Raw genomic sequence first — 55773 nt, 5'->3', positions numbered from 1 at the left:
CGCATCACCCTATTCGTAGATTTTCCGCCGAGTCTTTTCCGCGATTGTTCACGACGTCGAAGCTAACCTTGGCTCCCTCTGCGAGTGAGGTGAAACCAGCCTTCTCGACTGCCGAGATATGGACAAACACATCTTTGCCGCCGTTGTCAGGTTGAATGAACCCGTAGCCCTTCGTCGGGTTGAACCACTTTACCGTCCCCATTGCCACTTAACTTCTCCATTTTCCAAAAAGCAAAACTAGTGCCCGAATTTCGACGAAAGAAAGGCTGGTCGCAACCGCGCTCATGCGCCGGAGGTACGCGAGCCGAGGATGTCGTTTTACGTCGTGTGAACCTCTTCACATGGGTATGACATCAGGACGGTTAATCTCCAGTCGCTGGCGAGAGATTTCAGGTACAGCGGGAGGCGGCCGTGGCAGCAGACACAAAGGCGGACGACTGGTTTATTGCTGCGCACGTGCTGAGGGTACGCACGTCGTCGGGCACCGCATCGATATCGTTTAAGATTGGCAGCAGAGTAGCTAATATCGCGGCACTTTTAGGTTGCTCCGGACCAATCTCTGGAAGCGGTGTTTCGGACACGGACTTCCAACTAGATTCGCAACTTATGCGCAACATCAGCGGTCCATGGTCATTGAAGGACGTCAAGGGCCACCGAGGTGACGTCACGCAAAACGTGTCATTTTTTCCTGATGCGTTGTCGGGCGCGGCGTTTAATAAGAGCGGAAGCGTCTTTTTTAATTTCGAGATACCAAACCCGAGCTCCATGACCTTTACGATCAAGGGCCAGTGGATGGTAAAGATGGTCCTCAATCTTGGCACGACGTTTGTAATTTAGTCCGATCCTCGCGTCTTGACATGAAAGTTAGTCGAACAGGTCATCGGCTTCTTCCTCTGGGCACACGCCTTCGCTTGTCGGGCAGTTCCTCCCTCATTTAGTCAACACTAAGGTTTCTTGCCTCGGTTTTCCTTTTCCGGTGTCCTGACGGCGCGGCCCGTCAGTTATGGGAAGCAACCAGCTGCGCACACCGAGGACACACGCCGTCGGCCGCATCCGTGAGTTGGCGCACAATCTCCTCCATGAGATCTTCACGCTCCCAACACGTGCCGTCACTCCGGGTGATGCTTCTGGCGCGGTAATAAGCATGGGTTTCGGCGTCGCTGTCTCCGACGCGGATCATGACTTCTGGATGGAAAGGACAGAGGGCTATTGCACGCGTTGTCAGCAATGCATAGCGCATGGTCGATTCGAGATTGTCGGTGTGAAGCGGCATCGTAGCCTCCTGCTTCGGGCCACAAGCGTATGTGGGCGCGGAAGCAAAGGCGCAGCCCAATTCTGACTCTCCCTTGCGCGCTTGACCTCAGCGTCCTCAGCGTCGCGCGGCACAATGCATTGCGCGACGCCATAGCGATTACTTACGCTCCGCGTCAGCCTCCTGCTCAAGCCGCAAAATATGTGCGCGCAGCGTGTCAAACCGCTCCTCGGCAACGTCGCTGAATAGCGGGTCATTGTGACTCGTTGCGGTTGAAGCGATCTCAGTCCAATCTTGAGGCTTGAGAACCTTAAGTGCCGCGGGAAAAAAATCGCGATCTTCCATCCTCATGTGACGGCGCTCGTGCGCGATAAAATCCCGAACGATAAGATCCACATCTTCGCGCAGAATCTCACGTTCCGCGAGAACGCTGTCGACCGCCTGGGCGACGCGGCGTAACAGTTGGGCCCCTTTCTGGTGCTCGCGAGCTAGATCGCCGACCTTCGCAGCAGCAGTCGGATCTCGTGCCCTCAGCTTGGCAAATACCAAGTCTTCCTGAGGATGATGATAAATTTCTGGGTAGACTTCGAAGTAACTGATAACCGCGTGAATGACCTCGTAGTCGGCACGGTCGCCGCGGTCGAACACCTCGAGTTCCCGCTCGAGGATGGCCAGCAGCTTCTCAATGTTGAGATGCTCTTGGGATAAGCGCTCTATGATCATGGCAGAGCTCCATAAACCGGTCTCAATATAGTCTTTGGTCCGATGTCAGCTTTTGCGACAGATCAATCCGAGACAACTTAATCGGCCGTCGGCTCTCCCGACAGCAGGTTCAGCCGCGCCCGCAACTCCAACACAACCTCGACAGGTTCGCGGGTGCATCCAATCAGCGATCTCGGTTCAGGGTCCAACGGGCACGCGGCGAACTTTGACCGGCCCAGCGCGGTGGCCAATGCGATTTTCAGGTCGTGCAACTCATGCCGATCGTGCTGGCCTCGCAAAAGGTTGCCCCCCCGCCGCGAACTAAAGACTAGCCGCGGCGCTTCGGCCTGCAGCCGACAGCCCGGCTTTCTCAAGAAACCCGGACGAGAATGAGGGATGCCTAAACGCCCCGACGCCTCGTTCTAATCAAAGCAGCCCCAACTTTTTTCTCACGATAATCTCTTCCGCTTGCTCCAGTAGCAGCCTCATTGTCTTCGAGGGGGGCATTCCGTCGAGGTCCGCTGCGTACCTCTGCCATTCAAGCAACGAGTCCCATGGCGTAGGCGAATCGATGAGACCAGCGAGCATACCCTCGACGTTGTATTTGCTCCAATCTCGCCGCTTCATGTCAGCGTCGGTGGCCATGTAAGCCTTCACTGCGAGTCTGCGGAAGATCCGCGCCAATGCCTCGAGTTGGGCAACACGGCCTATGTCCGTCTGGCCAAGTGCCTTTTCAAGCAACGTGTCTGCCATTCGGAAATGCTGTTCAGCCGTGAATTTCATATCCGAAGCTCATGTTGCGCGGATCATTCGTCTTCAGGGGCGTCCCCGAAATCGTAGGACGTGCAATCTGAAAGTGCGATATCAACGGAGTTTACCGCGTTTACCGTCTTTTCGTCTTTTTCGATATTGAGATTCGAATGAGCTGCGTGAGCCATCCATCTTAGGGTCTGGCAACGATTCGCTCCTTCCCAAACGTCTCGACTCCGAACGCTGTGAAACAAGATCAGCACCAGAGACGGAACAATTCCGATGGCTACAATCCAAAAAGAGCGATGGTCCCGAACCTGCGTTCGAGCGTCTCATTCCGCTGAGCTAGTCGAGCGTTCGCGTTGCTACAGCAGGGATTGGGATCATTAATTGTTGTTGGCAGGCTCATAAGCTTTGTGCCGAGCATTATAATGCGTCGCATTTTATTACACGCTCTGTCGCATTGTGTCTATGGCAGGGGATGTGCGAAAGCTGGTGGGAGGCAATGTTAGGCGGCTCCGCATTTCGGCGGGATTGTCGCAGGCCGAATTGGCCGAGCGTCTAGGTGTTGATCGCGCGTACGTGAGTGGCCTCGAACTTGGAGCCCGCAACGCCACCATCTTGACGCTCTGGCACGTCTCGCAAGCTTTGGAAGTAAAATTTCAACAGATATTTGCGGACAGACCTGAAAAGCGGTCAAAACGCTGAGAGGCGTTGGGGCCCTTAGCCAAAACTCCAGATCATTTTACTTCCACGGCCGGTATAGGTCCTGGCGGCTCCACCAGCTCGGTCGCAAGCCACTATCCCAGCCTGCATGACTGCACTTGAAGTCTCATCAGCCGTCCAGCGGGGGTGTCTCAGGCTAAGTCTTTGTGACAATTTGGTTTCCACCCGGGCGATACTTGAGACATCTGTATCATCTGTGCGTGCGCAGTGACTCACGGTGTCTCGTCAGCCGAATCGGTGCAAAACACCTCTCGGTGCGTGGCTAGGTCCATCATTGCGTTGTCGGGGCGGCAAGCGCGAATGTTTTTCCATGCTTCCACGAGCCCCGGGGTGAGACACCAGGTAATTCGCAAGTGTCTCACCGACTGTCTCACCGGGCTGACGCGGCCTGACCATGACGACCTCGGCTGCTGAGCGTCTGGATGCTCCCTACGCGAAGCCGCTCGTTGAAGTGCTCAGCGCCATCATGTGAAGTTGCCAGTGGGAACCCGATACGATCGCCGGTCCCTTCAGGCAGGCGAGGCACCGCGTCCGGGACCAGCGTTTGATGGCACCGATGTCAGCCCCCCGGTGCAGATTGAAACTGAACTGGTAATCGTGGCCTCATCGGGCGGGGCGTGGGCCATCTCGGAAATGGCCGGGGCCCAGCCGCTATTCAGCCTCGGCGTGCCGAACAGATGCGGCGCTCTCGGCATGGACTTGGCCACCCGCTCCAGGCGCCTGAGCAGGTCGCGATTGAGCGCGCCGTCGTCCTCCCGGAAGCTGGTTTTGCCAGCCAGCTGGTCGAGCTCGTCCTCGGGAATGTAGCCGTAGCCGGCCAATGGGTAAGCCAGTGGCTTCCCGCTGGCTTCATGTTGGGTTCAGATGACGCCACACCTCGGCGCGGGTACGGACGTAGCTGCAGGCGCTTCACTAGCGGTCGTTGTGGCTCGTGACAGCGCTGAGCTGCTTTGAAGTCCGGACATAGCTCCTCTTCCGTCGTCCTCCTCTCCCCGCCCCCAAGAAAGAGCACGGTCGGACCACGATTTCCACTCGCTTTATCCGGGCATCGCGTGACGTGCGATCAGTCGGTCCTCCGAAAGGAGCGGACCCATTCGGCAGGGGGATATGAGTTGCCTCGGTATATCGCGCGTAGATCGTGATACTGCGCGCAGGCCGGAGAACTGCCCGCCCGTTCGTGATGTTTTCGGCGTCAGCAGTCTGAGGGGCCGACATGCCACCGGCGCGAGACCGGTGGTTCGGCATGGTCCTGGGCGGCGCTTGTCCGCTTGCCCAGATGGATGCCCGTGAGCGAAGCGACGGCGAAACACTTGAGCGCAGCGTCAGCGGAGCGGTGTTTCGACGGGAGCGCGGCACTGAGGAGAATGCCCCAAGGGGGCGAAACCAAATCGCCCTCTCCCTTAGGGAGTGGTTTCGGGCGGTTTCAGTCGGGTTTTCAAAGGGCGAGCCGCGAAACCAAATTGATTAGGTTTCGGCAGGTTTCGCTCGCTTTCGGCGCCGTCATGTCAGCCAAACCCATTCCTTGTCGAAGCCGATCAGGCCGGCGGCGCGGAGCGTGCTGAGCGTTTTGTTCAGCATCGCGCGGAAGGAATCGGGTTTGCCCTTGGCGTCCTGCCAACCCATGACGGTGCAATACCTTTTTAGGTTATCGCGGCTGAGGGCGCCGACGTTGTTCGGCACCGCAAGGCTGTCGACGTTGCGCTCGCCGGCCTCTTCGATTGCGTGGCGGATGACCTTCAGCAGGTCGCCGGTCACGCCCTCAGGCGGCTTTTTCGATTTGGTTTCGCTCGGTTTCGAAATGGTCGGTTCGGAGACGATTTCGACCACGCAAGTCGAAAACTCCGGCATTGTTTCGGCTGGGTCAGGCAAGTTTCGCTCCAGGAGGTGAGAGAGCAGTCGAAACTGCCACGTCTGCCCCTCGCGACCGTCCTTCATTTCCTCGATGGCGACGGTGCTGTGGGTCTGGCCCTTCTTGACCAGCATTGTCACGTCGGCGGCGCCGTTGAGCGCATTGGAGCCGCGGCCGCCCCGGGACGGATCCTTGCCGACGTGGTGCACGACTACGACCACACAGCCGAAATTCCTCTCGATGACGCCGCAACGGTTCACGAAGCGCCCCATGTCGCGAGCGCTGTTTTCGTCCCCGTCACCCATGCACCGCGCCAGGGTATCCAGGACGATCGCCCGCGGGCCTTCCGGACATCGCTGGGCGATGAAAGCGTCGAGCTCCGCGAGCAGCTGCGGCAGGTCGGTGGTCTGGCTGCCGAGGTCCGGCACATCCTCGATCATGTAGAACGGCACGCCCTGCCCCTCGATGCCGCGGTGCTGGCGCATCGCGACCAGGCGCCGCTTGAAGCCGCTGACGCCCTCGCCCGTGAGATAGATCACCGGCCCCTGAAGCGTTGCCCGGCCGGCATACGGCACGCCCTGCGCCACCGTGCAGAGCATGTCCGAGGTCATGAAGCTTTTGCCGCACTTCGGTTCGCCAATGACACAGGCCAGCCCGCGGGCCGGCAGGAGTCCTTCGATCAGCCACGGCGGCTCCGCCGTGAGCGCGACATCGTCCAACGCTATCGGCGTGAAGCGCGGCGTGACCCGCGAGCTTGGTTGCCTTCCGGGCGCGTCGTCGGGAATGCCACCCGCGCTCTCCGGATAGCTCTCATGCGGCGGGCCGAAGTGGCTTTCCCGCGTCAAGTCGTCCGACCAGCTCCCCTCCCTGGCCTCCGCGGAGTTGCCGGCGTGCACTAGATCGTGCGGCATCCGGAAGGCTCGCGCCATGGCTTCTTGGACGCGCCCTTGCGCTATATCGTCGTCAGCTATCCCCAAATGCTCAGCAAGACCCTGGAGGTGATCCACGGCCAGCTGCTTCTCTTTCCAGCCCGCCCGGACGAACCCAGCTTCGATCATACAAATGCCGGCGAAATCATCGAGGTCGCCCCCGGAGGCGCGCTCTGCAAACTGAGCTGGTGCGTTCACGACAGAGCGCCAGCATTGGGGGCGTTTTGAGAAGACACCCCTTTGAGAGCGGAAGGCAAAGCCGAGTCGGTCGCCTCGCCAGCGGTCCCCAGCTGCTTAGGAGATTGCACCACTCTCCCTCCGGGTACGTCGCTCTACTTCCTCGTCAAGCCTACGTTTCACGTACGCATCGATGCTGCGCCAAGTCACCTTGCGCGAAGACCCTTCTAGATACGACTCGAGCTCCCCCGCTTTGAGGAGCTCGTACGTCTTCGCGCGGGCGATTTTGAGAGCAAGCATCGTTTCCTTGACACTTGCGACCAGAGCAAGCGGGTCTCGACTGCGAAATTCAAGCTCCTTGTCCTGCCCTTTCATTCTTCCCGCGCCTCCCGTTGCTCTTGACTTGCTTCTTTTGAACGCGCGGGCTGCCCTTCGTTCAGCAGCCGATCCCACCTTGCAGCGGGTACTCGCATCTTCGACCCGAGGCGAATGATGGGAATCTCGCCGCGACGCGCGGCGGCGTACGCAGCGTTTCTACCCAGCCCCGCGCGCTTACCTGCTTCGGGAATGCTGTACGTCAAAGGCTGGATCGTCAGATTGTCATCGCACATGTCGGGCCATACCGATTTAGCCCGACTTAGCCCTTTCGCAGCCGTTTAGTAACGGGTAAACTTCGTATCCATTACATAGCCGATGCAGCCATGGCCGCTCTCAAAATTGAACTTGAATGGTGCCGAGATTCAGCGGGCTACGAGCTCGTTGACGTTCCCAAGCGAGGTAAATGGATCATTGGTAGGGGTGGGCCTCCGATTCGCTATAATCCATTCGAAATCGAACACGTGGCCCTGCTCGACTTCGCCAATGCTCATTCAGGAGAGAGGCTCCGTGACTTTGCTGGGCGGTATGGGTATCTGTCCCACCGCGGCTATTCCCGTCAGGGGCAAGTGAAGCGCCCAATAAGGAGTATCCGTCGCATCCTCTTGGATCGTGACCCCACAAAAACTCGGCTTGATCCGGAATATACCGTCCAGTACCTGGAGGGTGAGAGCGTCGATGAATTGGTCGCGTTGGCCAAACTGTTCAAAAAAGTCCTGGCCTCGACCTCCGAAAAACTGTCGCGCTCCCTATCTGACGACGTCGAAGATCTTCTCTCCCAGTACGGTAGCGATGTGTCATTCAACTTTAGCTTAGACTCCAAGCGCCGTATCCACCCGATAATTTCACCCGCAAGTCTGATTTCAGGACTGTTGGTCCAGCTGGCTCAATTGGCTGGTGGAAGCTCTTTCAGAACTTGTAGGCTAGCTCGTTGCGGAAGTTTGTTTGCTGCGGGAGGCCGTGGCGGACTGCGAGCAGACGCAAGATTCTGCTCGGCAGAACATCGGATCGAGCACAACAGCAGAAATCGGGCAAAAACCTTCGCGAAGCGACCGAGCTAGATCGTGGCAACCGAGTGCAGACAAACCCGGGCCGCGATCTAAGGCCATGGCGGATACTCCCTCCTCCATATTGCTCTGATAGCGCTTGCCTTTTTGATCCTGACCTTGAAATCTACGGTCAAAAGCTACGAAAGTAGAAACGATCAGTGAGATGCGTGATCAAGTTTGCGGTCTCCGTGGACACGGTTTTGCAGTTCTCTGGCGGGCATATCTCCTAGTCCCACCGCGTCCAGCTAAGTGCTGGAAAAAATGCACAAACCGGCGATGACTATACTCGTCGTCGCCTCTTGTCACGGGCAGTTCCGAGTAGTTGGGTAGCAAAAGCGGTAGCAAACCGTTCCGCTATCGTTCTGGCGTCCGCCAAAATGAAAACCCCGCCGGCGAACCGGACGGGTTTCGTTGCTTCGGGCTTGTTCGGGCTAGGACCCCGGGATTCTTCGGCAATGAACAGAGAGAACGTTCTGCAACTTGCTATCACGCTTGTGTTGGCGCCGGGCAAGATGGCTTCCGCAGGATGAAACGAAATACGTGCCAATGCTTTGGTCTATCGTGTGCATCGATGCCATCGTATTCGGCCTCTGAGAACACGATCGGCAGCAAATGAGTGAAGTAAGAGGCAGCCTCAGACTTGGAGACGAATGTCATGAGCGCTCTATTGCCGGCCCAACCGTCGCGCACTCCAAAGAGCGTGCCGCACAAGATACCGTCATCGGCAAGGCCATTGATGATGGCCGAAATAATCGCGGAACACTCGACGCGGGGCAAGAACGGAAGCACATGAATTGCGACGATGAGAGCGTAGGCAGCGGGCGGTATTGCTATACGCCGCACATCCTCGTGCATGGCGTTGAGGCATGGATGACCAAGTCTTGCAGCGAGTTTCGCCGTCAGCGGATCCGTGTCAACGGCGTCGACAGTCATTCCAGCCTGCAACAGGTGGCGCGTGTCGCTAAGGGCGCCGGCGCCGATATCGAGCGCACGGCCACACCGGAAGGGCATCGACTTAAGAGCGTCGACTACAAGTGGGTTCGGCTTCCGGTTCAAACGGAGCGAAGCATACGATTGCAATTGATCGCGGATCGACACGCTTCACCATGCTACGCGCAGGACGTTGCACCGCATTAATGCCGCTACAAGGGCCACCTTCTCGTCATCATCAAGGTTTCCGGGTAGTTCTCGTACGTAAAACGCGGAGGTCTGAGCCGCGAAGTTTAGAGCGGGTCGAGCAATTTCGTTAACGCTGATAAGCACGTCGCCTGCCTGACTCAGCAAATTTATCATCCCATCGGCGTCGCGTGTGACCAGCTCCCCAGCATCGTCGTTCATCACACGTTGGGTCGGTCTGATGCCGTTTGCGTCGTTCCAAAGATCAGGTGGAGGCGATCCGAAAAGTTGGATATAGCGTTCGCGAAACATGGACCACGACGCGGTTTCGATAGTTTTCTCCTCTGCAGACTTTGGTGCGTTGCTTGGGCAATGGTGGACATAGCTGCCGAAATAGCGTTGGCAAAAGTCTCCGTACTCCGTTGTGAAGAGGATGAATTGATGCCACGCTTCGTCGATGCGAAGCGAGTGCATCGACCATATTTTCGTGCGATCCGACCGAGTCAGAACAATATATCTTTTGACTTCGCGAAACAGCGCGTCTGCCTCTTCGGTCGTTTCTGCAACGTGATCCTTTAGAAGCTTTTCGATCAAGAATGGCGCCTCGTAGGAGAAGACGGGAAGCGAACCTTGATCGATCGGCGCGTTCGACATGTCTCGTTCTACACCTTTACCTTGCATATCGATTTGCAGACGCCGCATGGGGTGTAGCAGGTGGAGGAGCACGGGCTTTTACAGTCCTCCGCAGCCTGTCGCCAGTCAGCCACCCGCATCTGCAAGCGCCCCTTGGTTACGTCCACCATCCCAGCCCTTGCGTCGGCGCCGCTGAACGCACCGGCGCTTCCCTCAACCCTGTGGCTTCTTACCGACTCGGCGGTCTCCTGTAGACGGTGCGAGATTGATGCCTCGCTCCTGATCCACACAGCCTTGGCATCGAATGGAAAAATCGATTCCGGTATGTCGGCGACATAGATGATATCGCCCTCCGCAATCTCAATGGTCACCGAAAGGTCGCGAAGGCTTGGGTGGACTGTAACAAAACCTTCTCGCGACGATGGGCCGATGTAGCCCCAAAGCACTGTCGCCGTAGCGCCGCCGTTGGCGAGGAGCTTGCTTATCAGTGCGTTTTCTTTGATTGGCGCGGCGCTTGGAGTGTCACTAACCATGGGCGAACCCCCTGTTAGCCTAAGCTATTTTTAATTCTACGCCGGCTAGAATGTGGACGCAAGACAATCCCAGATAAGAACGCTTGCAACACCCGTTCGATGATCGATTGCGAAATACCGCAAGGAACTCCGCCCGCTACCTGACGGCTCAGAAAGCTCCTGATTGATCGCCGGTCCACGTCGCCCCTCCCCGCAGCGAAGTGAGCCGCCGTGGTCCGAAGATCCGGTCGTAGCCCCCGAGACGCCTAGGCGAAGCCTCATCATTAGCAATCGGATCAAGCGCGTTGACCGCCTCCTCGTGTCAGTGGGTCGTTTAGCGCCATCGTCCGCTAGCATGTCGGGAGACAATCCGCTCTTCGAATCTGTTTTGCAATGCGGCCGACGCACGAGGAATGCCCGGGGCGTTGCCGCGTCCCTCGTTATCGCCGCCGAAGCACTGACAGCGGATAAGCAAGAAAATCGGATTGGCGACGGTGACTGTATTGGCGCGAACTCCGTGAGTGCTTCCGCTATCCGCAGCGCACTCGAGCCGATCGAGCTATTCGCGAGCCGGTCGCGTCTTCGAGTGGAGCGTCCGCCGCGCCCTGATGGGCGAAAGCAGCCTGCCCCTCGAGCGCGGCGAGCTACGTGGAGCTGGCCGAAAACTACGGTCGAGAGGCCGCTAAACTAGCCGTGGTTAGGACCGTAGATTGCTCGCGACGCAGACAGAATATGCAAGTAATCGCAGCAAGGTTGACCGGACACCCCTTCCGCCAATATGTTATATCGCTGTCCTCTGTTCGCAGTTCTTCGAAGTCCCCCGCAAAATCAATGACTTGCGCCAGAGAACTGGACTTCGCAATTCGCCGGTATTCTTGCCATCTCGAGAGCACCTATTGAATGGCGCGCGGAGCGCTGTGCAATATGGACCGCGCGACCTCGGATGCGCCGGTGAGGATGATCTGCACGCCGATGCAGAGCAGCAGGAATGCTGACAGCTTCGTCACCACGCTGGTGCCCTCCTCGCCGAACAGGCGCGCCATTGCGCTCGATTTCCGGTAGGCGTGGTAGATTGCTGCAGTCACGGCGAACGCCACCAGGAGCGAAACGATCGATGACTGGAACATCGCATCGAGGCTGCTGGTCCGGCTGATCCCGATCGCGATGGCTGTCGCGATCGTTCCCGGCCCGGTCGTCAGCGGAATTGTAAGAGGAAAGAAGGCCATGCGCTTCATGGTCGTATGATCGGGGGCCGAGACCTCGTGAGGTCCGGCCGAGCCCGAGGGCGCGTGGAGCATGGACCAGCCTGTCGCTGCGACCACGAGGCCACCGGCAATCCGGAGCGCCGGGATTGTCACGCCGAAGGATCTGGCTGCCCAGAAACAGCGACACCAAGAGGACCACGAAGGCATATCCGGCAACCCGCAGCGCAAGGCTCGCGCGCTCGTCTTCAGAAAGACCTCTCGTCTTGTCGAGGAAGATGAAGGCCAGTCCGTAGGGATTGATGATCGCGAACAGCGCGCCGAAGCCGAACAGGAAATCGGCAACGAGCCCCGATGTGGCGATATCACGCATGCTGCGCCCGCTCTCTTCGGCTTACGGCCATGTGAAGCCGGGCGCTTTGAAATCGGCCAGATGGTCGAACGCGTTGCGCAGAACCTCGAACAGCTCGGCCACCGACCAGCTGTTGACGACACGAACCGGCATGCCGACGAAGAACCGAGGCATCATCCGATGAAACCGGATCTCACTTGCCCTTGCCGGGTGATCGCTCAAGACGCGATCGCTGCGCGCGCATGCGCTTGATCTCGTCCCTGAGCGCCTCGGCTTTTTCGTCTCGTTGCTCGCTCGCCGTTTCCAAGGGTTCGTCGCGAAGCAACTTCTGGAGTGCCTTTTCGACAGAAAGCTTGTTGGTCTCGGCCATACCAGACCTTTCTGACGCTACCGCGCCCGTCAGTACCGTGGTTGCTGTCTCAGCTCTTCGGACCGAACATGCCGCCAGCCGCCTTCATCGCCGCCTCACCCATGGTCTTGGTCTGGTCGGTCAGGGCCCGCATCTGGTCCTGGAAGAAATCGGCTTGAAGCTTGAGCGCGTCCTGTGCGTCCTTGGCGTGGATCAGCTTGTCGCTGAGGTCCAGGGTCGCTGTGACATTGCGCTGCATGAAACTGCAAAACTCCTTCGCATGGTTCGCGATCGGCAGTGGCGACGAACTGATCCCCTTCTCCAGCATCTCGAAATAGTCGGCGTTGGCCTTGCGCAGGCGGCCAAGTGCCTCGGTCAGCGCCGCACGGACGTTCTCTGCGGATAGATTGATCTCTGGCATGACGTTTCTCCCTTCAGGCGTTAGCGGTTACACGGTAATTCCGCCGAACCAGGCGCCGAAATAGCCGGCGTAGAGCGCCGGTACTTCGAGATTCATCGAGTGTCCGATGCGAGGCACGATCACGAGACGGCAATCCGGCATCGCATCGGCCATGGCGCGAAGATCGGCTGGCTGAATCCAGCCGTCCCATTCGCCCCATAGCACCAGATGCGGATGCTTCAGCTCCGGCATGCGGCGCTCGAGCTCTCTGCTCTCTCTTTCCTTCGTCAGGTTGACCGGCGTTCCGATCCAGATGCCCTCGGAGACGCCAAAGGTCTGCTCGATGATGCGGTCGAACAACGCCTGGATGTCCTTCAATCCCTCTCGAAATCGAGGCACGGCGTTCGGCGCCATGCTCTCGGGCACGAATAGCGAGGACGCCGCGGTCGCCATGATCGTTCGTGTCAGGTCCTTGCTCGCCATCATCGCCCGAAACAGGCCGATCTGGTCGGCATTGAAAGCCATGCCGAGCGGCGTCACCGGATCGAGTGCGAACACGCGCCCGAAACGCTGCGGCTGCATCAAGAGCATGCGGGCGGCGATGATGCCGCCAGTCGAATGCGTCGCGAGATGGCAATAGCCGATGTCGAGCATATCGAGTGCTGCCAGCATGTCCTCGGCATGCTGCTGCATCGAGTAGTTCGAATAATCGGCGGCAGCTTTCGGCCGGTCGCTGTCCCCGCAGCCGCGCCAGTCAATGGCGATGACGCGCAGGCCCGTTGGAAACAAGGGCGCAGCCAGCTCGATCCAGTCCTTGCTGGCGAGATTGCCATGGATGAAGACGACGGTGACGTCGCCCTGCCCCCACTCCCGCCAGCCGAGCTGTATCTCACCGGCCTGCACCCGCGGCATCAGACCATCCTATTTGTTCAATCCTGCCGTGGGGGCTGCGCCGGGCGGCGTCGGAGCCACCGGAATCGCCGATGCCACTGCGCCCTTGATCATGCGATCGGTGCCGAGCGGCGACGAGGTGTCGACCCGTCCCTTGGTCACGAAGTCGACGACGTCTGCTGAATATTCCACCGGATTATCGGTATGGATGAAGTGCCCGGTCTCCGGATAGATTTTCAGCATCGGCCGGTTGCCCGCATTGGTCATGCGCGTCATGAACGGCGTGATGACGTCGCGTCCGAGATCGGTCAGCCCGTTGAAAGCGGGCGTCGGGATGAACGGCTCCTTGTCACCGAAAGCGAGGAAGATCGGCGCCTTGATCTGGGCGACCCGCTCGTAAAGGTTCTTCGGATCATCCTGCTGGAGCTCGGCCCCGATCGTGTAGATGTCGAAGATGAAGACGTTGCACCACTGTTCGAGCTCCTTGGGGTTGCCCTTGGTAAGCCCGACCCGCTGCTCGGTATGGAAGCGCGCATATTCGCTGTCGCTGAAGAAGTAGCCGCTCTTCGCCGCCGACACCACGCCGGTGTCGGGGTCGCGCTTCCTGAAGTAGAAGAAGTCACGAATGCTCTGCTCGTCGCGGGCCTTCTCCGCCGCCAGGATGCCGGTCTGGTCCCAGATCTGCTTCCACTTGTCGAAGTCGCGACCGAGTCCCGGTTGGAACAGAGGTGCCTTCTTGTCTTTCGCGATCGTAATGTCGCGCGGGTATTCCTCGAGTCCGGATGGTGCTTCGAGCGCAAGGCCCTGCACCGCATCCGGCCAGGTCAGGGCATACCCCGTGACGAACTGACCGCCCAGCGAGTGGCCGAGATAATAGGCTTTCTTGACGCCAAGCTGATTTACGACGAGGTCGTAGATGACCTCGCGCATATCCTGCATGGTGCGCGCCGGGCTCCTATCGAGATTACCGGGCCCGGACATGCCGTAGTTCGGCAAGTCCGGCACGATCACACGCAAGCCGCTCCGCAGCGCATATTGCATGATGTTGCCGTAGTGCCCGCCGAATGCGCCCTTGCCGTGGATGATGACGAGGACCTTGGGATCCTTGTCGGTGCCGGCATACTCATCCATGTAACCAATCTGCCAGGTGTTGCCGATCTTGTCCTTGGTGTTGGCGTATTTGACCGGATAGGGATAGGTCACGAAGTCCTTCCAGAAGGACTTTCCCGGATCGATGTTTTCGGCGACGCCCGGTACGCGATAATTCTTGTCGACGAACATCCCCGCGCGATCGAGAGCCGCGACGTCATCCATGAAAGCGACGAACTTCGGATCGTTCTTTCGCTGGTTGATGATCGGGAACACGCCGTAATGGGCGACCGGGCTCTCTTGCGCGATCAGGTCCGCGCCTGGCACGCGATCGACGGCCTTCTGGGCCAGCTTGAAGTTCAGCCAGAGATCGTTGGTGATGTGCATCACCAGTGTGCGCGCCTGGATGCGGCCGAGATAGGGATTGACGTTATGGGTCTCGCCGACCCGGTTGCGCCAGACGAGGTCGACTGCGTCATAGAGCTTGGCACGGTTGGTGACGCTCAGACCGGCCTTCTCGTTCGGCGGATCCCAGTAGAATATCTCGGGCTGGACCGCGGCCCAGTTCTGGGTCGTGCGGAAGCCGAAGTCGTAGCCCGTCATGCCCAGGATCGACCAGCCGAACGCCACACCCGGCATAGGGTGCTTCTCCTTGGGCAGATTGTAGTAGTCACCCTTGGTCGCCTGCCAAACCGGATCGCCCTCGATCGCGGCCGTCATCATCTGGAAGGTCCAGTTGCCGACGGGGTCTTCACCGTCCGACTGCGTGGTGCCGCCGATCGGCATCAGGGCGCCGATATATTCGGGATGCATGACCCCCCACACGTAGGTCTGGGTGCCGCCCATGGAGACGCCCGTGACAAGCGCGACGCGCGCCACCTTCAACTCGTCGCGCAGCAGGCGGTAGTTCGCCTGCACCATGTCGTAGTAGCTGTACTGCGGAAACTTGATGCCGAGGCCGTCGGACGGTTTGCTTGCGCCCCACGTGCCCAGCGGGTCGACCATGATGACGTAGTAGCGGTCGGTGTCGATCGGCCGTCCGGGGCCGATGATCGGGACGCCGCCCGACAGGGCCGCGCCCTTGACCCACTGTTCGTACATATCGGTGGAATCGCCGGAATAATAGGAATTGATCACGACCGCGTTGGTGATCTCACCGACGGCATTGCGCCGCGCGTTGCCGACCGCGATGTATCCGGTACGCAGCTTGCCTGCCCCGAGCGATTCCAGCGTCACGCCGCCCTCGCCGCCATTCTCCCATTTGGAGGGATTGGCCAGGTCGTACTTGCCGCCAAGCCGGAAGTTCGCGATCTCATAGGTCTTTTTGAGCCCGTCATGCTGCATCTGCGACGAGCGTCGCGTGAACGGCTGGGCGACCGCGAGCGCGGTGCCGACCAGCAACAGGATCAGGCTGACGAAGCAACGCTTGAGTGCGCTTCTCCCGTTCATGACGAACTCCCTCCTGGCGGTATTTTGCGCGAACGCTAGGCTGGACCTCCTCCTGAGGTTTGATTTAGCTCAATGGAATCCTCAGGCCTGCGTTGAGGATCGTAGTCATCGTCACGCTGGCCGGTCCCCGCAATGCCTTTCCTCAGTCATGGCTCATATCGTATCCGCTATGAGCTCGACGGACCGGCGAATGCGCCTGCCTATGTGCTCGTCAACGGTCTCACGCAGTATTCCGAGCTTTGGGGCACGTATCGCGACACGCTGATCGCACGTCGGTTCCGGGTCGCTACGTTCGACCTGCTCGGCCAGGGCGTCTCCGATAAGCCCGCGCTGTTCATCGATCAGGACGACCACATCGCGGTGCTGCATCGCCTGATCGGCGAACTTGGAGACGGTCCGGTCTTCCTCAGTGGCATCAGTTTCGGTGGCTTGATCGCGCTGCGCTATGCCATCGAGCATGGCGCGCGGCTGTCGGGCCTTGTGCCGATGAGCTGCTTTTCCGAGCTTTCGCCACAACTGCTATTGATCGGCAACGCCTTGCGCACCGGCCTCATTCTGGGTGGCACCGGCTATCTCCAGGATCTGTTGCTGCCGATGAACTTGTCCGACCAGTGGCTGAAGCCGCTGCTGGACAAACTCGACAGCGTCAAGCGGCAGGGTTGGCTGGTCAACGACGTCTACGCCCTTCAGAACCTGATGGAGTCCTTCCTCGACTTCAAGCCGCTGACGCCGCAGCTCTCCTCGATATCCGTCCCGACCATGATCCTGAACGGCGAGTTCGACTTCCTCACGCCGCGGGCGCTGCACGAGACGTTGCGTGTGGAAATTCCCGACAGTGCGCTCGTCATCATCCCGAGGGCCTATCACGCCTTCACGCTCGAAAAGGCTGCATTAACAGCCGACCTGCTGGCGCGCTTCGCCGAGGACGTGTTGGCTGGCCGCTGGCAGGGCAACAAGCAGGTCCTGATCGCGCCGGAAGATGCTGGCGGAGACTTTTCGCCGTTTCCCGCCGGCTATGACCATCTGCGCGCGATCCCGGTGCAGAGGCCAGCAACATGAGCGCGTTCTTCGGACCGCTGCAAGCCGACGGGCGCGTGCCGCCGCGCCAGCAGACGCGGGTCGCCGCGTTCCTGGTTTCTGCGCATGGTGCGCTGGCACGGCAATTCGCGGTCGCCCTGCCCGCGAGATTCGATGCCGCCTGGCAGACCGAATTGAACGCGCAGTTCTATCGCGAGAGCGAGATCGTCTCGCTTCTCGTGCGCGCGACCGCCTGGGTCCCGGACCTCGCGCTGGGCCCCATGGCGGCATCCTGGGAGATGGCCTGGCTCCCCGCCCCGATCGAAGGCATCGCGGATCACGCCCGCGCGCAGACCATTCACCTCGCGACGCTCGCGCATGCAGTTCATGCCGGGATCCGGCCGGCGGCCCTGCTGCCGACGGAAGCGAACGCGAACGATCCCTTCGTGATGGCGCTGCGCCGCATCGAGTTCGAAAGCGGCCGGCTGTTGCAGGCGCAGATCCTGTTCCTGAAGGGCCCGGACCTCTTACCTTTCCGGGATGCCATCAGCGCGACGCTCGAACGGCGGCACGCCGAGGTACGCAGGCTCTGGCACGAGACCCTTGCAGGCGTCGGCGTTGGCCTGCGCGAATGACCCGGCAACCTTGACGCAGATCAAAGCCGAGAGTCTGCCCGCCCCCAACATCGATCCAGTATTCACCTGCGCCTGCCGACCGGAGTTCCGCCCATGAAGGCCGTTTCCGTCGAAGAAGCCGTTGCGATGATCCCGGCCGGTGCGAGCGTCATGGTCGGCGGCTTCATGGGCGTCGGATCCCCGGAGCGCCTGCTTGACGAACTCGTGCGGCAGAACAAGACCGGCCTGTCTCTGATCTGCAATGACGCAGCCACCCCCGGCAAAGGCGTCGGCAAGCTGTTCGACGCAACGCTGGTCTCAAGGCTGACGGCAACGCATATCGGCCTCAATCCGAAAGCGCAGCAGCAGATGCTCGCGAACCAGATCGCCGTCGATCTCGTGCCGCAAGGCACCTTCGTCGAACGCATCCGCGCAGGCGGATGCGGCCTCGGCGGCGTGCTGACGCCGACGGGCGTCGGAACGCTGGTTGCCGAGGGCAAGCGTCAGATCGAGGTGGATGGCAAGCCGTTCCTGCTGGAGACGGCATTGCGGGCGCAGTACGCGCTGGTTCACGCGTTTCTCGCCGACTATTTCGGCAATCTCGCTTACGCACTGACCTCCCGCAACTTCAACCCGGTCATGGCGATGGCCGCCGACACGGTCATCGTCACTGCAGAGAACATCGTGCCCGTTGGTGTCATCGCGCCCGATCACGTCGTGACCCCGGCGCCGCTCGTCGATTACCTCATTACCAACGGGTGAGATCATGGACCCGCAGATCATCATCGCCCGACGCGTCGCCAGGGAGTTGAAGAGCGGAAACCTCGTCAATCTCGGCATCGGCATTCCAACCTTGGTCGCGAATTACGTTCCGGCCGATTTGAAAGTCTTCTTTCAGTCGGAGAACGGACTGATCGGCACCGGGCCGATTCCCGAACAAGGCCTGGCGCATCCGACACTGACAGACGCCGGCGGCCGCCCTATCAGCGCGCTGCCGGGGGCGGCGACCTTCGACAGCGCGATGTCGTTCGGACTGATCCGCGGCGGCCATGTCGACGTCACCGTGCTCGGCGGCCTCCAGGTCGATGCGCATGGGCTTCTCGCCAACTGGATGATCCCGGGCAAGATGGTCCCCGGCATGGGCGGAGCGATGGACCTCGTCAGCGGCGCCAAACGGGTCATCGTCGCCATGCAACATGCCGCGAAGGGCAAGTCGAAGATCGTCAAGACATGCAACTTGCCTCTGACCTCGGCGCGCCCGGTACATCTGGTCGTGACCGACATGGCGGTTATCGGTTTTGCGGACGGCAAGGCGACGCTGCTCGAGACCGCTCCAGGTGTCAGCGTTGGCGAGGTTATGGCGGTGACAGAGGCCGAATTGGACGTTCCTGACAACATCCCTGAAATGGCGATCTGACGAGGTCACGACCATGTGGATATTCAGTGACTTCAACGAGATCAAATCCGCGGTCGGCACCGAGATCGGCGCGAGCGACTGGATCGAAGTGACCCAGGATCGGATCAATAAATTCGCCGAAGCAACCTGTGACGAGCAATGGATCCATGTCGACCAGGACCGCGCCAGGAAGGAAGCGCCCGGCGGCACCACCATCGCTCACGGCCTGCTGTCGCTCTCGCTTGCTCCACTGTTCATTCGATCGGTGATGGGCTTGAAAGGGCTGCGCAACACGCTGAATTATGGCGCGGATCGCATCCGGTATCTGGCGCCGGTGCCGGCGGGCTCAAAGCTCCGCGGTAGGGTCACGGTCGCTGAGACCGAGGACGTGCCGCCAGACGGCTTGCGCGTCAACTATCATCTCGTGATCGAGATCGAGGGCGGCAAGAAGCCCGCTTGCGTCGCCGAGCTGATCGCCCTGCACTATCGCTGAGTGCGCTCAGTCGATGATGTGATACCCGCCATCGATATAGAGAACGCCCCCGGTGATCAGCTTGGCGCCATCGAGCGCCAGGAACGCGGTGGCATTGCCGACGTCGTCGATGCTGACCAGGCTGCGCGCCGGCGCTTTTGACTGCGCCTTGTCCATGAGCTCGTCGAACTCCGGGATACCCGACGCCGCGCGCGTGGCGAGCGGGCCGGGCGAGATCGCGTGCACGCGGATCCCCCTTGGGCCAAGTTCGGCGGCCGCGTAGCGGACGGCCGCTTCAAGCGCCGCTTTCGCCACGCCCATGATATTGTAGTTCTCCACCACCATCTGGCTTCCATAATAGGTCATGGTGAACATCGTGCCGCCGTTCTTCATCAGCGGCTCGGCGAGATGCGCCATGCGCAGGAATGACCAGCAAGAGACGTCCATCGTCTTGAGGAAGCCATCGCGGCCGACGTCTACCACGCGGCCATGGAGCGCCTCCTTCGGCGAGAAGGCGATCGAATGCAGCAGGAAATCGAGCTGTCCCCATTCCTTCGTAATCCGCTCGAACACCGCCTCGGTCTGCCCCTCCGTCATCACGTCCAGCGGCATGAAGATCGGCGCTTCCAGCGCCTGCGCGAGCGGCTCGACGTGTTTCTTGGCGCGATCGTTGAGGTAGGTGACGGCCAGATCGGCCCCAAGCGCACGAAATGCCCTCGCGCACCCCCAGGCGATGGACTGGTCGTTCGCGATGCCGACGACGAGGCCCTTCTTGCCCTTCAGGGCAACCTTTGCATCCGGGAACACGGGGATCATGACACCCTCTCTTGCCTTGGATTAGTCGATTGTCCGTTCATCAACAGCGACAGCGTATGCTGTGCGATCATCAGTTCTTCGTCGGTTGGCACGACGTAGACGGGGATGCGGCTGTCGGAACGCGAGATCAGCCTGGAATTGCGCGCGTTCTCGACGGGATCGAGCGTGCCGCCGAGCCATCCGAGCTGCTCGACCACGCGCGCGCGAATGTTCGCCGAATTCTCGCCGATCCCGGCCGTGAAGACGAAGGCGTCGAGGCCCTGCAAGGCGGCCGCGAGCATGCCGGCGCTGAGACCGATCCGGTAGACGAAATAGTCGACCGCGAGCTTCGCCTTGGGGTCGGCGCTTGCCTCCAACTCGCGCATGTCATTGCTGACGCCGGAGAGCCCCTTCAATCCGCAGTCGCGATAAAGGAAGTTCTGCACATTTGAGGCCGACATCCCTTTCTCGGAGATAAGGTAGATCACGACCCCGGGATCAATCTGCCCTGGACGCGTTCCCATCGGCAGACCATCGAGCGCTGTGAAACCCATGGTGCTCTCGACGCTGCGCCCGTCCTTGAGCGCGCACATCGACGCGCCGCTGCCGAGATGGGCAACGATCACCCGCCGCTTCGCGATATCGGGCGCCAGGCGCGGCAGCGTCCGGGCGATATATTCGTAGGACAGCCCATGAAAGCCATAGCGCCTGACACCCTCGGCATGAAGTTGATGCGGAATAGCATAGTGGTCGGCAACGGCATCATGCGTGCGGTGAAATGCGGTGTCGAAGCAGGCAACCTGTGGCAGCGTCGGGAAGTTCGCCAGCAGCGAACGGATCGGCGCCAGATTGTGGGGCTGGTGCAACGGCGCCAGGGTCACAAATCGTTCGAGACGGGACACGACGCCGTGGTCGATCAGTACCGGCCGCGAATAGTCCGGCCCACCATGCACGACCCGGTGACCGACCGCGATCGGGGTGACGCGAAGTTCGTCCCGCAGCCAGTCGCCGGCAACGGCCATCGCCGCCGGAACATCAGGCACAGCCTCGATCGGATAGGCCCGATCGGCCATCGGATCGCCGCTCGGGCCACTTGCCCGCAGACGCGGTCGGCTGCCGATACCGTCCATCTGTCCCTTGATCTGACGACGAAGCGCACCGTCGCCTTCGATCGCATAGACCTGAAACTTCACACTGGACGAGCCGGCATTGACGACGAGGATCGTATCCATGGCGATCACGCGGCAACCGTCGGCGCCTTCTGGCGCCGGGCATGAGCATAGAGCGCGGCGACCGCACAGGACGCCATCCGCGAACGTGGCGAATCCGCGCGCGAGGTCAGCACGACGGGCACGCGCGCACCGAGCACGATGCCGGCGCCATCGGCCTTGGCGAAATAGGCGAGGTTCTTGGCGAGCATGTTGCCGGACTCGAGGTCCGGAACCATTAGGATCTGGGCGCGGCCGGCGACCTCGGATGTGATGCCCTTGATCCGCGCAGCTTCCAGATCGATGGCATTGTCGAAAGCCAGCGGGCCGTCGAGGATGCCGCCGGTGATCTGGCCGCGATCGGCCATCTTGCATAGGGCCGCGGCTTCGATGGTCGAGGGGATTTTCGAGGTCACGGTCTCGACGGCAGACAGAATCGCCACCCGCGGCTTCTTGCCGAACCCTGCCTGGTTGTAGAGGTCGATCGCGTTCTGAATGATGTCGCGTTTGGCGTCGAGATCGGGGAAGATGTTGATCGCCGCATCCGTCACGAAGATGGTCTCTGCATAGGCAGGCACATCCATCACGAAGACATGGCTGATACGTCGGTCGGTGCGTAAGCCACCGGTCTTGGCCGTGACGGCGCGCATCAATTCGTCGGTGTGCAGACTGCCCTTCATCAACAGCTCGCCTTTGGCGGCATGGATGAGCTCGACGCCCTTGGCCGCAGATTCGTCGCTGTGCGCGGCATCAACGATCTCGAAACCGGACACATCGAGATCGCACCGGGCGGCAGTATCCCTGATCTTCCGCTCGGGCCCGACGAGCACTGGCCGGATAATGCCAGCGCTTGCGCTATCGACGGCGCCGCGCAGCGAGGTCTCGTCGCAAGGATGCACCACGATGGTCGGCGTTGGCGGCGCACCCTTCGCCGCCGCGATTAAGCGGTCGTACTTGCTACCGGGCTGGGTTTGCGTCGTGTCGGCCGACATGATGTCACTCCCGATCCTGCCAATCCGCGTTACGACGCCCGTGCCTTGGGATCGAATGGGGCGACGTTCGATGTCAACTCCCCCTCTCCGTCCAGACCAAAAAGCGCGGCGACGCGCTTCAGGCGATTGGCCCGCTCGCCGGTGATGTCCGCACTCGCCGACAGCACCTCGCACATCGCCGAGAAGGCCGCACGCCGCTGGTTGGTGTCGTCGGGCAACAATTTCGGGATCGCGGCGAGAGCACCTTCGCGATCAAGAAGCAGTATGAAGAACTGCTCACGCACCAGCTTCTTGAATTCCGACAGCGTCATGCGGGCGCCGGTATGGTCACGCCGAACCTGCCGCAACGCCTCGATGCTGCGCTCATCCACCATGCCGCGTGCGGAGCCAACATAGAGCAGCGCGCGGAGGGCCGCTTCGCGGAGCCCGCCCTCACCGATGTGCGATTTAAGCTCGGCGATCCGCGCCGCGAGCATGGCGCGATGCTCCGGCGACATCTCCCGGCGGCGCGAGGGCACCGAATTGGGGTCGACGCCGACCGCGGCCTGGAGCAACGGCGAGCCGTAGAGGTTGAGGAAGACGATCTCGCTCACCGCCTCCTGCGTGTCGCGCCAGCTATCCAGCGCGTGGACGATCTGCTTCGACATCTGTTCCTGAAATGCCAGGAATGGATTGTCCTTTGAAACCGGCTTGCGGTTCGTCTCGACACGATCGGCCGCCGACTTGACCGTGGACATCCAAGGGTTCTGGCTGCTGAACGCCTCGTATTGCAGCCGCAGCGGATGCATGTTGCGGGCCCATTCCGCGAGTTGGGGCGTCACCATGCCCTTCACCCACGGCCGCATGAATTTCCGATAAGCAGCGAGATTGAGCTCCGAGACACGCTTGGCCGCAGCAAAGCGCCGCTCGTCCTCGGGCGAATTTCCGCCCATCGCGCGGATATCATCCAGCGTGCGGGCCTCGCACCGCATCACCCACTGGCCTGCCGCAAGATCCGCATTGAGCGTTTCGTTGCCACGGGCCTCGAACGTGGCCTCGTAGAGTCCTGGCGGCAGCACGTCGATCAGGTCGATGTTGCTGGAGAACTCAGCATGCTCCTTCTTCGCCACACCCCCGGATACGAAGATGCCGAGATGACCGATACTCTCGTGAACGGTATAGACAATGGTCTGGCCATAGGCTCTGATCTCGTCGACGTCGGCGTAGCAGTCGAGGATCCAGTCCAACGCCTGCTGCGGCGGGGTGACATTGTCGCCCTTGGAGCAGAACACCACGATCGGCGAGCGAATGTTGCGCAAGTCGACCTTGCCGCCGTCGGACATCTCGATCTTGCCGGCTGCGAGATTGTTGCCGATGAAGAGCTCGTCGACGATGAACTGGATTTCCTCGGCATTGAGATTGACGTGTCCGCCCCACCAGCGCTCGAAATCGAGATAGCGTTCCGCCTCGCTATCGACCTTGGAGTAGACGTTGTACTGCTTGGTCCAGAGCGTATTCGACGGGTTCTGGTTCTCGAAATTCTGCACCAGCCAGGCGCCGTCGAACTTGCCGGCGCCGAGATCGCTCGTGAGCGCCGTGAGCCAGCTTCCGCCCAGCAGACCGCCGGAATAACGCATTGGGTATTTGCCATGCACGCCTGCCCAGTAGGCCAGCGGCGCACCGGCGATGATCAGCGGCCCGAATAATTCCGGCCGCAGCGACGCCAGGATCATGACGGCCCAACCGGCCTGACAATTGCCGATCACGCAGGGCTTTCCGTCGGCGTCCGGATGACGGCTGATGACTGTCTCGATAAAGATGGCTTCCGCGCGCGCAATGCGTTCGATGGTCTGCCCGGGCATCGGCTCCGGAAGGAAGCCGATGAAGTAGCAGGGATGCCCCGCCTTCATGGCGACGCCGATCTCGCTATCGGCCTTGAAGCCGCCGATGCCGGGTCCATGGCCGGCGCGCGGATCGACCACGACGAACGGACGCCGGCTCATGTCGATCTCAACATCCTTCGGCGGAATGATGCGCACCAGCGCGTAGTTGACGGGCTCGTCCAGCTTCCGGCCGTCCGTGATTAATTCAGCGGCATATTGCAGGACATGCGGAGCGGTCTGGGCGACGTGCTCGCGATACTGGTCGCCGCGCTGGCGCATGATGTCGAGGAACAGGACGCTGCGCTGTCCCGCATCGACCATGTATTCCACGGCCGAGGCGACCAGCCCCGACATCGGGCCATCAGGCAGCTTTAAGTCTTTGATCGCCATGTTCAAGTCTTTGATCGCCATGTTCGACCTCGTCATCGCGCGAGGTCATTCAAAATGGTCGGCGGTGGCTGACGTTGATTTAGGTCAACGGTTAGCAACGGTGTTCGCGTCAATCGGGATCGACCAACTGCCCCGCTGGGGCGCGCCGCAATCGGGCCGCGGGAGAACTTAAGTGCCGGATGCCGCAAATTATAGCCGCCAGGAGAGACTACGCGACGGACGATTGGTCGATATCCGGGCGCTTCGTCCCGAGGACGAGTCCGACATGCTCGCCGCGCTCGAGGAGACAAGCGCTCAATCGCTCCAACGCCGGTTCTTTGTGCCGAAACGCCACTTTTCCGAACGGGAGCGCGCTTTCTTCATGGAACCCGATTTTAGGAACCATGTGGCGCTCGTCGCGTGTACGAAAGACGAAGGCCGCAGCACGATCATCGGCGGTGGCCGCTATATCATGTTCGAGCCTGGACGGGCCGAGACGGCTTTCGTCGTGATCGATGCCTGGCAGGGACGTGGCGTTGGCGGGCTGCTCACGCGCCATCTGATCGCTATCGCCCGTGAGGCCGGATTGACGGAGCTGATCGCCGAAGTACTACCGGAGAACGCAGCGATGCTCCGCGTCTTCAACAAGTTCGGCTTCAAGCCCACAACGATCCGCGAACCCGGTGTAGTTCACATGGCATTGAATCTGACCTAATACGCGGCCGGCACGAGAGCTCCAGCATCGAGAGAAATGGCGGCGGCGCGTCGCGCCACCGTCCGTTGGTACAGGCACCTGCAGGCGCTCGCCCTCAGCCCAGGCCTGAATTTTCCGCCGCACGCGATCTGTCAGGCGAGCGTCAGCCTGTTCCTCTAGCTTCGCAACATGTCGGCTGCCGACACACGCAGCCTTCTCAGCAATCCCGGACACTGGCGACACCTCCCAGGGCGTCGCTGGTTGCGAGGCCCGGTTGGATTCGCCTCCATTTCCGGGCCTCGTTTGCTGCCACAAAAGAAAACGGCGCCCCCAAAGGGAGCGCCGCGCGAGACTCTTTGTAGCTGCGTTGGCTCAGTAGCCGCAGGACGCGCAGCCCATCTGCACTGGCGCGTAATAGGAATACCCGGGCGAAACCATCTCGACGCGCTGGCGCGTGGCGTATTGCGGCGGGATGCGTTCGTACTGGACGCTCGGCGGCGCAACCATCACGGTCTGCGGCACCATCACGGTGCGGTACTGCGCCGGCGTGCGGTGCGCGACGGTCGCGCCGGGAGAAACCATCACGGTCTCGTCGACGGTGCGGTATTGCGGCTGCACGTATTGCTGCTGGTAGCAGGTCTGGCACGGCGGCGGCGCGTAGCAATTGTAGCAGCCGGCGGAGGCCGCGCTCGTCATGGAAATCGCGGCGACGACCGTTGAGAAAACGACAGCGAGAGTACGAGACATTGTGGTGGAGCCCCAGTTGCCCAAAATGGATTTGCGAAGGTCGCGAGCAATATACGCTGCAACATGCCGAGCTGCCGAACTTCGTCGAGCATCCTTAATGCGAACGGCCGGCTTTCGCCGGCCGTTCAGAGCTTGTTGACCATGCGCGCGAGGCGCGGACGGTGCCGCGCTTACTTCGAGCGACGCTTCACCTCACGCACCGCGCCGCGCGCGGCGCTGGTGGTGAGCGCAGCGTAAGCTTGCAACGCGGTCGAGACGTTGCGCTTGCGGCCCGTCGCCTGCCAGGCGGCGTCGCCCTTCGCCTCTTCCGCGGCACGACGCTTGGCGAGCTCCTCGTCGGAGACCTCCAGCGTGATGCTGCGGTTCGGGATGTCGATGGCGATGCGGTCGCCGGTTCGCACGAGCCCGATGTTGCCGCCTTCGGCCGCTTCCGGCGACAAATGGCCGATCGACAGGCCAGACGAGCCGCCGGAGAAGCGGCCGTCAGTGACGAGCGCGCAGGCTTTGCCGAGGCCCATCGATTTCAGATAGCTCGTCGGATACAGCATCTCCTGCATGCCGGGGCCGCCGCGCGGACCTTCGTAGATGATGACCACGATCTCGCCGGCGACGACCTTGCCGCCCAGGATGCCTTCCACTGCGGCGTCCTGGCTCTCGAACACGCGCGCGGGGCCGGAGAACTTCAGGATCGAGGCATCGACGCCGGCGGTCTTCACGATGCAGCCGTCCTGCGCGAGGTTGCCGTAGAGCACGGCGAGACCGCCATCCTTGCTGAAGGCATGCTCGAGGCTGCGGACCACACCCTTCTCGCGATCGCTATCGAGCTCGTCGTAACGGCGCTCCTGGCTGAAGGCGACCTGGGTCGGAATGCCGCCGGGCGAAGCGCGGAAGAACGTGCGGACAGACTCGCTCTTGGAGCGCTTGATGTCCCAGCGCTCCAGCGCGTCGTTCATGGTCGGCGCATGCACGGTCGACACCGAGGTGTCGATCAGGCCGGCGCGATCGAGCTCACCCAGAATGCCCATGATGCCGCCGGCGCGATGCACGTCCTCGACATGGACGTCGGCGACCGACGGCGCGACCTTGCAGAGCACGGGCACGCGGCGCGACAGCCGGTCAATGTCCTGCATGGTGAACTCGACCTGCCCTTCATGGGCCGCCGCCAGCAGATGCAGCACGGTGTTGGTCGAGCCGCCCATGGCGATGTCCAGCGTCATCGCGTTCTCGAACGCCTTGAAGTTGGCGACGTTGCGCGGCAGCACGGAGGCATCGTCCTGCTCGTAATAGCGGCGGACGAGATCGACGATGGTGTGGCCGGCCTCGACGAACAGGCGCTTGCGGTCGGCATGGGTGGCGACCACGGTGCCGTTGCCGGGCAGCGCGAGGCCGAGCGCCTCGGTGAGGCAGTTCATCGAGTTCGCGGTAAACATGCCCGAGCAGGAGCCGCAGGTCGGGCACGCCGAGCGCTCGATCACCTTGACGTCTTCGTCGCTGACCTCGGAGTCGGCCGCGGCCACCATGGCGTCGATGAGGTCGATGGCCTTGGTCTTGCCCTGGAGCTTGACCTTGCCGGCCTCCATCGGTCCGCCCGAGACGAACACGGCGGGGATGTTGAGCCGCAGCGCGGCCATCAGCATCCCGGGCGTGATCTTGTCGCAATTGGAGATGCAGACGAGACCGTCGGCGCAATGGGCGTTGGCCATGTACTCGACGCTGTCGGCGATCAGCTCGCGCGACGGCAGGCTGTAGAGCATGCCGTCATGGCCCATGGCGATGCCGTCATCGACCGCGATGGTGTTGAATTCCTTGGCGACGCCGCCGGCCTGCTCGATCTCGCGGGCGACGAGCTGGCCGAGGTCCTTGAGGTGGACGTGGCCGGGCACGAACTGGGTGAAGGAGTTGACGACCGCGATGATCGGCTTGCCGAAATCGGCATCCTTCATGCCCGTCGCGCGCCAGAGGCCGCGGGCGCCCGCCATGTTGCGGCCGTGGGTGGTGGTGCGGGAGCGATAGGCTGGCATGGCGGTTTCCGTCCTCGGTTGGGTCAGCCGGGCGGAAAAATGGAAGCCGCCTCAGGCCTTTCCGGCCGGATAGCGCACGGGCTGGGCGCGCGCAACGGGAACTTGCCCCGAAACGGCCCGGATCGGCCCCGCGCAGGCCTCCCCTGCTCCCGGCGCGGGTTATTGCAGGGTCGCGCCAGCGCCGGAGGGACGCTGCAGTCGCTAGCGCTTCGGCTTGGGCAGCACAATTCTCCCCTGGGAGGCAATGCCGCCCCACTTGGCGGACCACCCGACTTCCGAGGCCGAGGATGGCTCGATGCCTGCATGACCCCGGGCACCCTGCAGTGCAAACAGGGCGCCTTGGGGATCCACACATCGTGCGATCCAGCAGCCATCAGGCAATTCGATCGGACCCTGGAGGATCCGGCCTCCACCCGCATTCACATGCTTCGTCGCAGCGCCGATGTCGTCGACATTGAAGTAATGCAGCCAACATGGCTGCGCTACGCTCGAGAATTTCGTCAGCATGCCGCCGACCGTTTGCCCCCCCGCCGAAAACAATTGATACCAGTCCGCTGGATCGGTTTGAGCGTCGGCCTTCTGCCAACCAAATAGTTCTCTGTAGAAATCGAAGATCACGGTCCGGTCGGCAGCCAATAGCTCATGCCAGCCTACGCGCCCCGGCTCGTCCAGCCGGCCCGGTTTCCATCGGCCATATGTCGGTTTCTCGATCAGCCCGAACGTCGCTTTCTGCGGATCGGCAGCGACTGCTATTCGGCCAATATTGGTGTCGGTCGGCGGCACAAAGATCGTGCCTTCGAGACGCCTGATCTGCGCGGCAGTCCCGTCCAGGTCGTCGACAGCGACGTAACCCATCCATCTCGGCGTTGCGCCTGATCTCCGCCCCTCTTCCGGGATATCCATAAGGCCGCCCAGCGGGGTGCCGCGGCTACGAAGCACCGTGTAAGGCAGTTCCGGAGTCGATTCATCCTTCACGCCCCAGCCGACGACCTTGCGATAGAATGCGCCCGCCGCCGCGACGTCCGTGGTCAGCAATTCGTACCAAGCGAAACGTCCGAGTTGATCCGCCATGCCGATCTCTCCGTTCAAACCTGGATGCGATTGCGGCACTGCACCAAGTCGCACTCGCTGCGCGCAAGGTCGGTGGATTGCCGATGCCCTGTGTCAACGGGGTGTGCCGATTCCGTTCATGAAGATGACTACATCCTGAACGTGCGCCATCATGTTTTTTGTGCGCGTCATTCTTGCTTGCCCAATTTCCCGGGCGTAGAATTACCGCGGCTGGGATACTTCTTGCAATGCTCGGAGGTTTGACCATGCGGCAGGCGAAGCAATCTTCTAAAAGGAAGAAGCGAGTTACCAAAGTCGCCGTACCGGCATTCGGAGCCGCAGGGTTGACGTTCTCGCTGGCGGGCGGCGCAGCGGCATCGGCCGTTCCGACACCCGACGTACAACACATGCCGAACTTTGTACCGGGTGACGCAATCACGCTCGGTGAAGAGGAAATGGCCGACGTCAGCCTCGCCACGTTCCATCTCTTCGACAAGGAAGATGCGGCTGGCCGTGTGCAGGTGGCCTGGCGCGGATGCGGCGGTTGCCGCGGATGCGGAGGCTGTCGGGGATGCCGAGGCTGCCGGTGTGGCGTCGGTTGCCGATGTGCGGGTTGTGCCGTTGGTGTTGTGGGATGCGCCGTATCATGCGCGGGTTGCTGCGCATCGTGGGGCCGCTGCCGCTGGTGCTAGCGTTCCGAATGGCGTGTCCACGAGCCGATATATCATTGGCCGGCTCTGAGAAGGGGGCCGGCCAAATGCTTGGTTTCGCTACGACGCGTGCATCGATGGCTTGCCGGCGACGGGCGAGTTTGTTCCAACTCTCTGGGAAAATACCAGCGTGCGGGCACGACGATCCGTCTTGCGCCGGCGATCTGACGTGACGGCAACAGGATCAGCGTGCTGACTCAATGAATGCCAATCGCAAGACCCGCGTTGCGCGGCAGACCCGCAAAAACCTCCTCCGATTCGCACCGAACTTCACCGCCTACGTACTGCCTCCCGATGCGGTTTGCCTCTATTCCGAGGATCGCAAGTTCTTCCTGCACGGCGAACTCTACTGCGCCCTCGCCACCGCGATCGGGCAACACGGCAAGGCCAGGCCGGAAATCATTCGCCAGCTTTCGAAGCGCTTCCCGGCCGACAAGATCGAGGAAGCAATCAAGCGGCTGCTTGATCGCCGATATGTCGTTGCGCGGACCCCGCCAGCATTCGACGAGGCCGTCGGCGGCTTTTGGGCAAGCCTCGGCTTGTCTCCAGAGGTCGCGGAACAAAATCTTCGCAATTGCCCCGTTCAGGTCGAGTCGATTGACGTCAAAGGCGCCAAGGAGCTGACCGCGGCCTTGAGTAAGCTCGGCGTTCAAATCGCCAAGCGCTCGCCGAAGCTCACGATCACGCTGGTGAACGATTATCTTGACCGGCGGCTCGCCGAACTGAACCAGGAACGCGTGGCCGGCCAGACGCCCTGGCTGCTGGTGCAGCCCTCCGGCGCCTTTCCGCTGGTCGGGCCCGTGTTCAAGCCGGGCGAGAGCGCCTGCTGGACCTGCCTGTTCGATCGCATGATCCGCAACCGGGAGATCAAGGGATTTCTTGACCGGGGACCGGCGCGCGCGGTCGCCGTATCGCCGCTCGTCAACGATCCCGTCGGAGAGACCGCAATCCATTTCACAGCCGTCGAGATCGCCAAGGCGATCGCCTCGGGCTTTCGCACCGATCTGCGCGATCACATCGCAAGCTTCGACCTGGCCGGCGCCGTCATCGCCAAGCACTACGTCGCGCGACGCCCGCAATGCCCAACCTGCGGCAGCAAGAAGCTGCACAATCCGCGCCGATCTCCGGCCCTGGTCGAGATCGCCGAAGGCAAGAAGCTCGTCATGACCAGCGGTGGATATCGCACTGTGACGTCGCGGTCGACGGTGTCGCGCTTCCGCAAGCATGTGAGCCCGCTGACCGGCGTGGTCTCCCGGCTTGAGCGGATCGACGTTGATCTGCCGATGAACACCAATTACTTCGCCCAGCACAATTTCTCCGCGCCGGCCCACAGCATCGACCAGCTCAGGTCCGGATTGAGTGGGGGCAGCTTTGGCAAGGGCTCGACGGCTGAACAGGGCGAGGCAAGCGCGCTGATGGAGTCGATCGAACGCTATTCGGGCATTTTCCAAGGCGATGAGATCAGGACGACGCGCCGCTTTGTCGATTTCGCGCCTGGCGACGCGCTTCTTCCCAACGACGTCCAGCTCTTCAGCGAAACGCAGTTCAAGAACAGGTTTCTGCAGCAGCCGGACGATCCCCATCCGGTGCCCGAGCCGTTCGATCCCTCGACGAGGACCGAGTGGTCGCCGGTCTCGTCGTTGCGCGACAAACGCTTCAAATATCTGCCGACCGGCCTCCTGTACTTCTTCTATGGCGGGTTTCATACGGATTCCAACGGCTGCGCGGCCGGCAACACACGCGACGAAGCCATCGTTCAGGGCTTCCTCGAACTGATCGAGCGCGATGCCTACGCGATCTGGTGGTATAACCGGCTGCAGCGCGCCGAGGTCGATCTCGGGCAATTCGACGATTTCTATGTCCGGGATCTCCAGGCTCAATTTGCGGAAGCCGGTCGCAAGCTATGGGTGCTCGACATCACCACGGACCTCGGCATTCCGACTTACGTGGCGATCATGCACTGGATGCAGAATGGACACGAGAATATCGAGTTCGGTTCCGGCGCGCATTTCGACCGCCATATAGCGCTGCTGCGATCCCTCACCGAACTGACCCAATTTATGTCCGTCGGCATGATGGGCGGCGCAAGCGGCGAGAAGCCGACCCTCGACGGTGTCACGCCGCTGCGCCTGGAAGACTACCCGTTCCTGGCACCGAGCGACCACCCGATCGTGCCTCCAGCGCCGAGCCTCAAGCTTCACGACAATACGCGTGACCAGGTCATTGCCTGCGTCGAGATCGCCGCCCGTGCAGGCTACGATTTCCTCGTCCTCGACCAGACACGCCCCGACGTCGAGGTTCCGGTCGTCAGAGTGCTCGTTCCCGGCCTGCGTCATTTCTATCGCCGTTTCGCACCGGGTCGCCTTTACGATGTGCCGGTGAAGCTCGGATTGTTGGACCGGCCGCGACCGGAAAGCGATCTGACTTCATTCCTTCCACACACCTGAAGGGCTGCTCTTTCGTGCGCGCTCCCCGGAAAAAGCCGACCAGGAAGATCGCGCCAGACATTGCCGCCCGGCTGGGCCATCATTTCTCCCTCCAGATCCAGCCGGACGGAAACATCGCCGCCATTCTGGGCGACTATTCCGTCAACCTCGGACAATTCAGCGCGGCCGCGATGGACTGCGCGCGACATCTGAGCACCGGCCTTCCGCTCGCGTCGTTTGCAGGCAAGAGCGCCCTCGCGAGAGACGTCGACGCCCTGGTGCATCGCTTGGCCCGGCAGGGGCTTCTGGAATACCGCCTCTCCTCTTCGCGTAATACGCAGGACTTCGTGGTCATCGAGCCGCAAGTCCCAGAATACTGGCCGCGGCGCGCGAAGCTGGGCAGTCGTGACACCATTGTGCTATCGCGCTTTGCCTTTCTGCGCCGACGCGGCAACGAGTTGGTGCTGGAATCGCCACGCGCCGGCGCGTTGTTCCGGATTGGCGATCCCGCCATCGCCGCCACCCTCGCTGCGCTGTCGCAGCCTCGGACGATCGGCAAGCTCGACCAGAAGACAGCTTCCTCCACCCTCCATCTGCTCGAACTGTTGCTGGACAGCCAGATCCTGCTCAAGCTCGATGCGAAAGACGGACAAGGCCTGCGGGTGAACGAGGGCGACGGCAACCTCGTACTCTGGGATTTCCACGATCTGGTGTTTCACACGCGGAGCACGGAGGGCCGGCAAGCCAATCCGGTCGGCGCCGCCTTCACCTATGCCGGCGTCGTTCCGCCGTCGCCGGCGGTGCGTCCGCCCTGGGCCGGCAGCAAGATCGACCTGCGCAAATTCTCCTCCCCGGAGCCGAACTCCGGCTTCCCGAAGCTGTTGCGCGAGCGCCATTCAACACGGGATTTCGACGACAAGAATCCGGTCACGCTCGGCGAACTCGCGCAGTTTCTCGACACCAGCGCGCGCGTGTTGTCCGAATGGAAGAGCGAGCCGTATTTCGAAGGCGGTCCCGACGTCACCTACAGCACAAGGCCTTATCCGTCGGCGGGCAGCGCGTACGAGCTGGAATTGTACCTTACCGTCGCGAACTGCGACGGGCTTGCGCGCGGGCTCTACCACTACGATGCAGGGAGCCACGCGCTCGTCGCGATCAACGCCTCCCCCCAGCAACTCCAGGCGCATTTGGCGGCTGCCCAGTTCGCCATGGACGCGCCGGGGCAGCCGCAAATCCTCATCACGATCGCGGCGCGTTTTGGGCGGGTCTCCTGGAAATACAGCTCAATCGCATATTCGCTGATCCTGAAGGATGTCGGCAGCCTGATTCAGACGCTTTACCTGTCGGCGACCGATATGGGCCTCGGCGGCTGCGCCATTGGCAGCACCAACATCGATCTGTTCGCGAAAATGACGGAGTTGGAATTCCATATCGAGGGCCCGGTCGGTCAATTCGCGCTCGGGCGCGGCAGGACGCCGGAGGTCCAAGGCTAGAAGCGGGCGTCCGACCGCAAATCGGCGCACGCGTCGGGCCGTCGCCCTATTGCAGGGTCGGATCGAGCCGGTCGCGCAGCCAGTCGCCGATCACGGAGACGGCCAGTGTGGTGATCACGATGGTGGTCGCCGGCGCCAGCATGATCCAGGGCGCCCGGGTCAGGTACTCGCGGCCATAGCCGACCATGTTGCCGAGGCTGGTCATCGGCGGCTGTACGCCCAGCCCAAGGAAGGACAGGCCGGATTCCATCAGGATCACCTCAGGGAAGACCAACGTGGTCGAGACGATCAGGGTCGAGGCGATGTTGGGCAGAATATGCCGAAGGTAAATTCGCGACGGCGTCGCACCGAGCTGGCGGACGGCCGCGGCATAGCCTTGCGCATTGGCGGAGATGGCGAGGCCGCGGGCGATACGGGCGTAGCGCTCCCAGCCGAACAGACCCATCAGGCCGATCAGCAGCGGCAGCGAATTGCCGAAGAAGGCGAGCACCGCGAGCGCCATGATCAGGAACGGCATGCTGGCCTGGAAGTCGGTCAGCATCAGCACGAACTGCTCGACGGCTCCGCGAAAGTGCGCGGCGAGAAAGCCGAGCGTTGTGCCGACGATCGCCGAGATCGCGGTCGCGCCGAAGGCGATCAACAGCGAGATACGGATCGAGACGAGGAGCCGCGACAGCACGTCGCGGCCGAGCTCGTCGGTGCCGAGCCAGTGCGCGACATTGCCGGGCGCAGCCAGCCGGTTGCGCAGGTCGAGCTGGGTGAAGCCGTAGGGCGCGATTTTCTCGGCAAACGCCGCGATCACCAGCATGGCGACGATCCAGCTGATCGCGAGCGCGACCGAGACCGGGATCGCGGGAAGGCTGATGCGGCGGCGGACAGCCGTGTCCTTCAACGTCGCATCGGTCATGCGTGCGCTCCCTTGGCGCGGAGGCGCGGATCGAGGAAGCCGTAGAGGAAGTCGACGATCAGATTGGACGTGACCATGGTCAGCGCGACCAGCAAGAGAATGCATTGCACGACAGCGAGGTCGCGATTGGCGACGGCGACGACCAGCAGGCACCCTACTCCGGGCCAGGCAAATACGCTCTCGACCACGACCGCGCCCGCGATCAGCGTGCCCACCATGAAGCCGAGAATGGTGACGGTCGGGATCGCCGCGTTCGGCAGCGCATGCGACGTCACCACCTTGCGCCACGGCACGCCCTTGGCCGAGGCGGTGCGGATATAGGGCTGGCCCAGCACCTCCAGCATGGCGCTGCGGGTGAAGCGCGCCAGCACGGCGGCACCGCCGAGGCTGAGTGTCACGATTGGCAGGATGGCGTGACGCCAGCTGTCCTGCCCGCCCGACGGCAGCCAGCCGAGCTGCACGGCGAACACGAGCACGAGCAGCAGCGCAAGGACGAAACTCGGCACAGTGAAGCCCGCGACCGCCGTCATCATCACGGCGCGATCGATTCCCGAACCGCGGTGCAGCGCCGCGTAGATGCCGGCGGGAATGCCGAGGGCCACCTTGAAGAAGAAGGCCGGCAGCGTCAGTGCCAGCGTTGCCGGAATCCGCTCCAGCACGAGCTCGATTGCCGGTCGCCCGTCGCGCATGGAGCGGCCGAGCTCGCCCTTGGCGATGGCGCCGAAATAGTCGAGGTACTGGAACCAGATGGGATCATCGAGCCCCCAGGCCTTGCGGAACGCAGCTAGCACTTCCGGCGGCGCCTCCGGTCCCAGGATCATCAGCGCGGGATCGCCGGAGAGCCGCAGCACCACGAAGGCGAAGGTGACCACGAGCACGATCGTCAGCGCCGCGCGTCCGATCCGAATGGCAAGATAGCGTCCCATCAGGCCGCGTCCCGCGTCTCGGCCTGCGGCCCCGTCACGAGATGGCAGGCGACTTGCCTGTTGCCGCCGACGGCCGACAGCGCCGGCACCTCGCTCGCGCAGCGCGCGATAGCGCGCGGGCAGCGCGGATGGAAGGCACAGCCTTGCGGCCGCGCCGCCGGGTTCGGCGGATCTCCCGCCAGCACGATGCGGCCAGCGCTGCCGCGGCCCGGTGCCGGCGAGGCCGAGACCAGCGCCTGCGTATAGGGGTGTTCGGGACGCGCGAAGAGATCGTCGGCGCTGCCGATCTCGACGATGCGGCCGAGATACATCACGGCGACGACATTGCTGATCTGCCTGACGACGCGCAGATCGTGGCTGATGAACAGCAGCGTCAGCCCAAGCTGGGCCTGAAGATCGCAGAGCAGATTCACCACCTGCGCCTGGATCGAGACGTCGAGCGCGCTGACCGGCTCGTCGCAGACGAGGAAATCGGGCTTTGTCACCAGTGCCCGCGCCAGCACGATACGTTGACGCTGGCCGCCGGAGAGCGCGCCCGGATAGCGCGCGCCATGTGCCGGTGTCAGCTCGACGGCGCGCAGCAATTCGCGGACGCGTTCATCGCGTTCAGTCGGCGTGCCGAGACCGTGAATGTCCAGCGGCTCGCGGATTTGGGTCGCGACCGGCAACCGCCGGTCCAGCGCCCCCAGCGGATCCTGGAAGATCATCTGCATGCGCGCCCGCTGCGCGCGCCACGCCTTCGTCCCCGGCACGGCCATCGGCTTGCCGTCGAACCGCACCTCGCCACGATCCGGCGGCTCGAGACCGAGCACGATGCGACCGGTGGTCGACTTGCCCGAGCCGGACTCGCCGACGAGGCCGAGCGTCTCGCCCTTGCGGATCGCAAGTGACAAGCCGTCGACCGCGTGAACCGCCGTGCTGCGACCGAACATCCCGGATCGCATCGCGTAGCTGCGCGAGATCGAGGACACCTCGACGAGCGGCGCGCTCATTCGGCGGCGATCCCGAGCAACGCGCGGCGCGAAGCTTCAGCGCGGATGCAGGCAACCATGCGATCGTTTGCGATCGGCGCCAGGCTCGGCACGGCAAGTCCGCATGGCTCGGCCGCCACCGCGCAGCGCGGCGCGAAGGCACAGCCGCTTGGCATGTGCGCGGGATCGGGAACGGTCCCCGGAATGGCCGTGAGACGCCGACGCGGTCCGTCGAGCGGCGGCAGTGCGCCGATCAGGCCTTGCGCGTAGGGATGCACCGGATCGGCAAAGAGCTGGTTGGCGAGCGCCTGCTCGACGATGCGGCCGGCATACATCACGGCAACGCGGTCGCAGTTTTCCGCGACGACGCCAAGATCATGGCTGATCAGCACCATCGCCATGTTCATCTCGCGGCGGATGGTCGAGAGCAGCTCCAAAATCTGCGCCTGGATGGTGGCGTCGAGCGCCGTGGTCGGCTCGTCCGCGACGAGGAGATCGGGATTTCCGGCCAGCGCCATCGCGATCATGATGCGCTGGACCTGGCCGCCCGAGAATTCGTGCGGATAGGCTTCGAGCCGCCGCGCCGCATCGGGAATGCCGACGAGATCGAGCAGCCGCCGCGCTTCGGCCTTCACCGCCTCGCCTGAGAGATCGCGATGCAGTGCCAAAGTCTCGCAGAGCTGCTTGCGAATGGTCAGCACCGGATTGAGCGCGCTTGCGGGGTCCTGAAAAATCATGGCGACCCGTCCGCCCCGCACCCGGTCGAGCTCACCCGCGGGCGCGCCGAGGATTTCGCGTCCGTCGAGCCGCACGGAGCCGGAGACTCTTGCATGCCGCGGCAAGAGGCCGAGCGCCGCAAGCCACGTCACCGACTTGCCGGAGCCGGACTCGCCGACGAGGCCGAGGGCCTCGCCCTTCTGCAAAGCGAGATCGACGCCGCGCAGGACCGCTACACCGTTGAAGGCGACGCTGAGGCTCTGGATGCTGACCAGCGGCGTCGCCATTTACGCCTCGAAATTGCCGGCGCGGAAATCCATCGCGAATGCCGGCGACGCCTTCCACTTGATCGACTTCGGCTTCGCGGTGAAGGTCGCGTTCTGGTGCAGCACCGTATAGGCGGGATCCTCGCGCTCGGCGATTTCGAGCATGCGGTGGAACGCCTTCTTGCGGGCGGCCCGGTCGGTCGAGGTCTCCAGGAACTCCGAAAGCTTGTTCAGTTCGGCGTTGGTCCATTCGCCGATCTGCTGCTGCTGACCGTTCGGCCCGTGCTGGGCGACCAGCGACGAGACGGGATCGTTGAAGGCCGCCGAGTTCGACCAGTCGCGTACCGCGCGCGTCGGCGCGCGTTCCATGATCTGCGACCAGTTCTCCTTGGTCTCGATCTGGACGTTGAGGCCGACCGATTTCCACATCTCGACTAGCACCTGCGCGGTCGCGACCTGGTTGGTGTAGTAGTTGTTGAGCAGGCGATAGGGAATCGGGTCGCCCTTGTAGTTGGCCTGCTTCAACAGATCCTGCGCGAGCTTGGGATCATAGGCCGGCACGCTCCAGTCGGCGTTGAACATATCGCCATAGAATTCCCACTGCAGGCCCTTCGGCACGCGGGTACGGCCCGCCCACAGGCTGTCGACGATCGCCTGGCGGTCGATCGCGTGGGTGAAGGCGCGCCGCACCAGCGGATTGGCGAGCACGGCGTTGTTCTTGTCGAACACGGTCAGGCGATGATTGAGGATGGTGCCGCCCTGCACTTCGAACGCTGAGTTCTTCTCGATGCCGGCAATCTGGTCCGGCGGGATGTCGCAGGCGAACTGGTATTCGCCCGACAGCAGCCCGTTGATACGGCTCGCGACCTCGGGCACTTCGAGGAAACGGATACGCTTGAGCGGCGGCCGGCCGCCCCAATATTCGTCGTGGGCTTCCAGCGTCAGCGACACGTCGGGCTTGAGCTCGACGACCTTGTACGGGCCGGTCGTAACAGGCTTGCGCGCCCAGTCGAGATAGCTCGCGGACTGCTCCCAGGCGCGGCGGTTCATGATGTCGGAGCCGTAGCGCGACAGCCGGCCCTCGATCGTGACGTCGGGCGTCGCGTTGTAGAAGCGCACCGTGTACTTGTCGACGGCATCGACGCGCACGAGGTCCGGCCAGATGCGACGGGCGACGGCGGGCACATCCGGCGGCAGCTCCTTGCCCGGCCGCGGAGTCGGGATCTTCTCGAAGGCCTGGATGGTGGAGCGGCTCTTGGCCTCGGTCTCGCCGAACATGCGCTCGCGGCTGAAGGTGAAGACGACGTCTTCAGCCGTCAGCTCGTCGCCATTGTGGAACTTCACGCCCTGGCGCAGCTTCACCTCGACGGTCTGGTCGTCGATGCGGCGCCACTCGGTGGCAAGACCCGGCACGGCCTCCAGGCTGCCGCGCCAATTCTTGGAGATCAGGCCCTCCCAGATCGAGGAGAAGAACACGCGCTCGCCGACGTTCGATTGCTCGCGCAGCACGTCGAGCACGTTCGAATTCGTCACCTTCTGCACGGCGATCGTCACCGACGGGCGGTTGTCGGCCTGCCCGATCGCGAAGCGCGGCAGGAGAAGCGTGCCCGCGGCAGCGCCGCCGGACTTCAGGATGGTGCGACGGGTGAGTTTGCTCATGACGAAAAGCCCTGCCCTTTGTGATGCCGGTTATTCAGCGAGACCGAGCGCGGCCAGATGGGCTGCGCCGGCGCGAACGTCGTCGTGATTGCGGAGTTCGAGGATCAGCCGCGGGTTGGAGGTCAGCCGGCCCAGCGCGCGGAACACGGCCACCCACGGGATGTTGCCTTCGCCCGGCGCCCAGTGCCGGTCGGCAAAGCCGTCGGTGTCCTGTAGGTGAACATGCGTCAGCATGTCGCCGGCGGTCTCGACGTAGTAATCGACCGGCGGTGCGCCCGTGGAGATGTGGGCATAGTTGGCGTGGCCGGTGTCGAGGGAGACGCGGACCTTGTTGCTTTCGAGCGCCTTGGCGAGACGGACGCGGTCGCGCGGGTCCTTGTCCTCGATATTCTCGATGACGATCTCGCAGCCGATCGTCTCGGCGCGCGCTATCACCTCGGCCAGCGTCGCCTTGACGCGCTCGACGATGTTGGCGCGGTTGTCAGGATAGAGATCGAGATTGTTGTGGTCCCAGGTCGTGAACGGTGAATGGATCACCATCTGCGTCGCGCCGAGGAATTCCGCGGCATCGAGGCCCTGAAGCAGGCGCTTCGTCACCGCCTTGCGGATCAGGGGATCATGACTGTCGATCTTGAAGCCCCAGAACGGGCCGTGAATGCCGAGCCGGCCGGTGTGGCCCGAGAGCATCTGCTTGATCTCGCTGGCCGCACTCCGCCAATCGCCGTCGAGCAAATCCGCGCGGAAAAAATCCTGGATCTCGAGATCGCGCTGCTGTTCCAGAAGCCAATCGCGGTGGGCGGGGATCGATTTGAGGGATAGTGCGGCGCCCAACACCGGCTTCGACATGGCTTGCTCCTTGACCGTCGGCGATGACGGGAGCAGCGCTAGACCAGTTAAGTGACAGGCCCGTGAAATGCAGGTGCCGCGGCGATGCGCCGATGTGGACATCCCCGCCGATCGCCTGCATCGAATTCAGGCAGCAGTGACCGCAGCAGATGCGGACGAATGCATCAGTGTGCCGCATCAAGCGCGTTCGTGTCCGTAGTGACACGGAATGGAATCCTAACCGTACTTCGCGTACATCGCGCACATCGATCGGCGGCCTTCCAGGGGCATCACCCTCTGATCGCGCACCACGGGGTTGGGGGACCACATGGGGCGGGGGGATCAAAGGCTGGGGCAAGGTGACGAGGTCCGGACTCCTAGGCACTCCGGACCTCGGAACTTTCTAGATTGAACGCAATTTCGCGCCGCCGGCCTTATGAGCCGCGCGGCGCGAAGTCGTTCTGGAGCGACCCTGCCCGATCAGCAGTCTTGCTCAATCACTTCGGAACGTTCCGCTCGAGATCCTCGAGCCATGCCGCCGCGCTTGAATCCGACGGCGCGCGCCAGTCGCCACGCGGCGACAACGAGCCGCCGGCCGAAACCTTCGGCCCGTTCGGCATCGCCGAGCGCTTGAACTGGCTGAAGGCGAAGAAGCGGCGCAGGAACACTTCCAGCCAGCGCCGGATCTCCGGCAGATCATAGGCCTTGCGCTTATCGGTCGGGAACGCCGGCGGCCATTCGCCCTTGGCGACATCATTCCAGGCGTGATGCGCCATGAACGCGATCTTGGACGGCCGCATGCCGAACCGCAGCGTGTAGAACAGGTTGAAATCCTGCAGCTCGTAGGGCCCGACGGAAGCTTCCGTGCTCTGCGGCTTCTCGCCGGGCTTGACCGGAACCAGCTCGGGCGAGATCTCGGCCGACAGGATCGACGCCAGCGTCCGGTTGACGTCGTCGCTGAACTGCTTTGAGGCGATCACCCAGCGGATCAGGTGCTGGATCAGAGTCTTCGGCACCCCGGCGTTGACATTATAGTGCGCCATCTGGTCGCCGACGCCGTAGGTGCACCAGCCGAGCGCGAGCTCGGAGAGATCGCCGGTTCCGATGACGATGCCACCATGATGGTTGGCGAGCCGGAACAAATAGTCCGTGCGCAGGCCCGCCTGCACGTTCTCGAACGTGATGTCGTAGACCTTCTCGCCCTTGCCGAAGGGATGGCCGATGTCTTTCAGCATTTGCGTCGCCGTGGGACGGATGTCGAGCTCCTGCCACTCCGTCTGCAACGCCTTCATCAGCGCCAGTGCATTGGTCTTGCTCTCGCTGCCGGTGGCAAAGCCCGGCATGGTGTAGGCCAGGATATTGCTGCGCGGCAGTCCGAGCAGGTCGACCGCCTTGGCGGCGACGATCAGGGCGTGGGTGGAATCGAGCCCACCCGAGACGCCGATCACCACGCGCTTGGTTCCGGTCGCGCGCATGCGCTGCACGAGGCCGGCGACCTGGATGTTGTAGGCCTCGTAGCAATCCTGCTCGAGCAGGGCTTCGTCGCTCGGCACGAACGGGAAGCGCTCGATCTTGCGCAGGAAGCCGATGTCGGTGGCCGGCGCCTTCAGGGCGAAGGTGATCCTGCGGAAAAAGGCCTCGCGTTGCCGGCGATTATCGTCGAACGTGCCCATCAGTGCGCGTTCCTGCCTGAGCAGATCGAGATCGACGTCGGCCAGCGTGATCTGGCCGTCCTGACGGAACCGCTCGCCCTCGGCCAGCAGCACGCCGTTCTCGTAAATCGAAGTCTGGCCGTCCCAGGCCAGATCCGTGGTCGATTCCCCTGCCCCCGCGGCGGAATAGACGTAGGCCGCAAGACAACGCGCCGACGTCGATTGGCACAGCAGTGCGCGCGAGCGCGCCCGGCCAATCGTGATCGGGCTGCCGGATAGATTGATCAGCACGCTGGCGCCGGCAAGCGCGAGTTCGGAAGCCGGCGTCACCGGAATCCACATGTCCTCGCAGATCTCGACGCCGATGATCAGGCCTGGAACATCCTCGGCCGCGAACAGGAGGTCAACGCCGAACGGTGCGTGTAGCCCGCCAAACGCGATCGTCTCTCCGGCCATGCCGGCGCCGGAGGCGAAATGCCGTCCCTCGTAGAATTCACGATAGGTCGGCAGATAAGACTTGGGCACGACGCCAAGGACGTTGCCGCGATGAATGACGACGGCGCAATTGTAGATGCGATGACCAAAGCGCAGCGGCGCGCCGACGATCAGGACGGTCATCAGGGCCGAGGAGGCCTCGACGATTGAGGCGAGCCCGCGCTCGACCGCATCGAGTAGCGGGTCCTGCTTGACGAGATCCTCGATCGCGTAGCCGGACAGGCACAGCTCCGGAAACACGGCGACCGCCACCGACTGTTCATGGCATGCCCCTGCCGCCGCCAGGATCGCCTTCGCATTGGCCGCGGGATCGGCCACATGGGAAGTGGTGACGCAGGCCGCCACGCGCGCAAATCCGTGGGCGTAGATCGAGTGGAAGCTCATCGAGCGCGGTACCCTTAATCTTGTCGCGGCCGCAGCCGCCAGTTCCAGATGATATGTAGCCCATCGACCGGGCCCCGTGCAGGCCATCCGCCGTCATGCATAACGGATTTGCGTGTTCGCCGGCCCGGCCGGGCCAAGGCACCTGACAAGGTCAGGCGCTGCGGGCCAGCACTCCGGAGAGCTCGTCGCGCAGCCACTCGGCGATCCGGGGCCAGGCATGGGCGTGGGTGCGCGCCCCCATGAACAGGCCGAGATGATTGCTGGGCTCGGAGGCCGCGGCGATGAAGGCCGGCGGGGTGCCGACCAGACCGGCGGTCGCGAGCGCCTGCGCAGCCGGCACGACCTCGTCATCGAGCCCGGCCAGCAGGTAGACCGGCGCCTTGACGTCCCTCAGATCAACCTCGCGGCCGAGCGCCGTGAAGTTGCCACCGGCAATCCGGTTCTCCCGGAAGATCCGGTTGACGATCTCCAGATAATAAGTGCCGGGCAGGTTGAGCGTCTCGGTATTCCAGCGATCGAAACGCGCGAGCAGTGCCGCGCCCTCCTCGTCCGAGAAATCCCTTTGCAATGCCGCCGCAATGTCGTCGCGGCTCGGCGCCTTCGTCCAGAAGCGCAGCATCTCGTCGCCGCTGACATTGCCGCCGCCGCGCGCCACGAGCTGGTCGTAGAGCGCCTCAGGCGCATTGCGAGCGAGCCGGGACAGCGCGGAATCGATCGAGAGATCGACGGGCGCCCCCACCAGCACCAGCCGCCGCACCTTGGCGGGAAAGCGCGCCGCATAGAGCAGCGACAGCCAGCCGCCCTGGCACAGGCCGATGAGATCGACCGGCGCGCCGATTTCGTCGACGGCGACGTTGAGATCGCCGAGATAGCTGTCGATCGAGAGATAGCGCATGTCCGGCGAGGCCGAGCGCCAGTCGGTGAGGTAGACCCGATCGACGCCGCCATTCTGCAGGGACTGCACCACGCTGTGGCCCGGTGCGAAGTCGGCGATCAGGGCCCGATGCAGCGCATAGGGCGCGCAGACCAGTGCCGGCTGGCCGGATTGCGTCCGCGTGCAATCGCGCAGGCGCATGGTCGCAAGCTCCAACGCGACCGTGTTGGGCGTCGTCCACGGCAGACTGCTCTCGTCCTGTTCCGTCGGATCGCGCTCCAGCCACCAAAAGTAGGCGTCCATCGCGAGCCGCGCCGCCGTCAACGGCCATAGCAGCGGATCATTCGGAGGACGATCCGATCCGCCCAGCGGTTTGCCGCCCTTCTCCACCATGACTATCTCAAGGTCCTCACAGCAAGGCCTCCAGGCTGACGATCGAAATACCGCGCTCGCGAAAACTCCGATGGGTCGCGGCCACAGAGCCGTCGAGATCGATGCCGCGGCATGCGTCCTCGATGACGGCGACCTCGAACCCCGCCTTGCGGGCATCTTCCGCCGAGAAGCGAACGCAGAAATCGAGCGCCAGACCGGCGACGAAGACGGTCTTCAGCTCGCGCTCGCGCAAATAGCCGAGCAGGCCCGTCGGCGTCCGGTGGTCGTTCTCGAACAGCGCCGAATAGGAATCGATGCCGCGACGAAAGCCTTTGCGCACCACGAGGTTTGCGCTGGTAACGTCGAGCTCCCCATGGAATTCGGCGCCCGCCGTGCCTTGCACGCAGTGCGTCGGCCACAGCACCTGGGTGCCGTAGTCGAGCTCGATGGTCTGGAACGGCTGCTTGCCCGCATGGTTCGGTGCGAACGAGACGTGGTCGCCTGGATGCCAGTCCTGGGTCAGCACCACATTGGTGAATTTTGCGGCAATTCGGTTGATGGCCGGGACAACCTTCTCGCCGCCGGGAACGGCGAGCGCTCCACCGGTGCAAAAGTCGTTCTGCACGTCGATCACCAGCAGCACGTCGCGGTCGGAAATCTGCATCGCAAGGCCCCGTTCCAGCCGTCCGGCGCGACGGGCGCCGAACGCTCCGTCCAATGTCGATCTTCCTGCGCGGCTTCGCAACCACCGACACATGCGGCGATATCGCGCCTGTCGTACCTGGGATGCAACGGTTTGGCGTTGTCCGAGTTGACTAGGCTCACCCAAGGACGGATTCTAAAGACGTTCGCAAATTGCGGATCGGATCGAGCGGAGGGAACGGTTCCCGCGAGCCTGCGCGGCGCGGCAGCCACAAGGTCATGAGTATCGGCAAGACAGGACAGATTCTTCTCGCCGATATCGGCGGCACCAATGCGCGCTTTGCGCTGAGCGAAAGCGCATCGGACGGCGGCGACCAGGCCGGGCCCATCGACTATGTGAAGGTCGCTGACTTCCCGACCGTCCGGGAAGCCATCGCCGACGTTCTTGCTCGCCGGTCCGGCGGCAAGCAGCCCAAACGAGCCGTGCTGGCCGTCGCGGGTCCCGTGACCAACAACCGCTGCGTCATGACCAACAGTCCGTGGGTCATCGACGGCAACGAGCTCCAGCCGGCCCTCGGCTTCGAGAGCGTGCATGTGCTCAATGATTTCGAGGTCGTGGCCTGGTCCCTGCCCGCCCTGAAGCCTGCCGATTTGATCCCGCTCGGGGGCCAGGACGGCCTCCCTGGAGAGCCGCTGCTGGTGGTTGGGCCTGGAACCGGCTTTGGCGTCTCCTGTCTGGTCGAACGTCACGGCGCCCGGCTGGCGGTTGTCACCGAGGCAGGCCACGCCACTTTGCCGGCGGAGACCGAGCGCGAGGAGCGCGTGATCGCGGCCATGCGCCGACGTTTCGGTCATGTCTCCATCGAGCGTGGCGCGCTTTCGGGCTCTGGCCTGCAAAACCTCTACGAGGCGCTGGCGGAGGTCGACGGCGCCCAGGTGCCGCACCGCGACGCCGCCGCCATCACCAAAGCCGCCCTGGAGGGCAGTTGCGAACTCAGCCGCGCGACGCTGGAGATGTTTTGCGCCATCCTCGGCTCGGTCGCGGGCAATCTCGCGGTGACCTTCGGCGCCCGCGGCGGTGTCTACATCGCCGGCGGGATCGTACCGCGCTTTCCGGAGTTCCTTGCCGCTTCCGCGTTCCGGGCGCGCTTCGAAGCGAAGGGACGCTTCCAGGACTATTTGCGCAACATCCCGACCAGGCTGGTGACGAAACCCGACGCAAGCTTCGTCGGCCTGAAGATGTTCGCCGACCACAATCCGGATTGATGAGGCTTCATCGGCTCGGACGCCGTCCAGTCCGTTAACTATACACAGCTGATTGCAGCCAACGCGCGGTTCCACGCAGGATCGTGCTTGCCCGACTATGTCCGATGGGAAACAATTCCCTGGAGTGTGTGGCGTAGTTGCGGGGGCGTGACATGCGTAAGCAGGACTTGGGTTTCGACTATCACCGCTATCACCGCCTGCTGACTGAGGCGGACGACGATGACAAGCGGCTGGCCCTGATCGAGCTCCTGATCGAGGAGAAGGCGCGCGACCGGCTGGCCGCGCAGCGCGCCTCTGATCGCGCCGCCATGACGGCCCATACCATCGCCACCGTGCTGAAGAACGGCCGCAACTGAGCCTTGCGGCACCGCTTGCTGCTCGCGCAAATACGCGAGCGATTGCGATTCCGTTAACGATCCCTCGCAAGCTCGCGTCAAACTTTTTGCTCTAAGAGCTTCCCCTACCTGATGCAATTCAGGGGTCAACAAAGGGGGGAATGAACATGAGCATGATTTCGCTTGCCGCGATCCCGGCCGCCGTCGAAACCCGTTTTGCCGATTCTTCGTTCAAGACGATCTTGCTGTTCTGCTGCATGGGCCTGGTCGCCTCGTTCGGCCTGATGGCGCGCGGCATCGACCTCAGCGCCGGCCTGATCTGAGACCACGACACATTCTTTCGCCAAATGGCCGCCCCTTACGGGCGGCCATTTTCGTTGGCGATCTCAGTACGGCGCCTTCTCAGTGAGGAGCCTTGTCAATGAGGAGCCTTCTCAGTGAGGAGTTTTGGCGACCGCGTCCGGAAACAGCGAATCGATCATCACCTTGAGCTGGTCGAGGGAAATCGGCTTGCGCAGGATCGGCCGCCGCCGGAGCAAGGACGGCAGCAGCTCCGGCCCGTAGCCGGTGGCGAACAGAAACGGCTTGCCGCGGCGCTCGATCAGGTCGGCGACAGGATCGACGTAGAGGCCCTTCAAATTGATGTCGAGGATGGCGAAATCGTATTGCGCGGTCATCGCAAAGGCGCTCGCGTCCCGGACATTGTCCGCTTCTGCGACGACATGGTGGCCGAGTTCCTCCACCATGTCGGCGATCATCATCCGGATCAACGCCTCGTCTTCGACCAGGAAAACGGAGAGTCCGTCCGCCATATCAACCCCGCAGTCAGCTTCCGAAGCTAACCATACCCGAAATGCGGAGAGGATTCACGAATTCGTGGCGGGCGCCGTTAATTCAGACGCCCGCAATCGGATTCAACTTGATTAATCCAGCCCGCGCTCGTGGCTGAGGCGCACCATCTCCTGGATGAAGACCTGCTTCTGCTTGTCGTCGAGGCTCGAATAAAGCGGCTCGGCGGCATCGGCGACGTTGCGCTGGTCGGAGGCGCGGTCGATCAGGAATTGCGATTCGTTGCGCATCTGCTCGATGATGTCGTCAGGCGGATCCCGCTTGGCGCGGGCGATCCGCAGGTTGAGCCGCTCCGCGCCATTATGCCCCAGATAGTGCATTGCGCTCGAGAAGCCGAACCAGTGCTTCTCTTGATCGGGCGTCAGGTTCAACTCGGTCTTGATCCGCTCGATATAGGAATCGCTGTTGGCGACGATCTGCTCGGCGCTCTGTTGCGGCGCGCCGGGCTGGGTGAGGACAGTGACGTCCTTATTGTCCTTGTTGTCCTGCGGCGCATTCCTGGCTTCCTTGCTCGCCTTGGCGCCCTTGCCCGCCTTGGCGGCCTCCTTGGCGCTCTTGGCATCCTTGTCCTTGCCGGCGCCCGGCTGCTTGGAATCCTTGCTTGCGTCCTTGTTCGCGTCCTTGGCAGCTGGAGCCGGCTGGTTGTTGTTATTGACGCCGAGCACGCCGGTGAAGACACCGACCACGCCGCCGATCGCACCGCCCAGCACGCCGCCAACGGGGCCGGCCGCCTTGTTGCCGGCCGCGGCCCCATCCTGAACGCCCTTGACCAGGCCTTGCGCCTGCGCCACCGCGGCGGCGCCGAGCAGCACCGCGAGCACGGAGCCCAGCGCGAACCATCGCCGCAGGTGAAGCCGCGCAGGCGGCGCCGGGTTGATCATTCTGGTCTCCATCGTCGATCCGATTGTCCTGTCCGGGTAGGGGCCACCCGCCGGTTGCAACTCTATCGTTTTCGCCGCTTCGCGGTCCAGCCGCAGCCAATTGCTGTCCACGCCCGAAAACTGTTTGCCGCGAAGCGGTTATGAAGGCTTATTCGAAACTGCGGCGTAATTGCGCACGAGATGTCCCGCGCTCCCTGCCCCGAAGTGTGCGTCGCAAAATGCGCCTCCGAGGTTCACCTCCGGCGCGCGTCGCGCGACGGCGCTGCAGCGTTCCCGGACGCAACGTTAGTTCTAGACGGCGAGCCGTTCGGCTTCCTCGACAGACGGGATCAATCATGATCTGATCGCGCTACCAATTTGCTGCACTTCGCGCGATTTCACGGCGAGGCGTAGCGCCAAGAAACGCGAACAAAAAATCAAAAACAAAACTCGGAATGCCAGAGGAAACGCGAGAACAATAAAACAATCCAGGTGAGGAAACGAGATGTCACGCAAGAAACTGACGCGACGTCAATTTGTAGCTGCCACTGCAATGTCCTCCGCAGCGCTGATCACAGCGCCCTATGTCCGGGGCGCTTACGCCGCCGGCAAACTCTCGATCGGCTTCTGGGACCACTGGGTGCCCGGTGCCAACGACGCCTCCACCGCCATGGTCAAGGAATGGGCTGAAAAGGAGAAGGTCGAGGTCTCCATCGATTACATCACCAGCAACAACAAGAAGATCGAGTTGACGGTCGCGGCCGAAGCGCAGGCCAAATCCGGTCACGACATTCTTCAGATGTACACCTGGTGGCCGCATGCATATGCCGAGCAGTTTGAACCGGTGAACGACGTGGTCGAGGAGGCGATCAAGCAGAATGGTGAGGTCAACGACACGGTCAAATATCTCGGCAAGGCCGACGGCAAATGGCTTGCGGTCCCGGCAACCCCGGGGAGCCAGATCAAGGGGCCCTGCTCGCGCATCGACCTCATGAAGAAGCATGCGGGGATCGACGTCCAGGAACTGTACCCCGTCGGCGCGCCGCCCAAGGCCGATAGCTGGAATATGGATACATTCCTGAAGGCGGCGGAAGCCTGCCAGAAGGCAGGTTTCCCATTCGGAATCGGTCTCGGCGAGACCACCGACAGCGTCGATACCGCGGGCGCCATCTTCCAGTCGTTCGGCGCCGAACTCGTCAACGCCAAGGGCGATGTCACGGTGAAGACCGATGAGGTTCGCCAGGCGCTCGAATACTACAAGAAGCTGATCGCCTTCCTGCCGCCGGACGCACCGTCCTGGGACGATGCGTCGAACAACAAATGGCTGATCTCCGGCCGCGGCGCCCTCATCATGAATCCGCCGAGCGCCTGGGCGGTCGCCAAGCGCGACGCGCCGCAGGTCGCCGAGCAATGCTGGACGCACGGCTTCCCCTCCGGTCCTAAAGGCAGGTATGCACCGTTCCTGCCCTATTTCTGGGGGCTCTGGAATTTCTCCAAGAACAAGGCATCGGCCAAGAGCCTTCTGGCTTTTCTGTCACAGCCGTCATCGATCGAAAAGTTCGTCGCGGCGAGCGGCGGCTACGATTTGCCGGCCTATGCGAAGATGACGACGCTGAAGACCTGGGCCGAGGTAGGCCCGCCGAAGGGCACGCTCTACCACTATCCAAATCCCTACAATCATCAGACGCTGTCGATTGCGGCCTCTCCGGCGCCGCCGAAGATCGCCCAGCAGATCTACGCGCAGGCCACGCTGACCAAGATGGCGCTGCGGTTTGCGCAGGGAGAAAAGTTGGAGACCGCGCTCGCCTGGGGCGAAGGCGAGTGTGAAGGCTTCATGCGAACCTAAGCCGGGGTGTGCCACTTGCGGTTCACGCATCCCAGCGTGAGCCGCCAGGGTACCTCACCGTTCGATGGAATGAGCAGATCGAGCCGACACGCAGGTGCCGGCTTCGCCGTTGGACATTCCGCAAGGAAGCTTGACCCAAGGACACTGACATGGCCGATGTCGTCGTTGAGCACGGTCGCGTCGCCCGCACGGCGAGCGCGCACAAGCGGACGGGCTTGCACAATGCGTTGAAGCGGAAATCGACCGTGGCGTTCTTCCTGACGCTGCCGCTGATCCTGCTGATCGCGCTGTTCGTGCTTTACCCTGCCCTGTTCTCGATCCACCTCGCGACGCTGAACAAGTCGATGCAGAAATTCGTCGGCTTCGGCAACTTCACCTTTCTGTTCAAGCGCGAGACTTTCTGGATGGTGGTGAAGCAATCCTGCATCTTTGCGGTTACGGCCGTGTTCTTCAAGGCGCTGATCGGCTTCATCGTCGCGCATTTCGTGCACAACATACCGGCCAAGGGCCAGCGCAAATGGCGCGGCATGCTGCTGGTGCCCTGGGTGATCCCGCCGGCGATGAGCACGCTCGCCTGGCTATGGCTGTTCGACCCATCCTACAGCGCGTTCAATTATACGCTCTCATTTTTCGGCATCGGTCCCATCAACTGGCTCGGCGATGCCGCCTGGGCGCGCTTTTCCGTCATCCTCGTCAACGTCTGGTACGGCGCGCCGTTCTTCCTGATTATGTATCTGGCGGCACTGAAATCGGTGCCGGACCAGCTCTACGAGGCCGCCGCAATCGACGGCGCCAATTGGTGGCAGAAGATCTGGTACGTGACGCTGCCTATGATGCGCAACATCATCGCCATCACGACGCTGTTCTCGCTGATCGTCACCTTTGCCAATTTCGACATCGTCCGCATCCTGACCTCAGGCGGGCCTCTCGACCAGACCCAGATCTTTGCCACCTATGCGTTCCGGGTCGGCATCGAGAGCAACGACATTCCGCTCGGCGCCAGCGTCTCGCTGTTTATGGTCCCAATCCTCGCCGTCGCAGCGATATTCATCCTGCGCGACGTCAACAAGCGCGGGAACGAATCCTGATGAGCACAATGGCGATCGACAAGGCGGGCCCCCGGCGCAAGGTCAAATATGGCAGCATGAGCCGCGACCGTGCCTGGGCGCTGCGCTGGTCCTATTTCTTCCTTGTGCTGTTTGCGATCTTTTTTCTGACGCCGCCGCTCTACATGGTGATCACCTCGCTCAAGAGCAGCGCGGAGATCTCGGCTGCGACTAATCCGTGGTGGGTGTTCCACCCGACGCTGGCAAACTATGTCGAACTACTGACGTCGAACCAATTCCTCCGGTTCTTCTGGAATTCGACCATCGTGTCGCTGGTGGTTGTGATAGTCACCATGCTGATCAGCATCCCTGCGGCCTTCGCGCTCGCGCGGATGAAGTTCTGGGGCTCGACAACGCTCGCGACCGGCGTGTTCCTGACCTACCTGGTCCCGGACAGCCTCCTCTTCATCCCGCTGTTCAAGATGCTGGCGCTGGTTCAGGACCTCACCGGCATCACGTTGCTCAACCGATGGTATGTGCTGCTGTTCGTGTATCCGACGCTGACGGTGCCGTTTTGCACCTGGATCATGATCGGCTACTTCGCGTCGATCCCGAAGGAACTCGACGAAGCCGCGATCATCGACGGCGCATCCTGGCTCCAAACGCTGACGCGGATCTTCATTCCCGTGGCGCTGCCCGGGCTGATCGCGGCAACCATCTTCGCCTTCACGGTATCCTGGGCGCAGTTCCTCTATCCCCTGGTGTTCACGACGTCCATCGACCAGCTCGTGCTGCCCGTCGGCATCACTACCACGCTGATCAAGGGCGACGTCTTCAACTGGGGGCAGATCATGACCGGGGCGCTGCTCGGCGCAGCTCCGCCGCTGATCATCTACGCCTTCCTGATGGACTACTACATCGCCGGCCTGACCGCCGGCGCGACGAAGGGTTGATATCGAGGGGTTCAAGTTCAATGGCCGACGTTTCCCTGCGCAAGGTGATCAAGCGTTACGACGATGTCGAAGCTGTGCGCGGCATCGATCTCGATATCTCCGACCACGAGTTCATCGTGCTCGTCGGCCCCTCCGGCTGCGGCAAGTCGACGACGTTGCGCATGATCGCGGGACTGGAGGACATCACCGACGGCGACATCATGATCGGCGGCGACGTCGTCAACGACGTGCCGCCCAAGGACCGCGACATCGCGATGGTGTTCCAGAACTACGCGCTGTACCCGCACATGACGGTCGCGGAGAACATGTCGTTCGGGCTGCGCCTGAAGCACTATCCCAAGGCCGAGATCAAGGCGCGGGTGACGGAAGCCGCCCGCCTCCTCGACATCACCGACCTGATCGACCGCAAGCCGAAGCAGCTCTCCGGCGGTCAGCGCCAGCGCGTCGCGATGGGCCGCGCCATCGTGCGCAATCCGAAAGTGTTCCTGTTCGACGAGCCGCTGTCCAATCTCGACGCCAAGCTGCGCGTGCAGATGCGGATCGAGATAAAGAAGGTGCACCAGAAGGTGCGCACCACCACGGTCTACGTCACCCACGACCAGGTCGAGGCGATGACGTTGGCTGACCGCGTCGTTGTGATGAACAAGGGCCGCATCGAGCAGATCGGCACGCCCAACGAGCTCTACCACAAGCCGGCGACGCGCTTCGTCGCCGGCTTCATCGGCTCGCCCGCGATGAATTTCATCCCGTGCCGGCTGGAGGATGTCGGTGGCGCGCTCCAGATCCGCCTCACCGACCGCATCGCCTTTGCCCTGCCACCGGCTCGCGCCACGCGCTACAACGCGTTGCCGCGCACCGACAAGCTCCTGCTCGGCCTCCGGCCCGAGCACCTCACCGAGTCGCATGCGCATCTGGGGCCGGGCGTCGAGACCTTCGATACCGTGCTCGACGTCACCGAGCCGATGGGGATGGAGACCCTGGTCTATTTCGGCCTCGACGGCACGCCGGTCTGCGGCCGCGTCGATCCCAACGCCGGCGCCAAGGACGGGGCACCCATGCGTTTGGCGATGGACCTCAACAATATGCACCTGCTAAACGAAGACACCGGCGTCGTGTTGTGACGCAGGTCCAAGAAATGCAAGCAGGCAGGGAGCGATGGCGACCAACAAGAAGAAGATTTTCGTTACACAAACTTTGTCGCAAGGGGCCCGCGCCCTCCTCACCCAGCGAGACGATATCGAGCTCGTCGAATTTCCAAACCTGATCTCGGCGAAGGATTTTGAGGCGCTGTTGAAGAGCCACGCGCCGGTCCATGGCGTGGCGCTCGGCGCCACCGCCTTCGGCGAGACCGAGCTCGAGGCATCCCGCGACATGAAGGTGGTGACCCGCATCGGCGTCGGCTATGACGCCGTCGACGTACCCGCCCTCTCCCGCCGCAAGGTGCCGCTGATGGTCGCGGGCAGCGCCAACTCGCCCTCGGTCGCCGAGCAGGCGCTGTTCATGATGCTGACGCTGGCCAAGCGCGCGCAGGAAATGCATTCCTGCGTCAAGGACGGCAAATGGGCCGACCGGCTCGGCATGCTGCCGTTCGATCTCTACGGCAAGACCGTGCTCGTCATCGGCTTCGGCCGCATCGGCACACGCACCGCCAAGCGCTGCCTGGCGATGGACATGAAGGTGCAGGTCTACGATCCCTACAAGCCTGCCGCCGAGATCAAGGCCGCGGGCTGCGAGCCCGTCGCCGATCTCGACGCAGCGCTGCCCAACGCCGACTTCGTCACCATCCACTGCCCGAAGACGCCGGAAACCGTCGGCCTCTTCGATACGGCGCGGATCGGCCGGATGAAGCCGAAATCCTACCTCATCAACACTGCACGCGGCGGCATCGTGAAGGAGGCCGCGCTATACGACGCCCTGGTCTCCGGCAGGATTGCCGGTGCCGGTATCGACGTGTTCGAGGTTGAGCCGCCGCCGGTCAGCAACGCCCTGTTCGCGCTGCCCAACGTCATCATGGCCCCGCACGTCGCCGGCGTCACCGTCGAGGCGGTGAGCCGCATGAGCGAGCAGACCGCTCGCAACATCCTCAGTGTGCTGGACGGCGATCCCATCCGGCAGAACATCATCAACCAGGACGTGCTCGGCTGAGCCGACCTCCGGGCGGGCGGTTATCCGCCCGCCTCCGGAACGCCAGAATGCGTCCCATTTTTGGTGCAGATCGAGCCCAAACTCAGCCTTAATCAAATCCGCGTAATAAGGCCGGCCGCGGCGGCAGTGGGACAGACTTGCCGGCCGCGTCGAGCTGGAGGATGAACCCTTGTCAGAGATCGACCCGACCGACCACGCGCTGGCGACCATCGCGAGCATTTTGGAGCACCCCGAGCGCGAGACCGAGACCGAAATGGTGGTCGCCGGTGAGCAGGTCGTCACCGACGAGCATCCGATCGCCGACGAGCATGCGGTCGCTGAAGAGCACGAGCATCCCGTGGTCGAGGAGCAACCGCTGGTGCCGGAGCACACCGATGCGGACGGCTACAGCAAAGTCGGTCCGGGGCCGATGGTGGCGATCCGTCTGAAATGGACGGTCCATCGCGGCGATGACGGCCAGTTCTACGTCCACGAGACCATCGGCGAGCAGTCCGCGCCCGTGATCAGCGGCCCGATGACGAGCGAAGCCGCGGTGCATTTCGTCGACGCGCACGAGGACGAGGCACATCGGCGCTTCGAGGAGCTGCGCAGCGAGATCGCCGGCCGCAGCTCGCTCGCCGATTACGAGCGCAGGGGCGAAGCCTAGCGCTCGCGGGGGCCGAGAAAATCCCGCTTCACGAGCTCGACGCCGGCATGCCGGAGCAAGTCGTAGGATGTCGTGACGTGAAAGAAGAATTGCGGGACGCTGAACGTCAGCAGCAGCGTCCGCCCGGTGAAGGGCAGCTCGGTCCCGTTTTTCAGCCTGAAGAAGACATTCCGTTCCGCCGCACTATCGATCTCGGCGCGCGACAGGCTTTCGATGAACTCGATTGACGTCGCAATGCGCGCCTGAAGCCCGGCGATGTCGTGCTCCAGCGCCGGCAGCGCCACCGGCTCTTGCTCGGCCAGCAAGGCCGGCGCGACCGTGGCATGGCGGCACGCCTCCCCTATCTGCTGCGCCAGATCGTACATGTTCGGCGCCATGCGCATGCCGAGCAGGACGGCCGGATTGAACTTCCGGCTTTCGGCATAGGCGACGCCCTTGTCCAGCAGTGCCGACAGGTTGCGCAGATACGGCACGAACACGCCGACCGAGGCGTCATACATCGAGATCGTCACCCTAAATTCCCTTCAATTCCGCCTCGCCAGCGACGGGCATCTGGTCTAAATCCAAGTTTCAAGAGCTGCACAATGACAGCTCGGGCATGGGTGGAAAAGAGATGATCGTTCGAATCGTGGCGGCTTTGGCCGCCGTCCTGCTGGCGAACTTTTCGGCATATGCACAGCAGCCGGCGCCGTCGCGCCTCGATGAGATCGTCAAGCGCGGCACTCTGCGCGTCGGCATGACCGGCGACTACAAGCCTTTCACCTACCTGGACAAGGCGACACAGCAGTTCAGCGGCTTCGACGTCGACATGGCGGAGGCACTCGGCAAGGCGCTCGGCGTCAAAGTCGAATTCGTGCCGACGGCCTGGCCGAAGCTCATGAAGGACTTCGAGGCCGACCAGTTCGACATCGCCATGGGCGGCGTCTCGGTCACGCTCGACCGGCAGAAGAAGGGCTTCTTCTCGATGCCGATCATGCGTGAAGGCAAGACGCCGATCGCACGCTGCGCCGACGTCGGCAAGTACCAGACCATCTCCGACATCGACAAGAAGGGCACCCGCGTCATCGTCAATCCCGGCGGCACCAACGAGCGGTTCGCGCGCGCCAACATCAAGGACGCCGAGATCAACGTCTTCTCCGACAACACCGTGATCTTCGACGAGATCGCCAAGGGCAACGCCGATTTGATGATGACGGACGCCTCCGAGACCCGCTACCAGCAGAAGCAGCATTCCGGCGTGCTCTGCGCGGTGCATCCCGACAAGCCGTTCGACTTCTCGGAGAAGGCCTACTGGCTCCAGCGCGACATGGCGCTGAAGGCTTTCGTCGACCAGTGGCTGCACATTTCGATGGAGGACGGCAGCTACAGGAAGATCTACGCCGCCTGGTTCGACTAGCAGTCTGCTGAAAAACCTCGAAATGGAGCGTCCTCGCCGGTCGTTGTTGGGGCGATGCGGTGGAGTTGGACGT

55 protein-coding genes and 1 pseudogene are annotated in these 55773 nt (G+C 62.6%); 22 read left to right on the top strand and 34 right to left on the bottom strand.

The features are described 5' to 3' along the window. Positions 1–4: 4 nt before the first annotated feature. Complete coding sequence (locus AC5ZFO_RS39755; RefSeq protein WP_028141284.1) at positions 5–208, bottom strand: cold-shock protein; 204 nt, start codon at positions 206–208, stop codon at positions 5–7. A gap of 203 nt (positions 209–411) precedes the next feature. On the opposite strand from AC5ZFO_RS39755, the gene AC5ZFO_RS39750 reads away from it, so the two are divergent. Further along, a complete protein-coding gene (locus tag AC5ZFO_RS39750) occupies positions 412–837 on the top strand; it encodes a hypothetical protein (RefSeq protein WP_028154089.1) in 426 nt (141 codons plus the stop codon). Between the two features lie 160 nt (positions 838–997). Here the strand turns inward: AC5ZFO_RS39750 and AC5ZFO_RS39745 are convergent, their stop codons facing one another. From AC5ZFO_RS39745 to AC5ZFO_RS39735, 3 genes are all read right to left on the bottom strand, one after another. Next, a complete protein-coding gene (locus tag AC5ZFO_RS39745; RefSeq protein ID WP_282519164.1) occupies positions 998–1273 on the bottom strand; it encodes a hypothetical protein in 276 nt (91 codons plus the stop codon). A gap of 138 nt (positions 1274–1411) precedes the next feature. Then, positions 1412–1975: a hemerythrin domain-containing protein gene (locus AC5ZFO_RS39740; protein WP_282519163.1), complete on the bottom strand. Its 564-nt coding sequence runs from the start codon at positions 1973–1975 to the stop codon at positions 1412–1414. Positions 1976–2380: 405 nt separating this feature from the next. Then, positions 2381–2707 (bottom strand): hypothetical protein, encoded by a 327-nt coding sequence (locus AC5ZFO_RS39735; RefSeq protein WP_282519162.1) that lies wholly within the window; start codon positions 2705–2707, stop codon positions 2381–2383. A gap of 468 nt (positions 2708–3175) precedes the next feature. Between AC5ZFO_RS39735 and AC5ZFO_RS39730 the strand changes: the two genes are divergently transcribed. Continuing rightward, entirely contained in the window at positions 3176–3412 is a 237-nt protein-coding gene (locus AC5ZFO_RS39730) for a helix-turn-helix domain-containing protein (protein ID WP_282519161.1), read from the top strand. Between the two features lie 527 nt (positions 3413–3939). On the opposite strand, the gene AC5ZFO_RS39725 is transcribed toward AC5ZFO_RS39730, so the two are convergent. Together AC5ZFO_RS39725 and AC5ZFO_RS39720 are read right to left on the bottom strand one after the other, a co-directional pair. Continuing rightward, positions 3940–4251, bottom strand: a complete 312-nt coding sequence (locus tag AC5ZFO_RS39725; protein ID WP_282519160.1) for a hypothetical protein — start codon at positions 4249–4251, stop codon at positions 3940–3942. 679 nt (positions 4252–4930) lie between these two features. Further along, positions 4931–6190: an AAA family ATPase gene (locus AC5ZFO_RS39720; protein ID WP_282519159.1), complete on the bottom strand. Its 1260-nt coding sequence runs from the start codon at positions 6188–6190 to the stop codon at positions 4931–4933. A gap of 36 nt (positions 6191–6226) precedes the next feature. On the opposite strand from AC5ZFO_RS39720, the gene AC5ZFO_RS39715 reads away from it, so the two are divergent. Beyond that, complete coding sequence (locus AC5ZFO_RS39715; RefSeq protein ID WP_282519158.1) at positions 6227–6436, top strand: hypothetical protein; 210 nt, start codon at positions 6227–6229, stop codon at positions 6434–6436. A gap of 650 nt (positions 6437–7086) precedes the next feature. Continuing rightward, positions 7087–7821, top strand: coding sequence for a hypothetical protein (locus AC5ZFO_RS39710; protein WP_282519157.1), 735 nt, complete (start codon positions 7087–7089; stop codon positions 7819–7821). 474 nt (positions 7822–8295) lie between these two features. Here the strand turns inward: AC5ZFO_RS39710 and AC5ZFO_RS39705 are convergent, their stop codons facing one another. From AC5ZFO_RS39705 to AC5ZFO_RS39665, 9 genes and pseudogenes are all read right to left on the bottom strand, one after another. Beyond that, the gene (locus tag AC5ZFO_RS39705; protein ID WP_368860655.1) at positions 8296–8820 is read right to left on the bottom strand and encodes a class I SAM-dependent methyltransferase; all 525 of its coding nucleotides are present in this window, start codon (positions 8818–8820) and stop codon (positions 8296–8298) included. Positions 8821–8910: 90 nt separating this feature from the next. Next, a complete protein-coding gene (locus AC5ZFO_RS39700) occupies positions 8911–9579 on the bottom strand; it encodes a glycine-rich domain-containing protein (protein ID WP_212102533.1) in 669 nt (222 codons plus the stop codon). Positions 9580–9587: 8 nt separating this feature from the next. Further along, on the bottom strand, positions 9588–10091 hold the full coding sequence (locus tag AC5ZFO_RS39695) for a hypothetical protein (protein ID WP_282519155.1): 504 nt from the start codon (positions 10089–10091) through the stop codon (positions 9588–9590). Positions 10092–10963: 872 nt separating this feature from the next. Next, a pseudogene (locus tag AC5ZFO_RS39690) lies at positions 10964–11645 on the bottom strand (MarC family protein). 21 nt (positions 11646–11666) lie between these two features. Continuing rightward, on the bottom strand, positions 11667–11801 hold the full coding sequence (locus AC5ZFO_RS39685) for a hypothetical protein (protein ID WP_282519153.1): 135 nt from the start codon (positions 11799–11801) through the stop codon (positions 11667–11669). 16 nt (positions 11802–11817) lie between these two features. Continuing rightward, complete coding sequence (locus tag AC5ZFO_RS39680) at positions 11818–11994, bottom strand: hypothetical protein (protein WP_282519152.1); 177 nt, start codon at positions 11992–11994, stop codon at positions 11818–11820. Between the two features lie 49 nt (positions 11995–12043). Next, on the bottom strand, positions 12044–12394 hold the full coding sequence (locus AC5ZFO_RS39675) for a phasin (RefSeq protein ID WP_282519151.1): 351 nt from the start codon (positions 12392–12394) through the stop codon (positions 12044–12046). 27 nt (positions 12395–12421) lie between these two features. After that, on the bottom strand, positions 12422–13285 hold the full coding sequence (locus AC5ZFO_RS39670) for an alpha/beta fold hydrolase (RefSeq protein WP_282519150.1): 864 nt from the start codon (positions 13283–13285) through the stop codon (positions 12422–12424). Positions 13286–13294: 9 nt separating this feature from the next. Then, positions 13295–15802, bottom strand: coding sequence for an alpha/beta hydrolase (locus tag AC5ZFO_RS39665; RefSeq protein ID WP_282519149.1), 2508 nt, complete (start codon positions 15800–15802; stop codon positions 13295–13297). A 132-nt stretch (positions 15803–15934) separates the two neighbouring features. Here AC5ZFO_RS39665 and AC5ZFO_RS39660 point away from each other — a divergent pair, with 132 nt between their 5' ends. From AC5ZFO_RS39660 to AC5ZFO_RS39640, 5 genes are all read left to right on the top strand, one after another. After that, positions 15935–16861, top strand: coding sequence for an alpha/beta fold hydrolase (locus AC5ZFO_RS39660; protein WP_282519148.1), 927 nt, complete (start codon positions 15935–15937; stop codon positions 16859–16861). Further along, positions 16858–17454, top strand: a complete 597-nt coding sequence (locus AC5ZFO_RS39655; protein WP_282519147.1) for a hypothetical protein — start codon at positions 16858–16860, stop codon at positions 17452–17454. Before AC5ZFO_RS39660 ends, AC5ZFO_RS39655 begins: the two co-directional genes overlap by 4 nt. A 93-nt stretch (positions 17455–17547) precedes the next feature. Continuing rightward, the gene (locus AC5ZFO_RS39650; protein WP_282519146.1) at positions 17548–18195 is read left to right on the top strand and encodes a CoA transferase subunit A; all 648 of its coding nucleotides are present in this window, start codon (positions 17548–17550) and stop codon (positions 18193–18195) included. Between the two features lie 4 nt (positions 18196–18199). Next, on the top strand, positions 18200–18850 hold the full coding sequence (locus AC5ZFO_RS39645; RefSeq protein ID WP_282519145.1) for a 3-oxoacid CoA-transferase subunit B: 651 nt from the start codon (positions 18200–18202) through the stop codon (positions 18848–18850). Between the two features lie 13 nt (positions 18851–18863). Beyond that, positions 18864–19322: a MaoC family dehydratase gene (locus tag AC5ZFO_RS39640; protein WP_282519144.1), complete on the top strand. Its 459-nt coding sequence runs from the start codon at positions 18864–18866 to the stop codon at positions 19320–19322. A gap of 6 nt (positions 19323–19328) precedes the next feature. On the opposite strand, the gene fabI is transcribed toward AC5ZFO_RS39640, so the two are convergent. Genes fabI through AC5ZFO_RS39620 form a run of 4 tightly spaced genes read right to left on the bottom strand, consistent with a single transcriptional unit; the run spans position 19329 to position 24548 of the window. Further along, the gene (fabI, locus tag AC5ZFO_RS39635; protein WP_282519143.1) at positions 19329–20117 is read right to left on the bottom strand and encodes an enoyl-ACP reductase FabI; all 789 of its coding nucleotides are present in this window, start codon (positions 20115–20117) and stop codon (positions 19329–19331) included. Further along, complete coding sequence (locus AC5ZFO_RS39630) at positions 20114–21328, bottom strand: acetate/propionate family kinase (protein WP_282519142.1); 1215 nt, start codon at positions 21326–21328, stop codon at positions 20114–20116. Before AC5ZFO_RS39630 ends, fabI begins: the two co-directional genes overlap by 4 nt. Before the next feature lie 5 nt (positions 21329–21333). Further along, entirely contained in the window at positions 21334–22296 is a 963-nt protein-coding gene (locus tag AC5ZFO_RS39625) for a phosphate acetyltransferase (protein WP_282519141.1), read from the bottom strand. Positions 22297–22325: 29 nt separating this feature from the next. Then, entirely contained in the window at positions 22326–24548 is a 2223-nt protein-coding gene (locus AC5ZFO_RS39620) for a DUF3141 domain-containing protein (RefSeq protein WP_282519580.1), read from the bottom strand. Between the two features lie 172 nt (positions 24549–24720). Here AC5ZFO_RS39620 and AC5ZFO_RS39615 point away from each other — a divergent pair, with 172 nt between their 5' ends. Next, complete coding sequence (locus AC5ZFO_RS39615; protein ID WP_282519140.1) at positions 24721–25242, top strand: GNAT family N-acetyltransferase; 522 nt, start codon at positions 24721–24723, stop codon at positions 25240–25242. 351 nt (positions 25243–25593) lie between these two features. On the opposite strand, the gene AC5ZFO_RS39610 is transcribed toward AC5ZFO_RS39615, so the two are convergent. From AC5ZFO_RS39610 to AC5ZFO_RS39600, 3 genes are all read right to left on the bottom strand, one after another. Continuing rightward, positions 25594–25917, bottom strand: coding sequence for a hypothetical protein (locus tag AC5ZFO_RS39610; RefSeq protein ID WP_014495230.1), 324 nt, complete (start codon positions 25915–25917; stop codon positions 25594–25596). A gap of 221 nt (positions 25918–26138) precedes the next feature. Then, the gene (gene ilvD, locus AC5ZFO_RS39605; RefSeq protein WP_496123537.1) at positions 26139–27989 is read right to left on the bottom strand and encodes a dihydroxy-acid dehydratase; all 1851 of its coding nucleotides are present in this window, start codon (positions 27987–27989) and stop codon (positions 26139–26141) included. Between the two features lie 201 nt (positions 27990–28190). Beyond that, the gene (locus tag AC5ZFO_RS39600; protein ID WP_282519138.1) at positions 28191–29060 is read right to left on the bottom strand and encodes a VOC family protein; all 870 of its coding nucleotides are present in this window, start codon (positions 29058–29060) and stop codon (positions 28191–28193) included. A gap of 889 nt (positions 29061–29949) precedes the next feature. Between AC5ZFO_RS39600 and AC5ZFO_RS39595 the strand changes: the two genes are divergently transcribed. Both AC5ZFO_RS39595 and AC5ZFO_RS39590 read left to right on the top strand, forming a co-directional pair. Then, positions 29950–32196 carry a TOMM precursor leader peptide-binding protein gene (locus AC5ZFO_RS39595; RefSeq protein WP_496123536.1) on the top strand — a complete coding sequence of 749 codons (2247 nt, stop codon included), beginning with the start codon at positions 29950–29952 and terminating at the stop codon, positions 32194–32196. 14 nt (positions 32197–32210) lie between these two features. Next, entirely contained in the window at positions 32211–33668 is a 1458-nt protein-coding gene (locus AC5ZFO_RS39590; RefSeq protein ID WP_282519136.1) for a SagB/ThcOx family dehydrogenase, read from the top strand. 46 nt (positions 33669–33714) lie between these two features. Here the strand turns inward: AC5ZFO_RS39590 and AC5ZFO_RS39585 are convergent, their stop codons facing one another. The 9 genes from AC5ZFO_RS39585 to pncA form a co-directional block, all read right to left on the bottom strand. Further along, positions 33715–34575: an ABC transporter permease gene (locus tag AC5ZFO_RS39585; RefSeq protein WP_282519135.1), complete on the bottom strand. Its 861-nt coding sequence runs from the start codon at positions 34573–34575 to the stop codon at positions 33715–33717. Then, the gene (locus AC5ZFO_RS39580; protein WP_496123535.1) at positions 34572–35501 is read right to left on the bottom strand and encodes an ABC transporter permease; all 930 of its coding nucleotides are present in this window, start codon (positions 35499–35501) and stop codon (positions 34572–34574) included. The genes AC5ZFO_RS39585 and AC5ZFO_RS39580 overlap by 4 nt, the downstream gene beginning before the upstream one ends. Then, positions 35501–36493 (bottom strand): ABC transporter ATP-binding protein, encoded by a 993-nt coding sequence (locus tag AC5ZFO_RS39575; protein WP_282519133.1) that lies wholly within the window; start codon positions 36491–36493, stop codon positions 35501–35503. Before AC5ZFO_RS39575 ends, AC5ZFO_RS39580 begins: the two co-directional genes overlap by 1 nt. After that, entirely contained in the window at positions 36490–37476 is a 987-nt protein-coding gene (locus AC5ZFO_RS39570; RefSeq protein ID WP_282519132.1) for an ABC transporter ATP-binding protein, read from the bottom strand. The genes AC5ZFO_RS39575 and AC5ZFO_RS39570 overlap by 4 nt, the downstream gene beginning before the upstream one ends. Then, positions 37477–39114, bottom strand: a complete 1638-nt coding sequence (locus AC5ZFO_RS39565; RefSeq protein ID WP_496123534.1) for an ABC transporter substrate-binding protein — start codon at positions 39112–39114, stop codon at positions 37477–37479. Between the two features lie 30 nt (positions 39115–39144). Beyond that, positions 39145–39960, bottom strand: a complete 816-nt coding sequence (locus AC5ZFO_RS39560) for a sugar phosphate isomerase/epimerase family protein (protein WP_282519131.1) — start codon at positions 39958–39960, stop codon at positions 39145–39147. Positions 39961–40436: 476 nt separating this feature from the next. Beyond that, positions 40437–42470 (bottom strand): NAD(+) synthase, encoded by a 2034-nt coding sequence (locus AC5ZFO_RS39555; RefSeq protein ID WP_282519130.1) that lies wholly within the window; start codon positions 42468–42470, stop codon positions 40437–40439. Positions 42471–42621: 151 nt separating this feature from the next. After that, entirely contained in the window at positions 42622–43737 is a 1116-nt protein-coding gene (locus tag AC5ZFO_RS39550; RefSeq protein WP_282519129.1) for an alpha/beta fold hydrolase, read from the bottom strand. Positions 43738–43753: 16 nt separating this feature from the next. Next, positions 43754–44380, bottom strand: a complete 627-nt coding sequence (gene pncA, locus AC5ZFO_RS39545; protein WP_282519579.1) for a bifunctional nicotinamidase/pyrazinamidase — start codon at positions 44378–44380, stop codon at positions 43754–43756. A gap of 257 nt (positions 44381–44637) precedes the next feature. On the opposite strand from pncA, the gene glk reads away from it, so the two are divergent. The 3 genes from glk to AC5ZFO_RS39530 all read left to right on the top strand — a co-directional run bounded on the left by glk (position 44638) and on the right by AC5ZFO_RS39530 (position 46282). Then, positions 44638–45624, top strand: coding sequence for a glucokinase (gene glk / locus AC5ZFO_RS39540; RefSeq protein ID WP_282519128.1), 987 nt, complete (start codon positions 44638–44640; stop codon positions 45622–45624). Between the two features lie 152 nt (positions 45625–45776). After that, positions 45777–45980, top strand: coding sequence for a hypothetical protein (locus AC5ZFO_RS39535; protein ID WP_254119546.1), 204 nt, complete (start codon positions 45777–45779; stop codon positions 45978–45980). Between the two features lie 146 nt (positions 45981–46126). Further along, positions 46127–46282 carry a hypothetical protein gene (locus tag AC5ZFO_RS39530; RefSeq protein WP_282519127.1) on the top strand — a complete coding sequence of 52 codons (156 nt, stop codon included), beginning with the start codon at positions 46127–46129 and terminating at the stop codon, positions 46280–46282. 111 nt (positions 46283–46393) lie between these two features. Here the strand turns inward: AC5ZFO_RS39530 and AC5ZFO_RS39525 are convergent, their stop codons facing one another. Together AC5ZFO_RS39525 and AC5ZFO_RS39520 are read right to left on the bottom strand one after the other, a co-directional pair. Then, entirely contained in the window at positions 46394–46771 is a 378-nt protein-coding gene (locus AC5ZFO_RS39525; protein WP_014495213.1) for a response regulator, read from the bottom strand. Between the two features lie 111 nt (positions 46772–46882). Continuing rightward, positions 46883–47689: a Spy/CpxP family protein refolding chaperone gene (locus AC5ZFO_RS39520; protein WP_282519126.1), complete on the bottom strand. Its 807-nt coding sequence runs from the start codon at positions 47687–47689 to the stop codon at positions 46883–46885. Between the two features lie 484 nt (positions 47690–48173). Here AC5ZFO_RS39520 and AC5ZFO_RS39515 point away from each other — a divergent pair, with 484 nt between their 5' ends. From AC5ZFO_RS39515 to AC5ZFO_RS39490, 6 genes are all read left to right on the top strand, one after another. Beyond that, the gene (locus AC5ZFO_RS39515; protein ID WP_282519125.1) at positions 48174–49514 is read left to right on the top strand and encodes an ABC transporter substrate-binding protein; all 1341 of its coding nucleotides are present in this window, start codon (positions 48174–48176) and stop codon (positions 49512–49514) included. 149 nt (positions 49515–49663) lie between these two features. Further along, on the top strand, positions 49664–50602 hold the full coding sequence (locus tag AC5ZFO_RS39510; protein ID WP_282519124.1) for a carbohydrate ABC transporter permease: 939 nt from the start codon (positions 49664–49666) through the stop codon (positions 50600–50602). Next, positions 50602–51513, top strand: coding sequence for a carbohydrate ABC transporter permease (locus tag AC5ZFO_RS39505; RefSeq protein WP_282519123.1), 912 nt, complete (start codon positions 50602–50604; stop codon positions 51511–51513). Before AC5ZFO_RS39510 ends, AC5ZFO_RS39505 begins: the two co-directional genes overlap by 1 nt. Positions 51514–51533: 20 nt before the next feature. After that, positions 51534–52634: an ABC transporter ATP-binding protein gene (locus AC5ZFO_RS39500; protein WP_282519122.1), complete on the top strand. Its 1101-nt coding sequence runs from the start codon at positions 51534–51536 to the stop codon at positions 52632–52634. A gap of 34 nt (positions 52635–52668) precedes the next feature. Continuing rightward, positions 52669–53658: a hydroxyacid dehydrogenase gene (locus tag AC5ZFO_RS39495; protein WP_282519121.1), complete on the top strand. Its 990-nt coding sequence runs from the start codon at positions 52669–52671 to the stop codon at positions 53656–53658. Between the two features lie 169 nt (positions 53659–53827). After that, positions 53828–54304 carry a hypothetical protein gene (locus tag AC5ZFO_RS39490; RefSeq protein WP_282519120.1) on the top strand — a complete coding sequence of 159 codons (477 nt, stop codon included), beginning with the start codon at positions 53828–53830 and terminating at the stop codon, positions 54302–54304. Here the strand turns inward: AC5ZFO_RS39490 and AC5ZFO_RS39485 are convergent. Continuing rightward, complete coding sequence (locus tag AC5ZFO_RS39485; RefSeq protein ID WP_282519578.1) at positions 54301–54804, bottom strand: DUF1993 domain-containing protein; 504 nt, start codon at positions 54802–54804, stop codon at positions 54301–54303. The two genes, AC5ZFO_RS39490 and AC5ZFO_RS39485, sit on opposite strands and share 4 nt — an antisense overlap. Before the next feature lie 113 nt (positions 54805–54917). Here AC5ZFO_RS39485 and AC5ZFO_RS39480 point away from each other — a divergent pair, with 113 nt between their 5' ends. Further along, a complete protein-coding gene (locus AC5ZFO_RS39480) occupies positions 54918–55700 on the top strand; it encodes a transporter substrate-binding domain-containing protein (protein ID WP_282519119.1) in 783 nt (260 codons plus the stop codon). Positions 55701–55773: the final 73 nt, after the last annotated feature.

This window comes from Bradyrhizobium sp. Unk1, assembly GCF_059512345.1.
The sequence above is the reverse complement of the archived record's forward strand: the minus strand, read 5'-3'. Positions and strand labels throughout refer to the sequence as shown.

Coding starts and splice junctions, on each gene's coding strand:
- AC5ZFO_RS39745 (WP_282519164.1), bottom strand. CDS start 1,273: ATGCCGCTTCACACCGACAATCTCGAATCGACCATGCGCTATGCATTG.
- AC5ZFO_RS39740 (WP_282519163.1), bottom strand. CDS start 1,975: ATGATCATAGAGCGCTTATCCCAAGAGCATCTCAACATTGAGAAGCTG.
- AC5ZFO_RS39735 (WP_282519162.1), bottom strand. CDS start 2,707: ATGGCAGACACGTTGCTTGAAAAGGCACTTGGCCAGACGGACATAGGC.
- AC5ZFO_RS39730 (WP_282519161.1), top strand. CDS start 3,176: ATGGCAGGGGATGTGCGAAAGCTGGTGGGAGGCAATGTTAGGCGGCTC.
- AC5ZFO_RS39720 (WP_282519159.1), bottom strand. CDS start 6,190: ATGCCGCACGATCTAGTGCACGCCGGCAACTCCGCGGAGGCCAGGGAG.
- AC5ZFO_RS39710 (WP_282519157.1), top strand. CDS start 7,087: ATGGCCGCTCTCAAAATTGAACTTGAATGGTGCCGAGATTCAGCGGGC.
- AC5ZFO_RS39705 (WP_368860655.1), bottom strand. CDS start 8,820: ATGCCCTTCCGGTGTGGCCGTGCGCTCGATATCGGCGCCGGCGCCCTT.
- AC5ZFO_RS39700 (WP_212102533.1), bottom strand. CDS start 9,579: ATGTCGAACGCGCCGATCGATCAAGGTTCGCTTCCCGTCTTCTCCTAC.
- AC5ZFO_RS39695 (WP_282519155.1), bottom strand. CDS start 10,091: ATGGTTAGTGACACTCCAAGCGCCGCGCCAATCAAAGAAAACGCACTG.
- AC5ZFO_RS39685 (WP_282519153.1), bottom strand. CDS start 11,801: ATGATGCCTCGGTTCTTCGTCGGCATGCCGGTTCGTGTCGTCAACAGC.
- AC5ZFO_RS39680 (WP_282519152.1), bottom strand. CDS start 11,994: ATGGCCGAGACCAACAAGCTTTCTGTCGAAAAGGCACTCCAGAAGTTG.
- AC5ZFO_RS39675 (WP_282519151.1), bottom strand. CDS start 12,394: ATGCCAGAGATCAATCTATCCGCAGAGAACGTCCGTGCGGCGCTGACC.
- AC5ZFO_RS39670 (WP_282519150.1), bottom strand. CDS start 13,285: ATGCCGCGGGTGCAGGCCGGTGAGATACAGCTCGGCTGGCGGGAGTGG.
- AC5ZFO_RS39665 (WP_282519149.1), bottom strand. CDS start 15,802: ATGAACGGGAGAAGCGCACTCAAGCGTTGCTTCGTCAGCCTGATCCTG.
- AC5ZFO_RS39660 (WP_282519148.1), top strand. CDS start 15,935: ATGCCTTTCCTCAGTCATGGCTCATATCGTATCCGCTATGAGCTCGAC.
- AC5ZFO_RS39655 (WP_282519147.1), top strand. CDS start 16,858: ATGAGCGCGTTCTTCGGACCGCTGCAAGCCGACGGGCGCGTGCCGCCG.
- AC5ZFO_RS39650 (WP_282519146.1), top strand. CDS start 17,548: ATGAAGGCCGTTTCCGTCGAAGAAGCCGTTGCGATGATCCCGGCCGGT.
- AC5ZFO_RS39645 (WP_282519145.1), top strand. CDS start 18,200: ATGGACCCGCAGATCATCATCGCCCGACGCGTCGCCAGGGAGTTGAAG.
- AC5ZFO_RS39640 (WP_282519144.1), top strand. CDS start 18,864: ATGTGGATATTCAGTGACTTCAACGAGATCAAATCCGCGGTCGGCACC.
- fabI (WP_282519143.1), bottom strand. CDS start 20,117: ATGATCCCCGTGTTCCCGGATGCAAAGGTTGCCCTGAAGGGCAAGAAG.
- AC5ZFO_RS39630 (WP_282519142.1), bottom strand. CDS start 21,328: ATGGATACGATCCTCGTCGTCAATGCCGGCTCGTCCAGTGTGAAGTTT.
- AC5ZFO_RS39625 (WP_282519141.1), bottom strand. CDS start 22,296: ATGTCGGCCGACACGACGCAAACCCAGCCCGGTAGCAAGTACGACCGC.
- AC5ZFO_RS39620 (WP_282519580.1), bottom strand. CDS start 24,548: ATGGCGATCAAAGACTTAAAGCTGCCTGATGGCCCGATGTCGGGGCTG.
- AC5ZFO_RS39610 (WP_014495230.1), bottom strand. CDS start 25,917: ATGACGAGCGCGGCCTCCGCCGGCTGCTACAATTGCTACGCGCCGCCG.
- ilvD (WP_496123537.1), bottom strand. CDS start 27,989: ATGCCAGCCTATCGCTCCCGCACCACCACCCACGGCCGCAACATGGCG.
- AC5ZFO_RS39600 (WP_282519138.1), bottom strand. CDS start 29,060: ATGGCGGATCAACTCGGACGTTTCGCTTGGTACGAATTGCTGACCACG.
- AC5ZFO_RS39595 (WP_496123536.1), top strand. CDS start 29,950: ATGAATGCCAATCGCAAGACCCGCGTTGCGCGGCAGACCCGCAAAAAC.
- AC5ZFO_RS39585 (WP_282519135.1), bottom strand. CDS start 34,575: ATGACCGATGCGACGTTGAAGGACACGGCTGTCCGCCGCCGCATCAGC.
- AC5ZFO_RS39580 (WP_496123535.1), bottom strand. CDS start 35,501: ATGGGACGCTATCTTGCCATTCGGATCGGACGCGCGGCGCTGACGATC.
- AC5ZFO_RS39575 (WP_282519133.1), bottom strand. CDS start 36,493: ATGAGCGCGCCGCTCGTCGAGGTGTCCTCGATCTCGCGCAGCTACGCG.
- AC5ZFO_RS39570 (WP_282519132.1), bottom strand. CDS start 37,476: ATGGCGACGCCGCTGGTCAGCATCCAGAGCCTCAGCGTCGCCTTCAAC.
- AC5ZFO_RS39565 (WP_496123534.1), bottom strand. CDS start 39,114: ATGAGCAAACTCACCCGTCGCACCATCCTGAAGTCCGGCGGCGCTGCC.
- AC5ZFO_RS39560 (WP_282519131.1), bottom strand. CDS start 39,960: ATGTCGAAGCCGGTGTTGGGCGCCGCACTATCCCTCAAATCGATCCCC.
- AC5ZFO_RS39555 (WP_282519130.1), bottom strand. CDS start 42,470: ATGAGCTTCCACTCGATCTACGCCCACGGATTTGCGCGCGTGGCGGCC.
- AC5ZFO_RS39550 (WP_282519129.1), bottom strand. CDS start 43,737: ATGGTGGAGAAGGGCGGCAAACCGCTGGGCGGATCGGATCGTCCTCCG.
- pncA (WP_282519579.1), bottom strand. CDS start 44,380: ATGCAGATTTCCGACCGCGACGTGCTGCTGGTGATCGACGTGCAGAAC.
- glk (WP_282519128.1), top strand. CDS start 44,638: ATGAGTATCGGCAAGACAGGACAGATTCTTCTCGCCGATATCGGCGGC.
- AC5ZFO_RS39535 (WP_254119546.1), top strand. CDS start 45,777: ATGCGTAAGCAGGACTTGGGTTTCGACTATCACCGCTATCACCGCCTG.
- AC5ZFO_RS39530 (WP_282519127.1), top strand. CDS start 46,127: ATGAGCATGATTTCGCTTGCCGCGATCCCGGCCGCCGTCGAAACCCGT.
- AC5ZFO_RS39525 (WP_014495213.1), bottom strand. CDS start 46,771: ATGGCGGACGGACTCTCCGTTTTCCTGGTCGAAGACGAGGCGTTGATC.
- AC5ZFO_RS39520 (WP_282519126.1), bottom strand. CDS start 47,689: ATGATCAACCCGGCGCCGCCTGCGCGGCTTCACCTGCGGCGATGGTTC.
- AC5ZFO_RS39515 (WP_282519125.1), top strand. CDS start 48,174: ATGTCACGCAAGAAACTGACGCGACGTCAATTTGTAGCTGCCACTGCA.
- AC5ZFO_RS39510 (WP_282519124.1), top strand. CDS start 49,664: ATGGCCGATGTCGTCGTTGAGCACGGTCGCGTCGCCCGCACGGCGAGC.
- AC5ZFO_RS39505 (WP_282519123.1), top strand. CDS start 50,602: ATGAGCACAATGGCGATCGACAAGGCGGGCCCCCGGCGCAAGGTCAAA.
- AC5ZFO_RS39500 (WP_282519122.1), top strand. CDS start 51,534: ATGGCCGACGTTTCCCTGCGCAAGGTGATCAAGCGTTACGACGATGTC.
- AC5ZFO_RS39495 (WP_282519121.1), top strand. CDS start 52,669: ATGGCGACCAACAAGAAGAAGATTTTCGTTACACAAACTTTGTCGCAA.
- AC5ZFO_RS39485 (WP_282519578.1), bottom strand. CDS start 54,804: ATGTATGACGCCTCGGTCGGCGTGTTCGTGCCGTATCTGCGCAACCTG.
- AC5ZFO_RS39480 (WP_282519119.1), top strand. CDS start 54,918: ATGATCGTTCGAATCGTGGCGGCTTTGGCCGCCGTCCTGCTGGCGAAC.